This window comes from Sodalis praecaptivus, assembly GCF_000517425.1.
In the GTDB taxonomy this organism is placed as follows: Bacteria; Pseudomonadota; Gammaproteobacteria; order Enterobacterales; family Enterobacteriaceae; genus Sodalis_A; species Sodalis_A praecaptivus.
In genome coordinates, this window is record NZ_CP006569.1 from 2,587,908 (window position 1) to 2,645,578 (window position 57,671).

A 57,671-nucleotide genomic window follows, 5' to 3' on the forward strand; every position below is an offset into this window, starting at 1 on the left:
TACCAGGAGACCCCCCATGCATCTGCCTCTGACACAGCGCTTACCGGCGCTCACCTTTATCATCTCGCTCACGCTTTGCGTCAGCGCGCGGGCGAAGGAGAACATCGACTTCATGTTTCCGGCCCCGGTTGACGGTAAGCTGACGATGGAGATGACCCGCGTTATCAAAAAATTTAACGACACCCAGGACGAGGTGGCGGTTCGGGGCATTTTTACCGGCAACTACGACACGACCAAAATCAAAGCGGAAACCGCGCAAAAAGCGGGACAGCCGCCGGCGCTGGTGATCATGTCGGCCAATTTCACCACCGACCTGGCGCTTAAGGATGAGATCCTGCCGATGGACGAGCTGTTTCGCTTCGGCAGCGATAAGGCCTCGACCTTCCTGACCCGTGAATTTTGGCCCGCCATGCAGCAAAACGCCCAGGTGATGGGGGTGACCTATGCCATTCCTTTCCATAACTCGACGCCTATCCTGTATTACAACAAGACGCTGTTCGAGCAGGCCGGTATCCGTCAACCGCCGCAAGACTGGCGGGAGCTGCTGGAAGATGCGAAAAAACTGACCGATAAGAGTAAAGGTCAGTGGGGCATTATGCTACCTTCCACCAACGACGATTACGGCGGCTGGATTTTTTCGGCGCTGGTGCGCGCCAACGGTGGTGATTACTTCAACCAAAGCTACCCGGGAGAGGTGTATTACAATACCCCGACCACCGTGGGCGCGCTGCGCTTTTGGCAGAATTTGATTTACCGCGACAATGTGATGCCGTCAGGGGTGCTGAACTCTAAACAGATAAGCGCGGCCTTTTTCTCCGGCAAGCTGGGCATGGCGATGCTGAGTACCGGCGCGCTGGGCTTTATGCGGGAAAATACCAAAGACTTCGAGCTGGGTGTCGCCATGTTGCCGGCGAAACAGCAGCGCGCCGTGCCGATTGGCGGCGCCAGTCTGGTCAGTTTCAAGGGCATTTCCGACGGACAGAAAAAAGCGGCTTATCGGTTCCTGAGCTACCTGGTCAGCCCGGAGGTGAACGGCGCCTGGAGCCGTTTCACCGGCTATTTCTCGCCCCGGAAAGCGGCCTATGACTTGCCGGTGATGAAGGCCTATCTGGCGCACGATCCGCGCGCGGCCATCGCGCTGGCGCAGCTAAAGTATGCCCATCCCTGGTATTCTACCTATGAAACGGTGGGAGTACGCAAAGCGATGGAGGATCAGCTGGCGGCGGTAGTGAACGACAAAAGCGTGACGCCGGAAGCCGCCGCCAAAGCGGCGCAGGAGAAAGCCGATAGTCTGCTGCAGCCTTACGTGGCCCAAACGGCGCTGGCGCCGGTGGAGTAAGCTAAAACTTGCCATGCCGCGCTCGCGTGACCAGTCCGACCTCCCTCTACGATAGAGGGGGTTCAGGCGGGTCGACGTTTTGCCATCCCGGGGCGGGGGCAAACTCGGCTTCTTCCACCGCCGCCGGGCGCGGCGCCTCTTAGTTTGTCGGCTCTAAATCCCCTCTGCCGCCGGAACCGGCGCTTTTTATGCCGTCGGCATCAACATCCTCTACACCGCGAGGCGCAGCGCCGCTTAGGATGTCGGCTCTGAATCCCCTCTGACGGCGTGTCAGACGCTTTGGATGCCGTCGGCATCAATATTTCCTATGCCGCAATATTTTTCCTATGCCGCGGGGATAAGGGTGCGGATGAAATCAATCAGCGCCCGGTAGGCCTGCCCGGTCTGGCGTCGGGCGCACCAGGCGACGCCGATATCCATCGTCGGCACGCTGTCGCTGACGGGCCGACGGGCGATGCGCTGTCCCTCCAGCGACCAGGCGCGGTAAACAATATTGGAAAGAATACTGACGCCCTCGCCCGCAGCGACCAGGCTGCGCACCGCTTCGATGGACCGGCTTTGAAAGGTGATGCGCGGCCGCAGCCCGCGCGACGACCAGTAGCGATCCAGCACCGTGATATGTTCGTCCATGTCCAGCAGGATATAGTCGTGTGCCGCGACATCCGCCAGCGTGACGCGCCCGGCCAGGATCAGCGGGTGTTCCGGCTGTGCCCACAGCATACGCGGCGAGCGCGTCAGTACGTCATAGGCCAGGTGTTCCGATGGGGAGATGTTGGCGGTCAGCATCAGCGCCAAATCCAGCTGGCCCGTTTCCAGCATCGCCTCCAGCGTTTGGCGATCGTGCTCGCCGTAATGGACATCAAGCAGGGGAAAATTCTGCTGAATTTTGGCAATCAATGACGCCATTAAATAAGCGCTAACGGTCTCGGTCAGCCCGATGCGCACCGGCCCTTGCAGCGCAGGGGACGTTTGGCTTATCTCGTCCATGGCCTGGTCGAGATCGGCGAGAATGCGTTGGGCATGGTGAAGAAAACGCTGCCCCGCCGGCGTGAGCACGATGCCGGCGGGCCCGCGCCAGAACAGCGCCGACCCCAGCATCTGTTCGAGCCGTTGCAGCGAGGCCGTCATGGAAGATTGGGATATGTGACAGCGTAACGCCGCTTTCGATACCTGCCCGCAATGGGCCAGGGCGATGAAATGCTGCAATTGCCGAACGGTGGGCCTCATCGATTTTTTCGATATTCCTTATTCACTTTTTTGTATTAGAAATAATGACGCGCTTTCCTTAGCTTCGCAAGAGGTCTATGGCGACATCACGGGGAAGGCGCATCATGACGGGCAAGGTCGTTAAAGGGTACTGCACGCTCTGCCGATCGCGCTGCGGTACGCTTAATCATATTGCAGACGACCGCCTGATAGCCGTCAGCGCGGACGCCAGCCATCCTACCGGGCAGGCGATGTGCCTGAAAGGCAAAGCGGCGCCGGAGCTGGTGGACAGCAGTGAGCGGCTGCGCTATCCCCTGCGCCGTACGCGGCCCAAAGGCGCGGCCGATCCGGGCTGGCAGCGGATAAGCTGGGATGAGGCATTAGCGGAACTGGCCGGCCAAATGGCGGCGATAAAAGCGCGCTCGGGCGCGCACGCTTTCGCCTTTGGCGTCACCACCCCCAGCGGCACCCCCCTCAGCGACAGTATCGATTGGATTGAGCGATTGATTCGCAGCTACGGCAGCCCCAACACCTGTTACGCTACGGAAATCTGCAACTGGCATAAAGACGTCGCCCATACGTTCACCTTCGGCTGCGGCATGCCGACGGCGGATTACCCCCATAGCGATCTTATCATGCTGTGGGGCCACAATCCCGCCAATACCTGGTTGGCGCAGGCCCATGCCATCGGCGAAGGTCGCCGCAACGGCGCCCGGCTGCTGGTCATCGATCCGCGGGAAACCGCCCTGGCGCAACAGGCCGACGTGTGGCTGCGCATCCGGCCCGGTACCGATGCTGCGCTGGCCATGGGGCTGGCCAATCTGTTGCTCGCGGACGGCGAATTCGACGCGCAGTTTATCCGCCGCTGGTCCAACGCCCCTGCCCTGGTCCGTGACGACAACGGTCAATTTTTACGCGCGGGCGACGTTGGCCTGCAACCGGCGGACGCCTTAACCTACTGGGACCGTCACGCCAATGCGGTGCGCGTCTTGCCGCGGCTGGAGGCGGTAGAGGGCGAATGGGACGAGACGGCGGCGGCGCTGCGTGGCCGTTTTCACCTCGCCACCGACACTGCGACACTCACGTGCCGACCGGCGTTTGCGCTCTACGCCCGGGCCTGTGCCGCCTATACGCCGGCGCGCACCGCCGCGCTGACCTGGGTATCGACCCACGATCTGCGCCGCGCGGCCGATCTGCTCGCCGCTGCCCACCGAGTCGCCTACCACGCCTGGTCCGGCGTCGCGCAGCAGACTAACGCCACCCAAACCGACAGAGCCATCGCCTGTCTGTATGCCCTGACCGGCAGTTTCGACGCCGAAGGCGGTAACCGCATTTTCGCCAAACCGCCCTACCGGCCGGTTAACGGCCTCGATCTCATCGACCCGCGTCAGCGGGAAAAAGCGCTGGGTTACGCCGAGCGCCCGCTGGGTCCGCCGGCGCAGGGCTGGATCGCCGGCCGCGATCTGTATGAAGCGATCCTGACCGGCAAACCCTATGCCATCGAAGGGATGCTGGCCTTCGGCACCAATATTCTGGTTTCTCAAGGCGACACCGCGCTGGGGGTCGAGGCCCTGACCAAGCTGCCGTTTTATGCGCATTGCGATCTGTTCCTCAACCCCAGCGCCCACTATGCGGACATCGTGCTGCCCGTCAACACCCCCTGGGAGCGGGAGGGGCTGCGTATCGGGTTTGAAATCTCTTCCCGCGCTGAAACGCTGATCCAACTGCGCCCGCAGATGGTCTCCTCGCGCGGTGAAGCCCGCTCGGATAACGACATCGTTTTTGCCCTGGCGAACCGGCTGGGGTTACAGGAGACCTTTTTTGGCGGGACGCTGGAGCAAGGCTGGAACGCGATGCTGGCGCCGACCGGGCTCACCGTGGCCTGCCTGCGCGCACAACCGGGGGGCGTGACGGTCCCCGTCGCACCGCGTGAACGGCACTACCGCGCAATCGGTTTCGCGACCGAAACCGGCAAAGTCGAATTGTACAGCGAACGGTTGCTAAAACACGGCTATCCCCCGCTGCCGACGTTTGACGACGCGACGCTGACGCAGCCGGATACCCGCTTTCCTTATGTATTAACCAGCGCGAAAAACGGCTTTTTCTGCCACAGCCAGCATCGCAGCCTCGCCAGTCTCCGGCGCAAGGCGGCCGATCCGGTCATCGAGATCGCCGCCGCCCTGGCGCGGCAGAAAGGTATCGCGGAGCAGGATTGGGTCCGCGTCACCACCCGTCTCGGCAGCGCCCGCTTCCGCGCCCGGCTGCGCGACTCGCTCCATCCCGGCGTCCTGGTGGGGGAATTCGGCTGGTGGCAGGATTGCGTCCCCTTGGGACAGCCGGGCATGCCTCTGCAGGGTGAGGGTAATAGTCACTATAACGGCCTCGTCGACGGCGCCAGGCGCGACCCCATCAGCGGCGCTACACCGCTGCGGGCGTTCGCCTGTGATGTGGCGCGTGAAGTCTCCCACGCTCTCGCGCCCGCCCGCTGGCAGGGCTATCGGCCGTTTATCGTCCAGCAATTGCACCAAGAGCGCCAGGATGTGACCCGCGTGACGCTGGCGCCGGCGGACGGCGGCCACGTCCCCGCCTTTCAGCCGGGCCAGCACGTCACGCTGCGCGTCGCGCTCAATGGGGAAGAACACGCCGCCGGCGAAGCGGCGGTGTTCGCCGTCCGCGCCTATTCGCTTATCGGCTCCGCGCTCGCACCAGACGCCGCGTGTTATCACATTGCGGTCCGCCACTTAAAGGAGACCGATGCCCAAGGCAACAGCCGGGAAGGCGCCGTTTCCGCCTTTATCAATCGCCACCTTCGCCCGGGGGATCGTCTGGAGCTGATGGCCCCCGGCGGCCATTTCGTCATCCCCTATCGCTCGCCGCGCCCGCTGGTGTTTTACGCCGGCGGTATCGGTATTACCCCGTTTTTAAGCGCGCTGGAAACCGCGGCCGACGCCGGCTCCCGCGCCCAGATACTGCTGCTCTATGCCAACCGCGATCCCCTGAGCCACGCATTTGACCAGCGTATCGCGGCGCTGCAGGCACACCTGCCCGGACTACGCATCATCCATCGCTACAGCCACCACCCCGCCGAGCCCGCCCTCGAGGGGCGGCTTAATGTGAGCCTGGTTGCGGACGCCTATTTCGCCCGTCGCGCGCTGCACTATTTGTGTGGCCCGCCGGCGATGATGGCCGCCATCACCGAACAGCTGCTGGCCAAGGGGGTCGCGCGTTTCGCTATCTTTCAAGAAGCGTTTCGCGCCCCGGCCGCCGCGGTTATCGCAAGCGATCGCCCGTTTAACATCCATTTTCAGCGCTCGGGACAACGGCACGTCTGGACCCGCGAATCCGGCCCGCTGTTGAGCTTCGCTGAACGACTCGGCATCCCGCTACCGAGCGGTTGCCGGGTGGGCCAGTGCGAAAGCTGCGCTGTCCGTATTTTACAAGGCGAGGTGAAACACCTGCATGCCGCCGCGCCCGATGAACCCGACACCTGCTTAACCTGTCAGGCGATCCCCATCAGCGACCTGACGCTGGATGCATGACCCGTTAGAGGTCAACCCTACTGCACATAACAAACGCGCCTGGCGGGCCGATAACCGCCCGCGGTATAGGCACCGCCCGGCGCAATAACATGACGCTACAGTGAGGATAAGAGGAGCAAAGCCATGAATGTGAGAACCGAGGTGCAAAGAGCAAAACCCCCCTCCGGGCGGATGGAAAACATCGCCATCGGGGTGAGTAACTGGTCGGAAAAATGGTTCCCCGAAGCCTATGTCTTCGCGGCGCTGGCGGTGGTGGTGGTGGTGCTGGCGGCAATGGCGATGGGTGTTCCCTTGGCGAGCGCCGCGCGCGGCTTCGGCGATGGCTATTGGAGTCTGATTCCGTTTACGATGCAAATGGCGCTGGTGGCCATCTCCGGCTATATCGTGGCGGTTTCGCCGCCGGCCGCCAAGCTTATTATGCGCCTCGCCGCCCTGCCCCGCGGCGCCAAGGGCGCGGTGGTGCTGATTGCCGCCGTTAGTCTCGGTTCCTCGTTGTTCAACTGGGCCATCAGCCTGGTCTTCAGCGGCCTGCTGGCGCGCGCCATGGCGCGCCGCGCCGATCTGACCATGGACTATCGCGCGGCGGGCGCGGCGGCCTATTTGGGCATGGGCGCGACCTGGGCGCTGGGTATCAGCTCGGCGCCGGCGCAACTGATGGCCAACCCCGCCAGTCTGCCCACCGGCCTGCTGGAAATAAGCGGCGTTATCCCCTTTACCGACACGATTTTTACCTGGCAATCGCTGCTGATGACGCTCATCCTGATCATCATTTCGCTGTGGGTGGCCTACCTCTCGGCGCCGACCGGGGCGCGCATCCGCACCGCCGCCGATTTGGGTGTGGACTTGACCGAGCCCAGCATGGCGGTCAACAAACCGCAACGGCCGGGGGAATGGCTGGAATACTCACCGCTGGTGACCCTTCTGCTGGCGCTGTTGAGCGTGCTGTGGCTGTACACGGAATTCACCAGCAGCAACCCGATACTGGTGATTTCCAACTTAAACACCTATAACTTTCTGTTTCTGACGTTGGGGATGATACTCTGCTGGCGGCCGATCCGGTTTATCCGCGCCTTTTCCAAAGCGGTACCTTCCGTGGCGGGCGTGCTGATACAATTTCCGCTGTACGGCGGGATCGCCTTCATTATGACCAAGACCGTTAATGCCGACGGCGAGACCCTCTCGCACCTGCTGGCGTCGGGCTTTGTCTCGGTCGCGTCCTCCGAATCCTATGCGGCGGTGATGGGGATTTACTCCGCGGTGCTGGGCTTTTTTATTCCCTCCGGCGGCGGCAAGTGGCTTATCGAAGCGCCCTATGTTCTGCAGGCGGCAAACGAATTGCGCGTCAATCTTGGCTGGGCGGTGCAGGTGTATAACGCCGCCGAAGCGCTGCCGAACCTCATCAACCCGTTCTGGATGTTGCCGCTTTTGGGGGTATTGGGGCTACGCGCGCGGGATATTGTCGGCTTCACCTTCACCCAGCTTATTGTCCACCTTCCCCTGGTGTTATTGCTGCTGTGGCTTTTCACCGCCACCTTTCATTACGTGCCGCCTATGGTGCCAGCGAAATAAGCGCCCCTGCGCGGCAATAATGCAACAGAAAAAGCGCCACAGTGGAGTTAACCTCTAGCGCATAATGCGCGATAAGACGGCGGGAAACTATTTTCTCCCGCCGTGACGTAGCGGGTAGAGGTTATTTTCTGCGTTAACTGATGCTGATACATCGCTATTTTATTAGCGATCGGCGGCAAAGCCGGCGGATAAACCTCGTTAACGGCGCATGCCTATTTCATGGCGTTACCCGACAGCGCCGAGACGCTATTTTGTCGGCAACGTTGCGACAAAAAAGCGCTATTTTTGGCATCGACGCGCGACGCTCAGACGTTATTACCGCATCGCCGCAGGCTCACCCACGTCTATTCGGGTGCAAAGAGCGCATTCAGCAGAATTCTATTCACTGCGCCCATGGCGAACGTTGCGGCGTCGTTTTTCTCACGCGATGTTGGTCACCATTGAATACGCGGCGCCCTTTTTTCGGCCGTAGAAAACGGGCCAAAGGGGTTCGAGGGGGCGCCAGTCAGCCCCCTCGCTGCCGACAACGCTGCGCCGTGACAGGTTAGCGCGGCGACGTTTGCCGCCGCCGTTATCTGCCCAGTGACGCGTTACTTACCCAAGCGCTGTTTTGCGACGCGTCCGGCGGCTAAATCCCAGGCGGCGGTGCCGACGGTTTTAAAGACGATGGGACGCGTGCTTTCCGGTGGTGCGGTTAACCCTTGGGCCAGGGAAAAGGTGGCGCGCCAGTCGATATTGGCTTGAATCAAATCCCCCGCCTCATGCCTGGCGCCGTCGGGATCGTCCAGGTAAATATCGCTGCCGGACAGCGTCACCGCGCCTATTTCCGCCATTTCCGGTTTGAAGGCGCCGACGCCGATAATCAACAGCCCCGCCCGCGCGGCCGCATTATATACCGGCCGCTGGCTGGTGGTCAGCGTGATGACAACCGACACGTTGTCCGGTATGGCGTCGCTGACGCAGGGGTGAAGATCGCCATGCAGCGGGCGCAGTTCATCACAAAACGCCTGCGCACGCGCCGCGCTGGTCCCGCGCACCCAGACCCGGCACGCGGGATACAACGCTGCGATAGCGAGTAAATGATAGCGGGATTGCGTTCCGCTACCGATGAGCAAGATTTCCCGCGGCGGCTCGGGCAGCAGCGCAATAATGCCAAGCATGGATACCGCCGCCGTCCGCCGGCCGGTCACTTCTGGACCATCTAGCACAAAAAGCGGCACGCCATTTTGCGCATCAAACACCGCCACCTGCCCGTGAAGGGTGGGTAAACCGAGCTGGCGGTTATCGGGCACCACATTCACCAATTTGTGTATCGCCAAATCCGGCGCGACGGCGGGCATACTGAGCATGACCCCTTTGTTGTTCAGCGGCACCACCATGCGTTCGGGGCTGAGGATCCGTCCCGCGGTATAATCGGCTACCGCCTGACGCAAAGCCTCGACGAGAGGTTTAAACGGCAATAAATCGGCGGTCTGTTTTCGGTCGAAGACCTGATAGGGATCTGGGGTCATATTCTTTCCTGTCGGCTGTGGCGTAAATAGTGCAAGGTAGTCTGCATAATAACGCATTTCATTGTTCCTTTCCCGCAAAATTACCCGAAAGGCGCGCTGAAATAACCCGATGTCGGCGCTAAGGGCAGGTTGCGCAATGATGCCGGCGGAGGTTGGTGAAATAGCCTTCCCGTTATTTTCAGCCATTGTCCTCGCTGCTATGGGCGACCGAAAAAATAACGGCATCACCTAGAGCTGCGTTGAAAAAAAATAACGGGTTTTTAAACGAACCCTAATGGCGGCAGAGGTCACCGTGGCGACATCTAAAGTCTAATTGTACCGGCCCGATGGCCTTATAACGGATAAGCGGGAAAAAGCCTTTACGCCGTCTGCGTTGCCGCACCCTTATTCGCACTCACCCTTGCGCGCCTTACCCCTGCGCTGACGCACCTTTATTCATTCGCACTCCCCCTTGCTCGCTTTACCCCTGCGCTGACGCGCCATGAAGTACGCTTACGCCCACTCTTCCGTACCCCATGGCCCATCACCCCTGCGGCGGCGCACCGTAAGACATATCCGCCATACCGGCATGACGCTCACTGACCAGCGGCCTGGCGTGGTGGGTTAGCCGCCCGGTTGTTGTCCCATAAGCTCATGATTTGCGTGATGCCCCCCTCTATCGCCGCCAGAGGGATACCATCGCGGGCCAGCGTCGAGATGCCCAGCAAGAAGCCATCGAACGCCACCGTCAACGCTGGAATATCGCTGTTGCGCTGCAGCTCACCCGTTTCTACGCCCCGCGCTAGGCAGCGTTGCAAGCCGCTGCGCGTACGCTGGCGGGAGTCCGCCAGCGGCTGCATCAGCGGCTTATTGGCCGCCGAGCAGGCCGTCATGACGCCGAGGGCCACCATACACCCTTGCGGATGCCCCGGCTCGCACTGCATGCGCGCGGATCGCAGCAGCGCAGTTTCAATGGCGGCGCGCGGCGGCAGCTCCGCCTGCCATAAAGGGTCGGTGACACGGCCGTAGGTGGTGAGATAGCGATCCACGGCTTCGCGAAACAGCGCCTCTTTGGAACCAAAAGCCGCGTAAAAGCTGGGAGCGGTGATCCCCCTCCCGATGGCGGCTTTCAACTGCGCCAGCGATGTCGACTCGTAGCCATGCTCCCAGAAAAGATGCATTGCCTGACTCACCGCCGCCTCCCGGTCAAAGGTCCTCGGCCGTCCCGTTCTCATTATTGCGCTCCAGGCTAAAGGTACTTATTTATACTAATCGATACATAAAAGATTGACAACCTACGGTCGGTCATATATTTATACCGTTCGATATATAAGTAACCTTCTCCGCCGCGTCACCGCGTTCTTCGGCTGGGGATTTTCCGGCGCGGCAGCGTATACCTTATATTTATACCAATTGATACAAAAGGTAATGATGATGACTCAATGGCCTTCGGTTAAGGCATCCCGTATTGCAGATCAGGGCGCACTGCCCGTTCTGGCATTGTTGGCGCTGGCCATGACCGGCTTTATTTGCATTCTGACCGAAACGTTGCCCGCCGGCCTATTGCCGCAAATCGGCGCCGGCCTGCATATCTCCCCCGCGCTGGCGGGCCAGATGGTCACCGCCTATGCCGCCGGTTCGCTTATCGCCGCCATACCGCTGACCCTCGTCACCCGTACCTGGCCGCGCCGGCAGGTGTTGCTGGCGACCGTTCTCGGTTTTCTGCTGTTCAATGCCTTGACGGCGGTAACCTCCCAGGTGGCGGTGCTCTTGACGGCCCGCTTTCTGGCCGGGGCCGCCGCGGGTCTGGCCTGGAGCCTGTTGGCGGGCTATGCCCGGCGAATGGTTCCGCCGGCGCAGCAGGGCCGCGCCATGGCGCTGGCCATGATCGGTACCCCCGTGGCCCTCTCGCTGGGGGTACCGATCGGCACTTGGCTCGGCACCCTCCTGGACTGGCGCATGAGTTTCGCCGCCATGTCGCTGCTGTCGCTGCTGTTGATGGCGTGGATTGTACTGGCGGTACCCAACTTTCCCGGCCAGCGGGACCGGCGGCAGGCGCGGCCGGGCACGGTGCTGCGCAACCCCGGCGTCCAGGCGGTGCTGGCGGTGGTCTTCACCTGGATGCTGGCGCATAACATTCTTTACACCTACGTTGCCCCCTTGGTGACACCCGCCGGGCTGGCGAACCGGGTAGATAGCGTGCTGTTGATATTCGGCCTGGCGGCGCTGGCGGGGATTGTCATTACCGGGCGGGTGATCGACCGCCATTTGCGCCGGGCGGTGTTGGCGTCGCTGTCCGGCTTTGCCCTGGCCGCGCTGGTTTTTGCGCTGAACGGCGTCTCCCCCGTGCTGATGTATGCCGGCGTCGCCGTCTGGGGGTTGACGTTTGGCGGCGCCGCCACGCTGCTGCAAACCGCGCTGGCCGATGCGGCGGGGGAAAGTGCCGATGTGGCGCTGTCCCTGAATGTCGTGACCTGGAACAGCGCCATCGCTCTGGGCGGCCTGGCGGGCGGGCTACTGCTGACGCACGGCGGCGTCAGTACGTTCCCGCCGGTGGTCATACTACTGGTCCTGACAGGCCTCGCTATCGCCTGGCGCGCTTCGGCCCACGGCTTTGTCGCGGGCCGGCGCCACTAGCGTTACGCCAGAAACGGCCTGTAACCCTGACGCGAATATCGCGCCGGCAACCGGATTCACCCTGGCGCGACGCTTCGCGCTGGACAGCCGTCGTTACCCTGATGCGGAGTATCGCGTCGGAAGTCTTTAATTATTCAGGCGCCGGTCGCCGCCCTTGGGCCCTGTCTTCACCCAAGCGCCGGACGCCGCCGCTCCACGACAGGAGAGCACACGATGATAACCCTTATACGCACCTGCTATGGCGCATTGCTGAGCGCCGCGCTGCTGTTCGCCGCGCCGGCGGCAGCCCAGGACCGCTTTTTACCGCCGGCCGGTTTTACGTCCGCCTATCAGACCATCAATCATGTCAGGTTACATTATGTCAAAGGCGGACAGGGACCGCTGGTTTTGCTGGTGCACGGCTTCGGCCAGTCCTGGTACGAGTGGCGCACGCTGATGCCGCTGCTGGCCGCGCAGCATACGGTGATTGCCGTGGACTTACCCGGCCTCGGCGATTCCGCCCCGCCCGTCAGCGGCTATTCCGGCGCAGCGATCGCCGACGCTCTTTACCGGTTGGCGCTACACCCTAGCCAAGGGCAACCCTTCTCATTGGTGGCCCACGATATCGGTATTTGGAATACCTATCCGCTGGCGGTAAAACACCCGCGCCATATCGATAAAGTGGTATTTATGGAAGCGCCGATACCGGATAAACGTCTGTATGACTTCCCGGCTTTCTCGCCGCAGGGTGAATCGCTGGTCTGGCATTTCAGCTTCTTTGCCGCCGGCGACAATCTGGCTGAAACGCTAATTGCCGGTCATGAAAAAACGTTCCTGACGCATTTTATCCGCTCCCACGCCACCCGCCAGGCGGCGTTTACGCCGCAGCTCCTGGACGGCTACGCGGCCGCCTATGCCAAGCCGTCCAGCCTGCATGCATCATTTGAATATTATCGCGCGCTCAACATCTCAATCGCGCAAAACGCCGTGCTGGGGCAACACCCGCTGCCCATGCCGGTGATGGCGATTGGCGGCGGCGGCCATGGCGGCATGGGGCAATTTCAGGTCGATCAGATGCGCCACTATGCCACACGGGTCACGGGCCATGTCCTGCCCGGCTGCGGCCACTGGCTACCGGAAGAGTGCCCCGCGACGCTCAATCCGCTGGTAGTGGACTTTTTGGCGCGCTAAGCCGGTGAGCGGACGGCCGCGTCTCCCCGCTCCGCCACCAGCACATCGATGAAGCAGCGGATCCGCGCGGCCAGATGTTTTTTGCTGGGATAAATAAGGTAAGCCGTGACATCGCGCGTGCGGCACTCGCTGAATAAGGGGACCAGGCGGCCATCAGCCACCGCCGCCCGCGTGATAAATTCCGGCAGTAGCGCGATGCCCATACCGGCCAGGGCGGCATCCCGAACCGCTTCAGCATTATCAAAATAGACCTTCTCCCGCCCCGCCACCGTGTGTAAGTCGCCGTCCGGCATCCGCAGTTGCCAGGGCAGCGGCGCACGGCGCGTGCCGTACATCAGTCGATCATAGCCGTCAAGCGCCTCAACGGAAGGAGGCATGCCTTTCGCCGCCAGAAAATCGGGCGCGGCGACCATTTGGCTGCTGTAGCGGGCGAGCGTCCTGATAATCAATTGTGAGGTATCGGCGGGGGGCTTGCCGAGGCGAATGGCCAAATCAAACCCCTCTTCAATCAGATCGCTAACGGCATCGCTGAAATTGATTTCGACGTCGACTTCCGGCCAACGCCGAACAAAGTCGCTCACCACCGGTAGAATATGCACGCGGCCATAGGTGACCGGCAGCGTGATCTTTAGCGTGCCTTTGGGGTACGGCTTCTCCTGTTTTATCAGCGCTTCCGCTTCGGCCAGCTCCTGTATGGCCTGTGCGCAGCGTTCATAAAACAGCTGGCCGTCCGTGGTCAGCGTCAGGCTGCGCGTCGTGCGGTGAAACAGCCGTACCCCCAAATGCGCCTCCAGTTTTGCGACAGATTTGCCAATAGCGGAACGCGTCAGCCCGCGCTTTTTGGCCGCCGCCGCAAAACTGCCCGCCTTCACCACCGCAATAAACGCCTGTAGGCTGGTTATCTCCATTTCGCTTCCTCCACCGCTTCGGGACGCCACGCGGCCACTGTGTAGAAATTAATTCACCAATGAAACATTTATAGTTCATCACGTGAATGTAATTATCCTTTGGAGGCATTATCGATGTACAGCGAATCTGTGAACCGTCTTTTAGAACAGTGGCGCACCAGCGCCGCGCCCCTTGAACGCGCGCTCAAGGGCGAGCCGGGTGCGGATTGGCCCGAGGCGCGTGAAAACTATCTTGCGGCGCTTGCGACCCTCTTCCCCGCGCCGCCGGCGGTGCATATTGCCGACACGATGCTGGCCGGGCAGCCCACCTCGCTTATCACCCCGTCGCAAGCCGAGCAGCCCGCAGGGTTTATTACCCCGCCGCGGCCCGGCCAACCTACCGGGCTCGCTCCACGGTCGCAACCGCACGCGCGGCGCGTATTGCTCTACCTGCACGGGGGCGGTTATGCCAGCGGCGGCCGCCGCGGTTATCACGGGCTGGGCGGTCGTTTCGCCCGGCGGCTTAATGCCCAAGTGTACATCCCCGACTACCGGCTGGCCCCTGAGCATCCCTTTCCCGCCGCTATCGACGATGCGTTTGCCGCTTATCGCGCGTTGTTGGCGGACGGCGCCGAACCGGCGTCCATCATGCTCGCGGGCGATTCGGCCGGCGGCGCGCTGGTGGTGACGCTGCTGCGTAAAATTCGCGATGCCGGTCTGGCGCAGCCGGCGGGCGGTGTGGCGCTCTCTCCCTGGGCCGATATCAGCCAGAGCGGGGGATCCGCCGTAAGCAGGGAAGGACGGGATCCCCTCTGCGGCGTCGCGTTTCTCAATCTCTTGGCGCGCAACTATCTCGGTGCCGTAGCCGCCACCCATCCCGATGCCTCGCCGGTATTCGCCGACGTCAGCGGTATCGCGCCGGTGATGATTCAAGTTGGCGAAAACGAAGTGATGCTAAGCGACGCCCTGCGGCTGGCGGCACGGCTTGGCGAGCAGCGCGTCCGCGTCACCCTGGAGGTTTGGCCGGCGATGTTTCACGTCTGGCATCTGTGCGCGGACGTCCTCCCCGAGGCGGAACGGGCCATTGCCAACGCCGCCGCGTTTCTTCTGGGTACCCAGGCCGACCGATAACCTCCCCGGCCCGCCATAGCCTCGCGATCTACGGGAGAAGGCAGAGCGTCTTACCTTACGCCGGCGCTCTGACACGGCTTCACCGCCCGAATAGCGGCAGAGGGGCTGAGTGTTTACGCCGGCGCTTTGGCACGGCAGCACCGCCCGGATAGCGGCAGAGGAACCGAGTGTTTACGCCGGCGGCCAATCCGCTGGTGTCGGTCTTGTGGTCCCACGGCCCAGGCGTAGCGGTCAGTTGACCGGCGTCAATACCGCTTCCCCGCGGGCGAAGGCGTGCAGATTTTGCAGCACCAAATCGGCCATAGCCGCCATAGTCTCCCGGGTCGCACTGGCGATATGCGGGCTAAGCACCACATTGGCTTTGTCCAGCAGCGCCGGCGGGACGTTCGGTTCATCAGCAAAGACATCCAACGCCGCCCCGGCAATAAGCTGCCTGTCTAGCGCGTCCAGTAACGCGCTTTCTTTGACCACGCTTCCCCGCGCGACATTAATCAGGTAGCCTCGCGGTCCGAGCGCCGCCAGCACCGTCTCTTCCACCGCATGCCGGGTCGCGTCGCCGCCGGGCAGCGTCAGCACCAGATAATCCGCCGCGGCGGCCAGCGAGCGCAGAGAGTCGTGACGTCTATAGGGCACCGCCGGCTGAGAATGCGGGTTGTAATAATGAATATCCATGCCAAACGCCGCCGCGCGCGCGGCAAAAGCCCGCCCGATATTGCCGAGCCCGGCGATACCGCACACTTTACCGCCGATTTTAGTGCCGAGGGGAAAACGCCCGCGCGTACGCCAAAGCCCGGCGCGCACGTAGCGATCCGCCTCGCTTACCCGTCGTGAGATATCCAGCAACAGCGCCATGGCATGATCGGCAACGCAATCGTTAAGCACCGATGGCGTATTGGTCACCACAATGCCGCGCGCGCGCGCCGCCGCGAGATCGATTTTGTCGACGCCGACCCCGTTGCTGGCGATAAGTTTTACCTTGGGCAACCGACGCAGCAACTCCGCCGTCACCCCGGTGACGCCGTTGGTTAAAATGACATCGATCTCCGCCCCGTACGTCGCACTCCAGGCGGGATCGCGCGCGGCGTCGCCGGTGCTAACGGTATAGGTGCGCTTCACGGCGTCGAGTAATGAGGCCGGCAACGTTTCTGCCGCAATTAGCACATGTAAAGTTTTGGTCACCGCTTTCTCTCCCGTTGGTGGTCGCCGCCCGCGCGCAACGTGCAGGCTTGACGCACGTTATCCGCATCGGCGCCGCAGCACGCCTATAGCCTACCTCAGGCGACGCCGCGCGGACTCAAGACCTACGCCACGGCGAACGCCGCCAGCGCGCGGCGGTCGACATCAATACCCAACCCTGGGCCTGAGGGGATCGCCACCCGCCCATGGTGGTGTACGATCGGCTGTTGCAAAATCGCCTGGCGGATAGGATGCTCCGTCTGGTCGAACTCCAGCAGCGGCTGCACCGGCGTCAGCGAGAGCGGCGTTTGGGTAGGGATCAGCGCCATCCATTGCAGCGACGCGGCGATACCAATACCGCTGCCCCACACGTGCGGGTTGGTGCGAACGCCGAACGCCTGGGCCATGTCGGCTATCTTTTTGCACTCCGTCAGGCCGCCAGCGGCGCAGATATCCGGCTGGATAATATCCATAGCGCCGGTGCTAAGCACATCGCGGAAACCATAGCGGGTAAACTCGCACTCGCCGCCCGCCAGCGGAATGGCAATCGCCTCTTTCACCCGCCGGTAGCCGGCCAGGTCCTCCGGCGGCACCGGCTCCTCAAACCAGCCGATATCCAATTCCTCCACCGCGCGACCGAGGGCTATCGCCGCAACGGCATCGTAAGCGTGGTTGGCGTCGATCATCAGCGCGACATCCGGCCCCAGGGTGTCGCGCAGGGTCTGGGTGACCCGGATATCCTCACGCACGCCGAACCCCACCTTGAGCTTCATCGCCTTAAATCCCTGCTCCACATAGCCTACCGCCTCTTCCGCCAGGTAGGAGAGCGGATCGCCGCTATCGCGGCGATAGAGGCCGGTCGCATACGCCTGCACTTCGGTGCGCATCGCGCCGCCCAATAATTGGTAGGCGGGAACATTAAAATATTTACCGCGGATATCCCAAAGCGCGATATCGATACCGCTCAGGCCTTCAATCAGTAGCCCCTTTTGGCCGTGATCGCGCAGCCGGGCGTACAGATCCTGCCAAATGAATTCGCTGTTAAGCGCGTCGCTGCCGATGATCATCCCCGCCAGCTCATCCACTACCGCTTTGGTCATGCGCGCCGGGCCGTAGCACTCGCCCCAACCGGTAATACCCTCATCGGTCATGATTTCCACCAGCATCGCGGTGCGGGTATCGTAGCGCGCGCGCGAATAAGCAAAAGGTTGGCTCAGCTTGGCCGACAATAAATGGGTGGTAACGCTTGTGATTTTCATGGAACCGTCCTTAGGGGTGAGTGTGACCATCCGCGAGAAGACTGTGCATCACGCGGCCATCCAGCGTCGCCAGCGGCAGGCCGAGTAAATGGGCTATCGTCGCCGCCGGATCCACCATGGTGTAAGGGCCGAGCGTTGCGCGATCGTGGTAGTAGCCGGCGCGCACGCCCGCCCCCATCATCACCAGCGCGCCGTAATTGGAGGACATCGCCGTCGCGGCGGTGGGTTTTTGCGGCCCGTGATTGGCCCCCGGCACCTCGACCGGGCAAATATCTTCCCCGCCGCGGCTTACGCCCCAGACAAAACCGGCGTTATAGGCAAAAACGATATCCCCCGCGCACGGTCCCCAAAAGCCAATGCCCGCCGCGTCGTCTTTCAATAGCGCCAGGCTAACCGCATTGCGCAATTGCCCCTGCTCCAGCACATGCCAACTGCCCAAGGCGTGCAGCGTTTTGGCGCACACGGCATCGTAATCGGCGGGCGACACGATGCCTGTCGCCTCGCGTCCGGCCAAATTGACGAAAATTTCCAGGCCGCCGCGTTCATCTTTCAAATAGACCTGGCTGCGCGCCATATCCGGTTTTAATTGTTCGTCCAGCACCACCAGCTGATGCTTCGCCAAGTAGCGGTAGATATCGCACATATAGGCGTTGGGCACCGCACCGTGATCGGACGCCAGCATCAGCACCGTTTCATCGTCCATCTGCGCCATAAGCTTGCCCATGGTCTTATCGAGGATCTGGTAGCAATCGCGCATCACCGCGTCATAGCGTGCCGCCTGCGCCGGATCAAAGAAGGGCGACGCCGGATCGCATTGACCGAGACAGTTATGGTGCGATTCGTCCACCAACCGATGCACCGTCGCCCATAGGGCATAGCCCTGCTGCTGGGTTAATGTCAGCGCCGTATCGGCGAGCCACAGCGACTGTTCATCCCCTTCCTGGTAGGTGGCCTGTGGGTAATCTTCCTGCGGCGAGGCTTTGACCACCCACTTACTGAAAAACGGCCCGGCGTGGGCCAGCAGCGCCCTGGCCTGTTCGGACGCGCCACACAGCTGGTCCGGGTCGGTGACCTGCGCTTGCAGAATCTCAACCTCGTCGCGTTCGGGCCGGTAGCATCCCAGATAGAACCGCACGCTGCCGCTCACGTTGAGGGCGCGCAGTGAACACCAGGGGCTCCACTCGCCTTCGGCCAGCGCCACGGCCTGGTCGCCTATCCAGATCACCGGTTTTCCCTCTTGCTCGCCCAGGGGCAGCGTTAAAGTGTTGCCGCGCTGCCCCTGCAACGTTAGCGCATAGCCTCCGTCAGCGCCTTTTTCCAGCGGCTGCCAGGCGCCTTTATCATGGTAGGCCAGCGTGCCGTTGGGCGGCCAGCCAAGCTTTTGCTGCTTGATGTGTTTATCGCCGGTGCGCGCCTGATAGCGGGTGGTATGGCCCATGGGTTTAAAATGTTCGGCGGCCCAGGGCGCGCTTCTGCCCCAGTAGGGCGCGAAACTGAAATGCCCGGCGTCGGCCACGACAGTCTCGGGAAAATGTACCAAGGCGGCTTTCAGCCCCTGACGCGTCATCTGGTCAAGTAAATTGCCGGTCTGATGGTTATCGGCGGGCAGCGCCTGTCCGCGCCAGGCGGTACCCAACCCTTGGCCCGCCATAAAGGCCACCCAGTTGACATCGCCCCAGGCGGAAATAAAGGGCAACAGCTCGGTCGCCGCCCCCTGTTGCAGCATCCGGGCAATATTCGGTAACGCGCCCTGCGCCGCGTAGCGTTTCAGTAACGGCATCGATAAGCCATCAACGCCAAACACAATCACTTTTCGCATACTCTCTCCTAAAATTCGCGCAGCCGGCCGCCCCTGCGGCGATTTGCCGTCGGCGCCCGCGCGCTACAGCGCGTTAAGCGTCTGGTTTTTTTGCAGCAGATCTTGCAGCAGGCTGTCGAGACTGCTGCGGATATGCCGACGCATGGTTTGCTCGACGCGATCTTCATCACGGGCTTTTAGCGCATACAAAATTTCCCGGTGCTCGCGCCAGGACTGTAATTTCCTGCCCGGCAAATTGCTGGCGATAACGTGAAACATGCGCAGACGTTCCAAATGAATCGCCATCATCGTGTTGATGAGCTGATTGTCGGCATAGGTAAAAATCAAATCATGCAGGGTATCGCCCGGATCGACGACCGCTTCTTCATTCGCCAGCAAAGGGGCCTCCAGCGAATCAAGATAGGCCTCCATCTTCGTCAATGCCTCATCGCTGATACGCGCGGTCGCATGGCGAGCGCAAATGCCCTCCAGCGCCTCGCGGATCACAAACAGCTCCTGGATATCCCGCAATTTGATTTCGCTGACATACCAGCCTTTATGGCGGGTCAGCTCAACAAACCGCTCCTGCTGTAGCCGGTACAGCGCCTCACGAATCGGTGTACGGCTCATGTCTAATTTGCCGATTAGCCACATCTCGGTCAGCGAACTGCCGGGCTGTAATTCCATATTCAGGATCATCGCTTTAATTTTCTCGTAAGCGATGAAACTCAACGATTGCTTGATTCTGGGCGTTTCTGCTGTCGACATCCTATAACTCCTTACTTCGGCGGGTTATGGTGTATCCGTGAGAATGAAACGTTTGATTTTTCCGACCACGAACAGGTAACAGAGCATCACCACCACCGCATGGGCTATCACAAACCAGAGCACGGCGTGAAACGAACCGGTCACTTGCAGAATGTATCCGGTAATAACGGGAGTGGTGATGCTGGAGGAGTTGCTAAAGGTATTCAGTACGCTACCCGATAACCCGGCAATTTCCTTCGGTGCGGTGTCGGCGTTAACCGTCCAGCCCATGCCGCCAATGCCTTTACCCAAAAAAGACATCGCCATGATAAAGATGACCGCCGATTCAGAATCGGTGTAATTACACAGCACCATGATGCAGCACAGCACCATCCCGCCGACGATGGGGATTTTACGCGCTAACGACAGCGACATCCCACGGCGAATCAGCATATCGGAAACAAAACCGCCCATGATACCGCCGACAAAACCGCACACCGCCGGAATGGCCGCTACCATCCCCGCCTTCATGATTGACATATGCTTTTCCTGCACCAGGTATACCGGGAACCAGGTGATAAAGAAAAAGCCGATGGCGTTAAGACAATATTGGGCGAAATAGATCCCAAGCATCATCCGGCTGGACAGTAGCTGCTTCAAATAGCTCAAGCGCGGTCCTTTATGGGCGGCGCGCTCTTGCTTGTCGGGGTCGATATTCACCAGCGCCCCGCCCTGCTCCATGTACGCCAGTTCCGCCGCGTTGACCATGGTGTGGCGGTTGGGGCTATGCACCAGTTTGCGAAAGACCGGCAGAAAAGCGATGCCTATCAATCCCAGCACCGTAAAGACGGAATGCCAGCCATAGGTATGGGCCAGCCACCCCATCAGCGGCGCGAAAAACACCGTGGAACCATATTGGGCAGAATTGAAAATGGCCGCCGCCGTACCGCGCTCCGACGCCGGAAACCAGGAGGCGACAATCCGGCTATTGGCCGGAAACGAGGGGGACTCCGCCGCACCGACCAGAAAGCGCAAAATAAAAATGACCATTACCGCGGTTGCGCCGGTAACAAAGCCCGCCAACCCGGTCATTAAAGTGAACAGCGACCAGAGCAAGATGCTCAGACTGTAAATCATTTTCGAGCCGAAGCGGTCCAACAACCAACCGCCGGGCAATTGAAAGATGACATAGGCCCAGCCGAACGCTGAGAAAATAAACCCCATGTCCACCACACTTAAACCCAACTCTTTTGCCATGCCAGGCCCGGCCAGAGAAATGGACGCGCGGTCGGCATAGTTAATCAAGGTCACGAAGAACAACACCGCCACCACCATCCAGCGGACATTGGTTTTTTTGGCCCCGGTCGCGCTGCTCGCCGCCGCGACCGTTTCTTTGTTTTCCCATTGCATAGCGAACCTCTTTGGTTGACATCAGTCGATGCGCAGACACCCCGTGTCGACTCTTATGACCGTTGTAGACGTCTCCGTTTAACGCGTGGTACCGCTGGTCAATCTGACCACCATCGGGATAAAGGGGATCACTTCGTTAAGTATTCATATTGTATACAATACAAATACAATCTAAATTCTCACCGCTAACGCCGCAAGCGTGCGTGAAGAGGTTCACCTAAATTGTTTGAATTTTGGGCGAAGGATCACACATTGACCGCGGCATGCCGCCCCTCGTGCGGCGTGGACGTCATCCGCGGCCGATAGAGAATAAACCTGAAGGGTCGGCTTAGAACGGAAGTTAAAACTATATATTATGAATTTACATAATTAAATTGCGCCCCAACGTAGAAAGGTATTTCCTTATCGTCCGGCGCCCGCCGTGTTTGTGGCGGCCCGTCCTTGAGTTGAATCTTGCAGAGGTAATGAACAATGCGCGTAACAACCACAACACGTCCCGCCCTCATCGGCTGTGCCTTGATGGCGATGCTCAGCATTCCCGCCGCGCGGGCAATGGATGGCATGGTAAGCACCGGCACCCATTTCACCGATGTGAATATCGGTCTGGGCCAGCAATCCTCCGGTCTGTATATCAACGGCGGTTGGGTTAAAAACAACCAAAACGGCCGGGAAGTGGCCGGTGCGGAAACCGGTATCAATCTGCCGGTCGGACCTGCCATGTTCAATCTTGGCGTGCAGGCCAACTATATTAAAGGGTCTACCGGCGCCGGCGAAGGCGTGGTCTTCCCGGTCGGTGCCGGCGTCAAGTTGCCGCTGGTCCACGGTGTGGGCGTTTACGCAAGCGCCTATAGCGCCTCACGCCAATTGAGCAATAGCGCCAAGAATTATCTCGATGTGGACGGCGGTGTTAGCTGGACGCCCATCGATCTGGTGACGCTGAAAGCCGGTTATCGTTATATCGGTATGGACGGGAAAAACAACCGCCCCAATGAACGCCTGGTGGAAGGCCCCTACGTGGCGGGCCAGCTGAATTTCTAAACCCCGGGTTCTCTTAGCACCGATACGCCACGCCGGCGCATCGTTTTCTGCCGCCCGCCCGCGGCGGCGTGCCAAACGCCCTCCTCCGGCGCCGGGCCGCCTGCGGGCGCTCTACAGGCTCTCACGGTAATACATGGAAAAAGCAACCCTGTCCCCCGATCGTGCCTGCGTTAACCTCGCTTGCCTCATCTTATTCATCCTTGGCGTTCACCTCGCCGCGCCGGTGTTGGTGCCGCTGTTGGTGGCGCTCTGTTTGACGCTGGTGCTTATGCGCCCCATCAACGGGCTGGTCTCCCTCAAGATACCGCGCGCCCTGGCGGTCATCGCCGTAAGCGGCGGGATCCTGCTGGCCCTGCTGATGACGCTGGGCACGATCATGGCGGCGCTGCCGGAATTGAGGCAGCTGAGCAGCTATCTGCCCCTGCTGCTGGCCGACCGACTTCAAGGCGTGCCCGCCCTCCTACAGCGTGTCGGTATGACGTTAACGGTCGAGTCGTTGTGGGCTATTTTTGATCCCGCCCAGCTTTTCACGCTTGCCACCCGCGCCGTCGGCCGGATATCGGGGATGCTCACGGGCATCGTGATGGTGTTTATGCTGGTGGTGTTTATGCTGTTGGATGCGCCGGCGCTGTCGGTTAAATGCCGGCGCCTGCTGCGCTGCCCGTCGCCGCAGTGGACGGCGCTACAGCAAGGCCTGGACAGCGTAACGCGTTATCTGGCGCTGAAGACCCTAGTCAGCCTGTTTATCGGGCTGGCGGTGTGGGGCGCGCTGCTGCTGTTGAACGTCAAATTCGCCTTTATCTGGGGGGTGTTGGCCTTAGTATTGAATTTTATCCCGCTGGTGGGGTCGATTATCGCCGCCATCCCGCCGCTGCTCCTGGCCTTTTTATTTAACGGCCCCGCCACCGGGCTGGGGCTATTGGCGGCGCTGCTGCTGATCAATCTGGTTTTCAGCTTTCTTTGGGAGCCCGTGCTGATGGGGCGCCGTCTCGATTTATCGCTTTGCACCGTCTTCCTGTCACTGCTGGTATGGCAAAGCCTGCTTGGCCTCACCGGCGCGCTGCTGGCGGTGCCGCTGACGTTGGCGGTTAAACTCGCGCTGGAATTGACGCCCGGCGGGCGCGGGGTGGCGCTGCTGATGAGCGGTAAAGATTAACGGGAGTGGAGCGACACGCGCTGACGTTAGCAGGGGGTATCCCGACGCGGTAAGGGCGCCGCCGCGGCAGATAACAAAGGTATGACTGATTGAATCGATAACATCTACATATTGGATTGCTACAGCATCATTTGTTAATTTTTGCCCATCAATCAAACGGAGGTAGGAAATGTCTTTAATCAACACCAAAATCAAGCCTTTTAGCAATCAAGCGTTCAAAAACGGTGAATTCATTCAGGTCACCGATAAAGATGTCGAAGGGAAATGGAGTGTCTTTTTCTTCTATCCGGCCGATTTCACCTTTGTTTGCCCGACCGAGCTGGGTGATGTCGCGGACCACTATGCTGAATTCCAAAAATTGGGCGTCGATATTTATTCCGTTTCCACCGACACCCATTTCACCCATAAAGCCTGGCACGGCAGTTCCGAAACCATCGCCAAAATCCAATATGCGATGATTGGCGACCCGACCGGTACCCTGACGCGTAATTTTGAAAACCTGCGCGAAGACGAAGGTTTGGCCGACCGCGGGACGTTTATTGTCGATCCGCAGGGCATCATCCAAGCCATTGAGGTCACCGCCGAAGGCATCGGCCGCGACGCCAGCGACCTGCTGCGTAAAGTGAAAGCCGCGCAATATGTTGCCAGCCATCCCGGCGAAGTCTGCCCGGCGAAATGGCAAGAAGGCGACGCTACGCTGGCACCGTCGCTGGATCTGGTCGGCAAAATCTAACTTCGCCGTTTATCCGACTTTTTGACGTTATTTGCCTTAGCGGGTGCGCTGCGCCCGTTTTAGCCTCCCGGGAGAGACCATGCTCGACACTACGATGAAAACCCAACTCAAAGCCTACCTTGAGAAATTGACCAAACCGGTTGAGTTAGTTGCCACACTGGATGAGGGCGCCAAATCCGCCGAAATCCGCGGGCTGCTGACGGATATCGCCGACTTGTCGGACAAGGTGAGCTGGCGGGAAGATAATCAGCTGCCGGTACGCAAGCCCTCTTTCCGGGTGGCGAATCCCGGCGTGGATCACGGGCCGCGCTTTGCCGGTTCACCGCTGGGCCATGAATTCACCTCGCTGGTGTTGGCGCTGCTGCAAACCGGCGGACACCCCTCCCGGGAAGCGCAGTCGCTGCTGGATCAGATTCGCCAGCTCGACGGCGAGTTCCATTTTGAAACCTATTACTCCCTGACCTGCCACAATTGCCCGGACGTGGTGCAGGCCCTGAACCTAATGGCGATACTGAATCCGCGCATTCACCATACGGCGATTGACGGCGGCGCGTTCCAAAACGAGATTCAGGAACGCAACATCATGGGCGTGCCGGCCGTGTTCATGAACGGCGAATCGTTCGGCCAGGGACGCATGACGTTGAGTGAAATCGTCAACAAGATTGATACCGGCGCGGCGGCCCGTGCGGCGCAGGCGCTTAATCAGCGCGAGGTGTATGACGTGCTGATCGTCGGCAGCGGTCCTGCCGGCGCGGCGGCGGCGGTCTATTCCGCCCGTAAAGGGATCCGTACCGGTCTGCTGGGCGAACGCTTTGGCGGTCAGGTACTGGATACCGTCGATATCGAAAACTACATTTCGGTGCCCAAAACCGAAGGCGCCAGACTGGCCACGTCGCTGAAAGCCCACGTGGATGAGTATGATGTCGACGTCATTGATGTGCAAAGCGCCAGCAGGCTCATTCCCGCCGCCGCGCCGGGCCAGCCGCATCAGATTGAAACCGCCTCCGGGGCGCGCCTGACGGCCCGCAGCCTCATTATCGCCACCGGCGCGCGCTGGCGGAATATGAACGTGCCGGGCGAGGAGCTTTATCGTACCCGCGGCGTGACCTACTGCCCGCACTGCGACGGTCCACTGTTCAAGGGCAAGCGGGTGGCGGTCATCGGCGGCGGCAACTCCGGCGTGGAAGCGGCCATCGACTTGGCTGGCCTGGTGGAACATGTCACCTTGCTGGAATTTGCGCCGGCCATGCGCGCCGACGCCGTGCTGCAGGCGAAATTACGTAGTCTGAACAACGTCGATATTTTGCTCAACGCCCAGACGCTGGAAGTGACGGGCGACGGCACCAAGCTCACCGGCCTGCGCTATAAAGATCGTGTCAGCCACGGTGAACATGAGCTGGCCGTCGCGGGTATTTTTGTGCAAATCGGCCTACTGCCCAACACCCAGTGGCTGGAGGGAACGGTGGAACGCAATCAGACGGGCGAAATCCTTATTGACGCCAAATGTGAAACCAGCGTGAAAGGCATTTTTGCCGCCGGCGACTGCACTAGCGTGCCCTACAAGCAGATAATCATTGCGGCCGGCGAAGGCGCCAAAGCCTCATTGAGCGCCTTCGATTACCTGATCCGCAATACGCCGGTGGTGTAAGCCGCGCTCCGCTGTCAAACAGGCGACCCGCAAGGTCGCCTGTTTGTGTGCCAACGCTCTGGCGCCGCTGCCTCTCCCCAAGCCGTTTTTAGCGTTAAACGCCGCTTTATCCCCGCGCGCCTCAGGCGCCGCCTGCTGGGCGGCTATGGTCGTTGCGGCTTCGCGGTTCCTTAACGTTTACCCTTAAACACCGTCCTCTTCGGGCTAGCATTTTGCGACGACGCGTCAAGTTATCAATCCCTAGCGCGCGGCAATATCATATTTTCACACGTCGATGTGAAGGCCACCATTTTTTAAAGTCTATAAAAATCAGATAACAAGCGTCTAAATCCCGTCATATGCCCGTTGGTTTTTCGTGAATACCATCATAGTAATGTGAAAGTAGTTCTCACATAATTTAACGTATTCTCACATCAGCAAGGAAACGGCTAATATGGCCTTCAGGCTTGGCGTTATTGCCGACGATTTTACCGGGGCGACGGATATCGCCAGCTTTCTCGCCGCCGCCGGCTGGCGGGTGACGCAAGTGAACGGCGTGCCGACGCAGGCGCTGTCGACGCCCGCCGATGCGGTGGTTGTCTCGCTGAAAACCCGCTCTTGTCCGGCGCAGGAGGCGGTATCCCTGTCGCTGCAAAGCGCGCGCTGGCTCCGTGAACAGGGGTGTGAACAGCTCTATTTTAAATATTGCTCCACGTTCGATTCCACGGCGCAGGGCAATATCGGCCCGGTGACCGATGCGCTGCTGGCGGAAACGGGGCAAACCATGGCCGTCCTCTGCCCGGCGCTGCCGGTCAATGGCCGCACGGTGGTGCATGGCTATCTATTCGTTTTCGACCAGTTGCTGAGTGAATCCAGCCTGCGTCATCATCCGGTTACGCCGATGACCGACGCCAATCTATTGCGCCTGATGGATGCCCAATCCGCGGGGCAAACGGGCCTGCTGCCGCTCGCCAGTATTCGCCAGGGGCAGGCGGCGATACGCCAGCGCCTTGAGGTGCTGCAACAACAAGGTTGCCGCTACGTCGTGGCCGACACGCTCGACGAAAACGATTTGGCGGCCCTCGCCGCCGCATTGCCGGCGTCGGTGCTGCTGACCGGCGGCTCCGGGCTCGGCGGCGCCATTGCCGCCCACGCGACCGGCCAGCACGCCGCGGCGCAAACCCGAGAGACGCCGCCCCGCGCGGGCCGCGGCGTTGTTTTGTCCGGCAGCTGTTCGCAGATGACCAATCGGCAAGTCGCCTGGTACCAACAACATGCGCCGGCGCGCGCGCTGGATATCGCCCGCTGCCGCCAGAATGCCGAAGACTATGCCCGTGAGATGGCGCAGTGGGTCAGTGCGCAGCCCGATTTTCCCGCGCCGCTCCTGTATGCCACCGATGCGCCGGAGGTGGTTCAACGCTTGCGCCAGCGCTATCCCGGCGAAGATATCGGCGCGATGATCGAAGCCTGCTTCGCCCGTATCGCCACCCTGCTGTGCGAGCAAGGCTTTAGTAAATTTATCGTCGCCGGCGGCGAAACCTCGAGTTTGATCGCACAAAAGCTGGGGGTGACGGCTTTCACTCTCGGAGACACTATCGCGCCAGGCGTACCCTGGGTGCGGGATTTGCACCGGCCGCTGTGGCTGGCGCTGAAATCAGGCAATTTTGGCACCACCGATTTTTTCAGTAAAGCACAGGAACTTTATCATGACTGAAGCCGAATTACGTGAGCAGATGGTCTCCCTGGCCCATTCGCTGTTTATGCGCGGTTATAGCAGCGGCGGCGCCGGGAATATCAGTTGTCGTCTGCCCGACGGGGGCTTTCTCGTCACGCCCACCAACTCCAGTTTTGGTGCGCTTGACCCGGAACGACTCAGCAAATTGGATGAACAGGGGGAGTGGGTCGCCGGGGATAAACCCTCCAAGGAAGCGGTCATGCACCGGGCGTTTTATCGCGAGCGGCCGCAAACCGGCGGGGTGGTGCATTTGCACTCGCCGTCCTTGACCGCGCTGTCTTGCCTGCCGGGGCTGGATGCCGCCAACTGTCTGCCGCCGATCACGCCCTATTACGTGATGCGCGTGGGAACCTTGCCGCTGGTGCCCTATTTTCGCCCGGGGGATCCGGCGCTGGCGCAGGCGATAGGCGCGCTGGCGCCGAGCCATAACGCCATGTTGCTGGCCAATCATGGGCCGGTGGTTGGCGGCGGCAGTCTGCGGGAAGCGGTGTTTAACGCCGAGGAGCTGGAAGACACCGCGCGCTTATACTTCACCCTCCTGCCCCACGGCATGGTGACGTTGACCGCGGAGCAGATCCACGAATTGAATGTCACTTTTAAACGCCCTGCGTAACGAGAATCGAGATGCTGCCAGAAGAGCGCCAAAGTTTTATTTATAGCTATCTCTACCAGCACGCCTATGTGACCTTTTCGGCGCTGGCGCAGCTACTGAATGTCTCGCATATGACGATTCGCCGCGATATTCAAATGCTGGAGAAAGACGGTAAAGTCACCATTATCAGCGGTGGCGCGAAATTAAACGAGGCGCTGAAGCAAGAATTACCCTGGCAGGAAAAAGCGCAATTGCATCATCAAACCAAACGCAATATTGCGCGGGTGGCGGAAACATTGGTGGAATCCGGCCAGGTTATTTATTTGGATGCCGGCACCACCACCTATGAAATCGCGCGCAGTATCGGGGACCAATTAAAAAAAGTGACGATAGTGACGAACGATTTCACCATCGGTGACTACCTCATGGAGCGTCAGCATATTACGTTCTTTCATACCGGCGGACAGGTGGATCGCCGTAACCGATCTTGTATCGGTAATAGCGCCGCCGCTTTTATCCGCGGTCTGAATTTAGATATCGCGTTTATTAGCACCAGTTCGTGGGATATCGAACACGGTCTCTCCACCCCCGATGAGGGGAAAGCGCTGGTGAAACAGGCGGCGCTGGCCAGTTCACGCCGCAACGTGCTGGTGTCCGATAGCAGCAAATACGGTAAATACGGCATGTTTCATATTTGCCCGCTGCAAGCCTTTGACGACATTATTCACGATGATTTATTGCCGGAGGAATTACAGGAAAAAATCAAACAACTTGCTATTAACCTGCATGTGGTAAAGAGCTGAACCACAACACAGCGGCATCCTAATAACAAGCGCACGCGACGGCGCCGAATAAATTTCATTCAATATCATGGCCTGTACCCTGCGGGTCAGGAGGACATATGCATTTTGATTATACACAATTCTTGTGGTTAATAGGCTCCATTGCGGTATTAATCATCTTGATAACCCGGTTTAAATTCCATCCGTTTCTCGCGTTGATTATCGCGGCGGGATTCTTGGGTATCGCCGCCGGTCTGTCGCCGGTCACCACGATTAAAAGCTTTGAAAAAGGGTTTGGCGGCGTGCTGGCCTCGACGGGGTTGGTGGTAGGGCTAGGCACTATGCTCGGCGGCGTCCTGCTGGAAACCGGCGGCGCGGATAAGATAGCCAATACCTTTATCCGCCTGGGCCCGGCCCGCACGATCCCCGCGACCATCTGCGTGGCGGCGCTGATTATCGGCCTGCCCCATTTATTCGACGTGAGCTTTGTGATGCTGGTGCCGCTGGTGTACGCCATCGCCCGACGCACCAAAACCCCGCTGATGCGCGTGGGTATCCCGATGGCCGCCGGTCTGTATGTTGCCCACGGTCTGCTGCTGCCGCACCCGGCACCGACGCTGGCGATGACCACCTATCATGCCGATGCGGGTATGGCGATGTTTTACGGCCTCATCGTCGCGGTACCGATGGCCATACTGTCTGGTCCGGTCTTTACCCATCTGGCGATGAAATATTTTCCCGAACTGAGCCATACGGGCACCGATGAGCAGCCGCTGGCGCCGCCGACCGCCCATACCGAGGGCAAACGCGAACCGTCTTTCGCCCTGTCGATGTTTACCATCCTGCTGCCGCCGCTGCTGATGATGATCCGCACGCTGCTCAGCCACGCTATTGCGCCGGAAAACCCGCTCGCGCAACTGATCAACGCCGTTGGCGACCCGATTGTCTCTTTGCTGGTGGCGGTGCTGTTTTCTCTGTACGCCCTCGGCGTGCGCTCCGGCTATAGTATGCAGCAATTGCAGAAAATTCTCGGTAAAAGCCTGGGACCGGCCGCGGCGGTGATCCTGATTCTGGGCGCCGGCGGCGGTTTCAAAGAAATGCTGTTGGCCACCCACGTTAGTACGCTTATCGCCGACTGGGCCGTGCATTGGAATATCTCGCCGTTGGTGCTGGCCTGGCTGGTGGCGGCCCTGATCCGCATCGCCATCGGCTCCGCCACGGTGGCGGTCGTCACCACCGCCGGCATCGTCGCGCCGCTGGCCGCCAATAGCGGCGTGAATCTGGAATTACTGGTATTAGCCACCAGCACCGGCGGGTTGATGCTGTCGCACGTCAACGACTCCGGCTTCTGGCTGTTTAAAGAGTATTTCCGTCTTACCGTAAGCCAGACGCTGAAAAGCTGGACGCTGCTGGTGTCCTTCCAGTCGCTGCTGGGGCTGCTGCTGGTGTTACTGCTGAATTTACTGATTGCCTAATAACGAGGTATTACCATGAATTACCATTTACTGTTTGACGCTCTGGGTAGCCGTCGCATCCGCATCGCCGTCACCGGCGCCAGCGGGGGATTTGCCCGCTCGCTGTTGGCGCAGTGCCGCGCTATCCCGGCGATTGAGATCGTGGCGCTGTGCGATCTGAACACCGACGGCACCCAGGCGCTGTTGAGCGCCCTGCACTATCGCGACCAGGATAGCCGCGTTTGCGCGTCGGAGCGGGACGTGCGTCACTGCCAGCAGAACGGCGAACTGGCGATCATCAGCGACTACCGGCTACTGTCGGCGCTGACGTTCGATATGGTGGTCGAGGCCACCGGCAAGCCCGAGGTCAGCATCGACATCGCCGTTAGCGCCATCAAGCGCGGCATTCACGTCGGCATGGTCAGTAAAGAAACCGACTCGGTGGCTGGCCCCTGGCTGAATCGCCTGGCGGCGCAGCATAACGCCGTTTACACCACGGTGGACGGCGATCAGCCCAGTAATTTGATTGGCCTCTACACCTGGGCGAAAGTGCTGGGCCTGGAGGTGATTGCCGCCGGTAAATCCAGCGAATATGACTATATCTATCATCAGGACAGCGGCCGTCTGGCCTATACCGATAAAACCGTCGACGTCCCGCAGCTGTCCGCGCTGTGGTCGCTGCCGGAGCAGAATGTCGCGGCTACGCTGCGCCAGCGTAGCGAAGCGCTGGCGATGCTGCCGCAAAGCGCGACGCCCGATTATTGCGAAATGAACGTGGTGGCCAATTCGCTCGGCTTCGTGCCCGCCACGCCGACGTTGAACTACCCGCTCTGCCATATCCATGAGCTGGCGGATGTGTTTATCCCGCGCGAGGACGGCGGCATACTGACCCAAACCGGCGTGGTGGATGTGTTCAACTGCCTGCGCCGCCACGACGAAGCCAGCTTCGGCGGCGGGGTGTTTATCGTGGTGCGCTGTAGCGACGAAGAGACCTGGCACATGCTGGCGGAAAAAGGCCATGTGGTCAGCCGCAACCGACGTTATGCCGCGCTGTACCTGCCTTATCACATCATGGGGCTGGAATCGCCCATCAGTCTCTTTTCCGCCGTGCTGCACCATCGTCCGTCCGGCGCCCACGATCAGCAGGTTCACGCGGTGATGGCCGGCTACGCGGAGCGGCCGCTGGCCAAGGGCGAAACGCTGACGATGGGCGGTCACCATCATACCATCGACCATGTGAGCGCCCGACTGCTGGCAAAAGCCGACGCCGAAGGCGTTGCGCCCTTCTATCTGCTGGCCAACAAGACGCTGACACAGGATGTCGCGGCGGGTGAACTTATCCCGCTATCGGCCCTGGCGTTGGAGGATTCCTTACTCTATACCGCCTGGCGTGAAACGGCGCTGTAACCCACTACCCAAGGCGCCCCGTTCGGGGCGCCGTCTCCCGCCGCGCCTGCCTGTTTGCGGGCGTCAAACCAGGTAATGCCTGAACCAGTCCAAGGTCCGCTGCCAGGCGAGCTCCGCCGCTGCCCGGTCATAGCGCGGCGTGGAATCGTTGTGAAAACCGTGATTAACGCCGGGATACACATAGCCCTGATAGGTTTTGCCCGCCGCCTTGAGCGCCGTTTCATAGGCCGGCCAGCCGTCGGTAATGGCCGTGTCCCGTTCAGCATAATGCAGCAGCAGCGGCGCCTTGATGCGGGGTACCTCCTCCGCTTTTGGCTGGCGGCCGTAAAAGGGTACCGCCGCGCCCAGTTCGGGATAGGCCACGGCGGCCGCATTCGCCACGCCGCCGCCATAGCAAAAACCGGTAATGCCCACCTTGCCGTTGCCGGCCGGATGCGCCGCCAGAAAGGGTATCGCGGCGAAAAAATCATTCATCAGCTTAACCGGGTCAATCTGAGTCTGTAGCTCCCGGCCCTTATCGTCGTTGCCGGGATATCCCCCTACCGAACTCAGTCCGTCCGGCGCCAGGGCGATAAAGCCCGCCTTGGCGAGCCGGCGCGCCACATCTTCAATATAGGGATTAAGCCCGCGATTTTCGTGTACCACCACTACCGCGGCCGTCGGACCGGCCGCCTTGGCCGGGCGGACAAAATAGCCGCGTACCTGCCCGTGACCGTTCGGCGAAGGATAGTGGAGATATTCCGCCGCAATCGCCGGATCGGTAAACTCCACCTGTTCGGCGAGCGCATAATTTGGACTCATTAGCGATAAAATTGACGCCGCCGTCAGGCCGCCAACGGCGTATTTCGCCGCTTTGGCGAGGAATTCGCGTTTAGTTATCCTGCCGTGGGCGTAATAGTCGTACAGTTCAAGCAGATCGGGATGAAAATCTTTCGCCGTCAGACGGGCCATGATGACTCTCCTCTACGCGGTGGGTTCGGTTATGACGTTAGCAAATTTTCGCCGCCCGTGCAGTAGCTGCGCGGCCCTCTTCATCACCACGCGGGCGTATTGCCCGCTTGCGTTCGCCTGAAGCTCGCAGCGCGGGAGAATAATCAGGCAGCTTCCCCCTTGCTGGGCACGGCCGCGATAACGCTCCCCACTGCCAGCAGCATTCGTTACTTATTGACGCGCGTAAGTGCAGGCGTCATCGTTTGGCTGCGTTAAAAGCAAAACGGGCCATGGGCCCGCGAACGCCATTTCGCCTGGAATCTCGCGCGCCGCCTCCCTTTTTTTAGCGGTAGGACTTGCGGCGCGAAGAAAAAAAATCACTTTCACATCCAGCGTTATTGACTCCGATATCACCGTCATTTTAGGCAGCCAATTACATGAAACAGGACAACCACGTTATTCATATCAGCGACGTCGCCAACGACGCGGAAGAAAAGTTTATTCAACAACAATTGTGGTCGCATAATGCGCAATTCGAGGCCGTGGATATGCGCCCGTTACGCTTAACGGTAACCGCAGAAGCCGGCAATATTATCGCCGGGTTGCTCGCCAATACCTGGTGGGGGTCGCTTGAAGTACAGTATCTATGGATTGATGAACGGCATCGCTACGGTGGGCTCGGCCGACGTTTAATTCAGCAGGCGGAAGCGGAGGCCATTGCGCGCGGCTGCCATCAGGCCTATTTGGATACCTTTAGTTTCCAAGCGCTGGGCTTTTACCAAAAATTGGGCTATCGCCCTTACGGCCATCTCGCGGGCTATGCCCATAAACATACGCGGTATTATTTGGCCAAACCGTTATCCGATGCGTCCAGGCAGCATGAAAACAACGGCGCCGCATGAACGATAAGCCCTCTTTGGCCCCGACGCGATATTAACCGCAGGCCAAAGCGCAATAGCGCGTTTAAGGCGCAAAGCCGCAGGGGGACGCCGCACTACGGCGCTCCCGCTCCCACACCAGGACGCCGAACTGCGGCGCTAGCGCTCCCACACCAGGACGCCGGACTGCGGCGCTAGCGCACCGTCACTGTCGGCGGCGCCCGGTCGCCCGCCTAGACGCCCTGCTGCGCTCGGGCCAAGGGACAACGAACAAGGCATGATGCGCGCTGAAAGGGTTTGGCGGCCTCCCCCCTACAGCGGCGCCCTGCTGCCCGCAATGCGCGTTATCAGCGCCTCCGCCACGCTAGCCACGAGTTGCGCTACCGGCGCGTTGAAGCATTGCGCCACGCTGACGGTTTTGTCCACCTGATAGACGCGGCCGGTGCCTAAGCGCGACTCAAATTCATTAGCAAGACGGTGGGCGGCGAGAAGATCACAATCGACCAAGAGCAATGCATGGGCCAGCACGATATGACGCCGCTCCCTGCGGCCATCGGCATACGGCACGGCGCGCCAATACTGCGCGGTACCGGCAATTTTGCGCGCCTGCGCCCCGCTGCCGCAGGCGAGGTTATAGCGCCCATCGCAAAAAGAGCCCGCCACCGCCTGCCAGCCGGTGGCAATGCCCAACTGCGCCAACCCATCGGTCAAGATCCCGCATAAATGGCGGTACACGTCCTCGGCGGCGTCGCCAAAAGCGCGGTCCGTCGGATAGGCTAAACTTAAGTTGATGATGCCGGGCCCTTGCGGTACCAGCCCGCCGCCGGATTTGCGCAGCAGCACGGGGCAACCGTCGGCGGCAAAATCTTGGCAGACCTGAGCAAAGCCGGCGAAGCGGCGATAACTGACCGGCGCCACCAGCGACAGCGGCGCGTGCCACAATTGCGCCACGGCCTGCCCGGCCGCGGCAGCGCGAAATAGGCCCTCCTCGGCCCGCGTGGCGTCGCTACAAAAGCGCAAAGGAGGAACCGGCAAAAAAAATCGACTCGGCAGCGCCGCGCCGGCCTGTGGCACATCGTTCATTATTGACCTTACTCGCCTCGCCCGCGCGGCGCCAGAATGCGCCAACCCGGCGCCGGTTGAGTCCTAAAGCGCCTTACGTAGCGTAATATTAATACGGTGCGGCCCGACAAGGGAATGATAGCCCTCTTTTATCGGCAAAATACCGTGAAAACGCAGGCGCGCAGGCCCGCCCCACACGACGACATCCCCATGGGCCAACGGGATGCGCTGCGCGGGATCGCTGCGCTGTAGGCCACCGAACTGAAAAACCGCCGGCAGGCCCAGGGAGACCGACACAATCGGCGCGCCAAAGTCATGTTCGTCTTTATCCTGATGCAATGAGAGTTTACTGCCGACATCGTAACGGTTCATGAGGCAAGCATCGGGTACAAAGTGGGGAAATCCCGCCTGTTGCGCGGCTTCGTCCGCCAGCGCCATCAATATAGGCGGTATCGACGGCCAGGGATGGCCGTCGCGAGGGTTACGCTGCGTATAGCGATAGCCGTGGTTGTCGCTGTTCCAGCCGTGGCCGCACCAGCTCATTGCCACCGACATGGTGTAGCCACCCGGCGTGGTCATGTGGCGCCAGGGAACCTGGGCCGCAATCGACTGCACCGCCGCCAGCAGCGCGGCCCCGTGTGCGCGCACGAAACCGTGCAGCACAACCGCGCCCGGTGCGATCGTCTCACGCCAGGGCGCCGGCGCCGCGTCTTCAAAAAGATCCAGTGTCATGGCCAAACCCTGTACAAATACCCAGTAATCAGTTTAGCTATTTGCACGCGCTTGTCCAGTGTGTCTCGCTGCGGGTGCCGCTCGCGGCGTTAACGCGACGGCAGTACGGCAGCGCGTCCGCGCGATTTAAGACGCCGGCGGTTGCCAGACGGGCACCGCCTGCGCGTCAATGCGCTTGGGCAGTAGCCCTGCCTGGGTGAAAGCATCGGCGATGCGCTGCTGTTCAGCCAAACTGTCGCGGGTCACCGGCACCACGCGATAACTGCGGTGCCCGTTGGCCTGCTCCACCGTCGCGGCGTCAAGATTACCCCACAGCGGCCCCAGCAACTTCGCCGCCTCCGCGGGATGCGCGGTGATCCAGACGCCGGCCTGCGTCAACTGGCGATAGATCAGCGCCAATACCTCGGGATGTTGTTTGGCATAGGCGCTGGAGGACAAATAATACCGCTGGTAGCTGGCGAGCCCCTGGCCACCGGCCAACACGCGGGCATGTTGCCGGCGTTCGGCGCTGGCCACAAACGGCTCCCAGGTCACCCAGGCATCCACCTTGCCGGTTTGAAACGCCGCCAGCCCATCCGCCGGCGTCAAATAAGCCGGGGTAATGTCTTTGAAGGTCAGATGCGCTTTTTCCAGCGCGGCGATGAGTAAATAATGGCTGCCGGCCGCTTTAGTTACCGCAATGCGTTTGCCTTTTAGGTCCGCCAGCGTCTTGAGCGGCGAGTCGGGGGGAACCAGAATCGCCTGCGCATCCGGCGAAGGCTCCTCACGGGCGAAATAGGTCAGATCCGCCCCCGCCGCCTGAGCAAATACCGGTACCGTATCGGCGACATCGGCGGAGATATCCACATTGCCAATATTAAGCGCTTCCAGTAACGGCAGACCGCTTGAAAATTCATACCAACTGATTTTGACGCCCTGCTGCGCCAGGCTCTGTTCCAGCGTGCCCTGTAGCTTTAGTAATGACATTAAGGTCGAGGATTTTTGATAGCCGATACGCAGCGTGGTTTCCGCCCAGGCGGTCGCCTGCATCCCTATACCCAGAACGAAAAGCAGCGCAAGAAGGCCGCCACGGCGGCCAAAGATCAGGTGAAACATAATGATTCCCGGAAATGTGTGGTGACAATAAGCTCCGGCAGTTGTTCCTTACTGTCAAAGGACAAAAACAACTTAGTAAAGACGGCCAGCGGCAAAAGGCGATGCCCCCCCCTTCCACGGCGCGCTGCCGAGGGCATGTGTCTCATCTCCCCGGCTCGCCGCCGAAGACGTTTGGTCGGACCAAAAGCAAATAAAGTGTGATGCTTACCGGAGAAAAGCGCTTTTCGTCACGTTACACCTTGTTATTTGTTATCGTGAGATTACATTTATGTGGCCGGTATGGAAATCGCCTCTATTGGTCCGACCAAGACGATCGGGGTTACGGCGGGTTAACGCGATGGGGCTCGCCCGGAGGCGGAGCGCCAGACCGCGCAAGCGAGGCTCTGCATCGGCAAGGGGCCAGCCGCTCCCCCGACCATTCGCAGGCAATAAAGGGAACCACGGGGGCTGTAAAATCGTCGGTCTCAGGCCTCCCCTTAGGGAAAGTGATGGAGCAGAAACACTACGATGACCACTGAACTCCCCCTTCGTCTGGCGGACCGTATCGCCCGCCAGCTTGAGCGATTAATAGCCCAGCGGCCGTTCGAGGCGGGCGCGCGACTCCCCGCCGAGCGCAAACTGGCGTCCGAACTGGGCGTCAGCCGCTCTTCGCTGCGCGAGGGCATCCAGAAACTTATCAGCCAGGGGCTGCTGGTGAGCCGCCGCGGTGGCGGTACCTTCGTGCAAAATAACGCCCAGCAATGGACTCAGCACCGGATTGTCCTGCCGCTACAAAGTTTAATGGCGGAGGATCCTGATTATCGTTATGACGTGTTAGAAGCGCGACAGGCCATTGAGGCCGGCACCGCCTGGCATGCCGCTCTGCGCGCAACCGAGGATGACAAAGTGCGGCTGCGGGCCTGTTTTGACGCCACGCAACAGGTGAACGACCATGATGACCCCGATAAGGCCGCCCAGGCCGACGTCCGTTTTCATCTGGCCATCGCCGAAGCCTCGCATAATGTGGTGCTGCTGCAAACCATGCGCGGGTTCTTCGCGCTGTTGCAAACCTCGGTGCAGCAAAGCCGCCAGCGGATGTACACGCACCCTGCCCATTTCGCCAGCCTGACGGAGCAACACCAGGCGCTGTTGACTGCCATCCTCGCCGGCGATGCCCCCGCGGCGCGGCAGGCGGCCATCGCCCATCTGGAAAGCGTCCACCAGACGCTGAAGGCGTTGCAGGAAGAAGACGCGCGCCAGGCCCGTATTGGTCGCTTTCCCCGTTCCCCCACCGTGACATGATGAGACCGCTATGATCATTTCAGCAGCGAACGACTATCGCCGCGCGGCCGAGCGTAAACTGCCGCCCTTTCTGTTCCACTACCTGGACGGCGGCGCCTATGCGGAATACACCCTGCGGCGCAATGTGGACGATCTTTCGAGTATCGCGCTGCGCCAGCGGGTTTTACGCAACATGGCCGAGCTTAGCCTCGAAACGCAACTGTTCAAGCAAACGCTGGCGATGCCGGTAGCGCTGGCGCCCGTGGGCCTTTGCGGCATGTACGCCCGCCGCGGCGAAGTGCAGGCGGCCTGCGCCGCCGATAACAAAGGCATTCCTTTCACGTTGTCCACCGTGTCGGTGGGTACGATAGAGGAGGTGTCATCAGCGATTAATCGCCCCATGTGGTTCCAGCTCTATGTGCTCAAGGATCGGGGTTTTATGCGTAACGCCCTGGAGCGCGCCAAAGCGGCCGGGTGCTCCACCCTGGTGTTTACCGTCGATATGCCGGTGCCCGGCGCCCGTTACCGAGATGCCCATTCCGGCATGAGCGGGCCGAATGCCGCGCTACGCCGCTATTGGCAGGCGATCACCCATCCCGGCTGGGCCTGGGATGTCGGCGTGCGCGGCCGGCCGCACGATCTGGGCAATATTTCCGCCTACCTTGGCCAGCCGACCGGGCTGCAAGACTATATCGGCTGGCTCGGCAAAAACTTCGACCCGTCCATTTCCTGGCGGGACCTGGAGTGGATCCGCGATTTTTGGCCAGGTCCGATGGTGATAAAGGGCATTCTCGATGCGGAGGACGCGCGCGATGCGGTGCGCTTCGGCGCGGACGGCATCGTGGTTTCCAACCACGGCGGTCGGCAGCTTGACGGTGTGCTCTCCTCTACCCGGGCGCTGCCCGCTATCGCCGATGCGGTGAAAGGCGATATCGCCATTTTGGCCGACAGCGGGGTGCGCAACGGGCTGGACGTGGTGCGGATGATAGCCCTCGGCGCCGATACGCTGCTGCTGGGCCGCGCCTATATCTATGCGCTGGCGACGGCGGGTCAGGCCGGCGTGGCGCATCTGCTGGAGCTTATCGATAAAGAGATGCGGGTGGCGATGACCCTGACCGGCGCCAAAACCATCGGCGATATCTCCCGCGATTCGCTGGCGAAAGAAGGTCTGGCGCCGGCGACAAGCCACCAGGTGCTGCCCGGCTAACGCCGTCTTCTGCCGGCGCGGGTGGGGACGAGCTCCTCCGGCGCGGGGGGAGACGAGCTCCTCCAGCGCGGGTGGGGACGAGCTCCTCCAGCGCGCGGCAGCGGCGCTGTCGTGGCGATTTAGGAAGCCAGGTCATCATTATCAATTGCATACTCACTTTTGCCATAATAAAAAAAACATTAACCCTCACGAGTATTATTACACTATCTTATGGCCGCTAACGCGGTGCGTCTCTGTATGACCCCGCGGCGCGCATCATGCCCGCGTCACCGCTGGCGAGGTGCGCCCAATACCGGCTCACCGCCGGTTTGGCCCGGCCACGTCAGGCCCGACGCTGGCGCAGCACGCCCCCTTCGGCCACCGCGGCTACCTCGCGCCCGGTCAACGCTGACGCGCCTGCCCGCTCTTCGGCTTCACGCAGGTTACGCAGGATCTCGGCTGGAAAGCCGATCGACATCACCGACAGGAACAGGTCACGATGGCTGTTGAAACAGAACATGCATTCACCCCCGCCCAGACACCCGAAAAGCTGCGGCGCACCCTCACCAACCGACATATTCAGCTCATGGCGATTGGCGGCGCCATCGGGACCGGTCTCTTTATGGGGTCGGGTAAAACGCTCAGCCTGGCGGGACCGTCGATCGTTTTTGTTTATATGATCATCGGTTTCATGCTGTTTTTTGTCATGCGCGCGATGGGGGAGCTGCTGCTTTCCAACCTGGCGTATAAATCGTTCAGCGATTTCGCCGCCGACTTGCTTGGGCCCTGGGCCGGCTTTTTTACCGGCTGGACCTATTGGTTTTGCTGGGTCGTCACCGGTATCGCCGATGTGGTCGCCATAAGCGCCTATTTTCAATTCTGGTTTCCCGGTTTTTCCGTTTGGATGAGCGCCCTGCTCTGTCTGCTGGTGTTTCTGACGTTAAACATCGCCACGGTCAAGATGTTTGGCGAGTTGGAATTTTGGTTCGCCATCATCAAAATCGTGGCGATTGTGGCGCTGATCATCGCCGGCGCCACGCTGGCGATGATGCACTATCCCACTTCGGCCACCGATCACGCCGGGCTTAGCCATATCTGGCAACATGGCGGTCTAATGCCGCACGGCCTGAGCGGTTTTTTCGCCGGTTTTCAAATCGCCATCTTTGCCTTTGTCGGTATCGAATTGGTGGGGACCGCGGCCGCCGAAACCGCCGATCCGGCGCGGGTCCTGCCCCGGGCCATTAACGCCATCCCGCTGCGGGTGATTATGTTCTATGTGCTGGCGCTGCTGGCTATCATGGTCGTAACGCCCTGGAGTGCGGTGTCGGCGGACCGTAGCCCGTTTGTCGCTATGTTTACCCTGACCGGGTTGCCGGCGGCGGCCAGCGTCGTTAATTTCGTGGTGCTAACCTCGGCGGCGTCGTCCGCCAATAGCGGCATTTTCTCCACCAGCCGGATGCTGTTTGGCCTGGCGGAACAAGGCGTGGCGCACCGTCGGTTTGCGCTATTGTCGCGGCGTGCGGTGCCAATCAACGGCCTGCTGTTTTCGTGCCTGTGTCTGCTGGTGGGCGTGGCGTTGATCTACCTTATCCCCAACGTCATGACCGTTTTTACGCTGGTCACCACCGTCGCCGCCATTCTGTTTATGTTTGTCTGGACCATCATCCTGTGCTCCTATCTGGTATACCGGCGCAACCATCCGCAGCGCCATCGGCATTCGCCGTTCAAAATGCCGTGCGGCATAGGCATGAGCTGGGTGTGCCTGGGATTTTTCCTGTTTGTGCTGGTGTTGTTGGCGCTGCAAAATGATACCCGCCAGGCGCTATTGGTCACCCCGGTCTGGTTTGTCGCGCTGGCCGCCGGCTGGCGGTGGCAGCGGCGAAAAATCCCCGCCCACGGGCAGAAAAAGGGTCCCGACGGGGGTAACATAGCGCGCAACGGCGGCTAAGCACCAACCCGCCCGCGCGCCCAACCACGAAGGAGCGAACGATGTCTGAGTTATCCAGCAATACCTCAGCGGACACGACCCTTAAGGCCCGCGCGCGCGCCGATCTGATCCGCCGGCTGACGTCGCTGGTGGGCGCCGGCCATGTCCTCACCGGCGAGGGCGAGACGCGGCGCTACCGTACCGGCTTCCGGTTCGGCAGCGGTAACGCCCTGGCGGTGGTCAGGCCCGGTTCACTGGTGGAGCAATGGCGGGTATTAAAAGCCTGCGTCGAGGCCGGCGCGATCGTTATCGCTCAGGCCGCCAATACCGGCCTGACCGGCGGCTCAACGCCGGATGGCGACGCCTACGATCGCGACATTGTTATCCTCAGCACCACCCGCATGCAGAAGATCCGTCTCATCAATAACGGTCAGCAGGTGATTTGCCTGCCTGGCGCCACCCTCGATCGGTTGGAGCGGCAGCTTGCGCCGCTCGGCCGCGAGCCGCATTCCGTGATTGGCTCGAGTTGCATCGGCGCCTCGGTCTTCGGCGGCGTTTGCAATAACTCCGGCGGTTCGTTGGTGCAGCGCGGGCCGGCCTATACGCAAATGTCGGTTTTTGCCCAAGTCGACGCAGACGGCCGGCTGACGCTGATAAACCATCTGGGCGTCTCGCTGGCGGGAGATGAAGAGACCCTGCTCTCGCGACTCGATCGGGATGATTACGGCGAGCAGGATATTCGCTACGATGCCGGCGACGGCTCCGACAAACGTTACGCCGAGCACGTACGCCAGATAGACGCTTCGACCCCGGCCCGATTCAACGCCGATCCCGGTCGGCTGTTTGAGGCCTCGGGCTCCGCCGGCAAAGTTATTCTGTTCGCCGTGCGGCTGGATACCTTTCCCATGGCCCGCGGCGCACGGGTATTTTATATCGGCACCAACCAGACATCGGTGCTCACCGCTATCCGGCGGCAGATTCTCGGCCAATTTACCCATCTGCCCATTTCCGGCGAATACCTGCACCGCGACGCTTACGATATCGCCGCTCGCTACGGCAAAGACACCTTTTTGCTGATTCACTGGTTAGGCACCGCGCGCCTGCCGGCCCTATTTGCGCTAAAGAACCGCTTCGATTTGCTGGCGGAGCGCCTGCGTTTTTTGCCGGCGCATTGTGGCGACCGGCTGCTGCAGTTTTTGAGTCATCTGCTGCCCAATCCCCTACCGGCGCGTATGAATAACTATCGGGATCGCTATGAACATCACCTGTTGCTCAAAGTGAGCGCCGAAGGGGTCTCCGAGGCGCAGGATTTTCTCAGCGGCTTTTTTGCCGAGCATGAGGGCGCGTTTTTCCCCTGCACGGAGGAGGAAGGCAAAAAGGCGTTTTTACACCGCTTCGCCGCCGCGGGGGCCGCGGTTCGCTACCGCGCCGTGCACGCCCGGCAGGTGGAGGATATCGTCGCGCTGGACATCGCTTTGCGGCGCAATGATGACGAGTGGTTTGAGCAATTACCGCCGGCGCTGGACCAGCAGATGATCCATAAACTGTATTACGGTCATTTCCTGTGCCATGTTTTTCATCAGGATTACATCATTAAAAAAGGCCGGGACTGCCTCACGCTGGAGCACAGTTTGTGGCAAGGGCTGGACGCCCGCGGGGCCCAGTATCCCGCCGAGCACAATGTCGGCCACCTTTATCCCGCGCCGCCGCCGTTGCGGCGTTTCTATCGTCAGTTGGACCCCGGCAATTGTTTCAATCCCGGCATCGGCAAAATGTCGAAAATGAAAGGCTATGGCGACGGCGCCGATGGGGAATGATGTGCGCGTCGCGAACTTTCGCCGCCCGCCGGGAGTGTGGCTGACCGCCGCGAACGTTTTCCCTTCGGCGGAAAGGCGCGCACCGCTGACGTTTTCACCGGCCGCCGGGATCGTTTTCGCGGTCCGCGCCGCAATGACCGCAGCGGCGGGGCACAAGCGGCCCAGCGGCGTCTAAGCTGCCGCGCCAGCGCCATCAGAGTAGCGAGAGGTGCGCAAAGCTGGCGCGTGCAGGACCACAAGGCGAGAAAAGCGCCGGGTGGTGAGCAAGAGCGCGGCGGTTAATGTCATTTATACTTTTCAATAATGTGTTCGTCGTATTACTATCCGTTGAAATGGATTTATCGGGCATCGGGCCAGTTGGCCAAATAATAATGACAACGCATGTTATGATCTCATCGCCACGGTTCTGGGTGTCTTCTTCAGTGGTCTGCTTTGCTATCTCGTTGCCGGGCCACAGCGTCGCCGCACCGTCGGCGACGGCGACGGAAAAAACGGACACCGCCACATCGCAAACGCTCATCGTTTCCGCCCCGCGGGCCGGTTTAACGGAGCTCGGCACGCCCGCCGCCCTCAGCGTGCTTACCGGCGAGGATTTTCGCCAGGCCAAGCCGCAAATCAATTTGTCCGAAAGCATGGGCAGCGTGCCGGGTCTGCAAATTCAAAACCGGCAAAATTATGCCCAGGATCTTCAACTGTCGGTGCGCGGATTTGGCGCCCGCTCAATGTACGGCGTGCGCGGCGTGCGGATTTACGTCGATGGCATTCCGGCGACCATGCCGGACGGGCAAGGCCAGACGTCGAACATCGATCTCAACAGCGTTGACAAGGTAGAGGTGTTGCGCGGCCCCTTCTCCGCGCTGTACGGCAATGCCTCCGGCGGTGTGGTTAATGTGGATACCGTCACCGGCAGCCAGCCGGACAAGCTGGAAGCCGGGCTGTATGCCGGCAGCTACGGCAGTTGGCGCTACGGCGTGAAGGCTACCGGCGCCGTCGGGGACGGCTCCCACGCCGGCGACGTCAACTATGCGGTGTCCACCACCCGGTTTACCACCCACGGTTATCGCGATCACAGCGATGCGCGCAAAAACCTCGGCAACGCCAAGCTTGGGGTACGTATCGATGATGTCAGCACCCTGACGCTGTTGTTTAACGCCGTGGATATTACCGCTAACGACCCCGGCGGCTTAACCAATGACCAATGGCACGATAATCCGCGCCAGGTCACCCGCGCCGAGCAATTTAATACCCGCAAAACGCTCACCCAAACCCAGGTGGGCCTGCATTACCTGCGCCAGATGAGCGACGATGACGACCTCAGCGTGATGATGTATGCGGGGGAGCGCGACACTACGCAATATCAGGCGATCCCGGTCGCTACCCAGGCCAACCCCCTGCATGCCGGCGGGGTGATCGATTTGACCCGTCATTATCAAGGTATCGACACCCGCTGGACGCATCGCGGAGCGCTCGGCGCCATTCCGCTCACCCTGACCGGCGGGCTGGATTATGAAACCATGACCGAACAGCGTAAAGGTTATGAAAACTATACTCTGAACAACGGCGTCACCGAACTCGGCACTCAGGGTGCTTTGCGGCGCAATGAACGCAACCTGATGTGGAATCTTGATCCTTACCTGCAAAGCGCCTGGGAGCTGACCTCGCGTTTGACCTTCAATGCCGGCGTGCGCTTTAGCCACGTCCAGTTTGACTCCAACGATCACTACATCACCGCTGAAAACGGCGATGACAGCGGCGACGCCAGCTATCATCGCTGGCTGCCGGTCGGCTCATTACGTTACGCCGTCACCGAAGGCTGGAATGTCTATCTCTCCGCCGGTCGCGGTTTTGAGACCCCCACCATTAATGAGCTCTCCTACCGCCCCGACGGCCTACCGGGCCTTAATTACGCGCTGAAGCCTTCCACCAGTAATACCGTCGAAATCGGCAGTAAAACGCGCATCGGCAGCGGCCTTGCCAGCGTCGCGCTATTCCAGACCGACACCGATAATGAAATCGTGGTCGCGGACAGCAGCAACGGCCGCACCAGTTATACCAATGCCGGTAAAACCCGCCGCCGCGGGCTGGAGCTGTCTTTGGATCAGCAGTTTGCCGAGGATATCCAATTGCGTCTCGCCTGGACGCTGCTGGATGCGACCTATCGTACCCGCGCATGCGGCAGCAGCGACTGTAGCGACGGCGACGCGATCGCCGCAGGCAATCGCCTGCCCGGCATTGCCCGCAACATGGGTTACGCCTCGCTGGCCTGGTCGCCGCCCGAGGGTTGGTATGCCGGCGCGGAAATACGGTATATGAGCGATATTGAAGTCGACGATGAAAATAGCCAACAGGCCCCAGCCTATACGGTCGCCGCGTTAAATACCGGCTACCGCTATGTGCTGGGCAACTGGCTGATGGATGTGTATGGCCGGGTGGATAACCTGTTTGACCGCCGCTACGCGGGGTCGGTCATCGTCAATGAAAGCAACGGCCGCTATTTTGAGCCCGCGGCGGGCAGAAACTGGGGCGGCGGCGTGTCGCTGGCCTATACCTTCCAATAAAATTCCAATAACAACGCTGGGCGATCCCCGCAAACGGCCTTTGCCGGCGGGGGAAACCCGGCGGGCGTCTTCCTTGCACGCCCGTTGTTCTTCAGCTTTGCGGCACCCAAACTGAACGCCCCGCTGACGGTGGTGAGGCGTTGGCACTTCCTTTTCCCCGTCGTTTGCCCGCAGCAAAAACGGGCTTCGACGCTGATATGCAGGATAATACGATGGCAAAGAGGATGGGTAAGCGGACGGGTGGCGTCTATATTGTGTGGGCGCTGGGGGGATTGATGGCGATCATCGGTCTTGCTCTGGCGACGGGCGGCGGCTATCTGGTCGCCGTGGGCGGGAGCCGTTATTTTCTGCTGATGGGGCTGGCGATGACTCTGGCCGCCGTGCTCATCCTTTGCCGGCGGCCCGCGGGCGCCTGGCTGTATGGGCTGGCATGCCTGCTAACGCTGTGCTGGGCCGTCTGGGAGGTGGGGCTCAGCTTTTGGCCGCTGTTTTCGCGCCTGTTCATGTTTGGCGTACTGGCCCTCATGGTGACGCTCGCCTATCCGCAGCTTAGCGCCCGACGGGGCGAAGCCGGCTCCCGCCGCGGCGGTTATGGACTGGCGGCGCTGCTGACTATCTGCCTGGCCGGCGGCCTGGGGTATACTTTCGTCCCGACGCCGCTGGTCAGCGCCCGGCAGGCGGTAGCGGTATTGCCCGTTGCACCCGGCGCCGAGCAAAAAAATTGGCTGCATTGGGGCAATACCACCGCCGGGGATCGTTTTGCCGCGCTGGACCAGATAACCAAAGCCAATGTCGGCCAGCTGCAAGTGGCCTGGATAGCGCACACCGGCGATATACCGTACAGCCTGGGCGCCGGCGCGGAAGATCAAAACACGCCGCTGCAGGTAGGCGACATGCTGTATGTCTGCACCGCCTACGGCAAGGTGCTGGCGCTCGAAGGGGACAGCGGCACCGTGCGCTGGCGTTTCGACCCTAAAGCCCACGCGCCCAATTGGCAGCGCTGCCGCGGGCTCGGCTATTACGCCGACGAAGCCGCTCCTGCGCGGGATGCCGCCGCGCCGGCACCCACCGCCGCGCCCCGGGGGCTTCACGTCTTGGCAGAGGCCGGCAAGCCTCCCCCCGACGCCGCGTCCCTTAGCGCCGCAAAAGCGGCACCCGCCGGCTGCGCCCGCCGCTTATTCTTGCCGACTATCGACGCGCGGCTGATAGCGCTTGACGCTGACACCGGCCAGCCCTGCGCCGATTTCGGCGACGGCGGTAGCGTGGATTTGACGACAGACATGGGGGAAGTCAAGCCCGGCTACTATCAACAAACCTCCGCCCCGCTGGTGGCCGGCGATCGGGTGGTGGTGGGCGGCCGGGTGGCGGATAACTTTGCCACCGGTGAACCGCCGGGGGTGGTGCGCGCTTTCGATGTACACAGCGGCGCGCTGGTATGGGCCTGGGACCCAGGGAATCCGGCCATTACCCGCGCGCCGCCGCCGGGGGCGACCTACACGCGCGGCACGCCCAACGTCTGGTCGGCCATGTCCTTTGACCCCCAGCTCAATTTAATTTACCTGCCCACCGGCAACGCCACGCCGGACTTTTTCGGCGGCGAGCGCACCGCGCTGGACGACAAATACAGCTCGTCGGTGGTTGCGGTGGATGCGGCGACCGGACAGGTCCGCTGGCACTTCCAGACCACGCATCACGATCTGTGGGACTTCGACCTCCCCTCACAGCCGCTTTTGTATGATCTGCCGAACGGCGACGGCACCGCCACCCCGGTATTGGTACAAACCACCAAACAGGGCATGATCTTTATGCTTAACCGCGCCACCGGTGAGCCCGTGGCGAAGGTGGAGGAGCGGACGGTGCCCCAGGGGAATACGCCCGGCGAACGCTATGCGCCCAGCCAGCCCTTCTCGGTGGGGATGCCGAATATCGGCAACGCCATGTTGACCGAGGCGGATATGTGGGGCGCTACCCCCCTTGACCAGCTGCTGTGCCGGATAGCCTTCAACAGCATGCGCCATCAGGGCATTTATACCCCCCCGGGGCGGGATCGCTCGCTGCAGTTTCCGGGGTCGCTGGGCGGCATGAACTGGGGCAGCGTAGCGCTGGATCCGCACAATGCCATTATCTTCGTCAACGATATGCGCCTGGGTCTGGCAAATGCTCTGGTCGAACGCGACCATGTGCCGCAGGGGGCCAGCGGGATAGAAATGGGGCTGGTGCCGCAGGTCGGCACCCCCTATGGCGCGGTGCGCGAGCGTTTTCTGTCGCCGCTCGGTATCCCCTGTCAAAAACCGCCGTTCGGCACGATGTCGGCGGTGGATCTGCACTCAGGTAAGCTGGTGTGGCAGGTGCCGGTCGGTACGGTGCGCGATACCGGGCCGCTCGGGATCAAAATGCGCCTGCCGATGGCGGTGGGTATGCCGACGTTGGGGGCGAGCCTGGCTACCCAGTCCGGCCTGCTGTTCTTTGCCGGCACCCAAGATTACTATCTGCGCGCATTTGACACCGCGACAGGCGAGGTTATCTGGCGCGCACGCCTACCGGTGGGCAGCCAGGCCGGCCCGATAACCTATGTCTCGCCGAAAACCGGTAAGCAGTATATCGTTATCTCCGCCGGCGGCGCCCGTCAGTCGCCAGATCGCGGCGATTACGTTATCGCTTACGCGCTACCCGATGGCCACTCATAACCGAGGCGGGTGTTGAGCCAGGGCGGTAGCTGGCCGGCAACAGTGCCGGCATTGCATAAGGAGACCCTCCTATCAGACGTCGCCCCCTATCACTACGCCCACCGGCGTTGAGCCGGGTGACCCCTCGGTCAGCGCCGGCGAACTCAGCCGCGAGCGCGGGAAAGCCAAATTATTACCCCACTTTGTGATGGGTTCACCCGCGGGTAAATGATAAACTCAAAATTACCTATCGTACGTCAAACACCTATCACGATGAATAATAAGTTAAAATTTACTGAAGTCGCCGATCTGGCACCGTTACATGAAACCATGATCACGTTACGTCGGCATTTGCATCAACATCCGGAACTCTCCAACGAAGAAGAAGCCACCGCGGCGCTGGTCGCGGAAAAACTGCGCGCCTGGGGCTACCAGGTCACCACCGGTATTGGCGGCCATAGCGTGGTGGGCACGCTGCGTGCGGGCAGCGGCACGCGTACGCTCGGTCTGCGCGCCGATATGGATGCCCTGCCGATTGCAGAGACCAGCGGCGTGCCGTACGCCAGCCAAACGCCGGGCAAAATGCACGCCTGCGGCCACGATGGCCACACCGCAATGCTGTTGGGGGCCGCCTGCCATCTGGCGCAAACGCGCAACTTTTCCGGCACCCTGAATCTTATTTTCCAGCCCGCCGAGGAAATCGGCTTCAACAGCGGCGCCGAACGGATGATCCAGGAGGGCCTGTTCGACCGTTTTCCCTGCGATGCGGTCTTTGGCATGCATAACCATCCCGGCTATCCCAGCGGCACGCTGATGTTCCGCGACGGCCCTTTTATGGCCGCCTGCGATACGGTGTATATCACCGTTCACGGTAAAGGCGGCCATGCGGCGCGCCCGCAAATGGCGGTGGACCCTATCGTGGCCGCCAGCAGTCTGGTCATGGCGTTACAGACCCTGGTGGCGCGCAATACCGATCCTTTTGCCGCCGCCGTGGTCACCGTCGGCGCTTTCAACGCCGGCCAGGCGCCAAATGTGATTCCCCCTAGCGCCCGGCTGGCGCTGAGCGTACGTTCGTTCGACGCCGAGGTGCGCCGCGCCCTCGAGCAGCGCATCCGCAGCCTAGTGGAAAGCCATGTGGCCGGCTTCGGCGCGCGTGCCGAGATCGACTATATTCCGGGATACCCGGTGCTGATAAACCAGCAAGAGCAGACCGAATTCGCCAGTCAGGTAGCGCGCGATCTGCTGGGCGAGGCGCAGGTGGTGGCGCCGTTACCGGCTATTGCCGGCAGCGAAGATTTCGCTTATTTCCTACAGCAGCGTCCCGGGTGTTTCTTGCGCATCGGCAACGGCGACAGTGCAATGTTGCATCAGGCCGCCTATGATTTTAACGATGAGAATCTGGTGGTGGGCGCCGCTTATTGGTCGCGGTTAACCGAGCAGTATTTGCAGGATTGAGCCTCGCAGGGCGCCGCTTATTGGTCGCGGTTAACCGCGCAGTATGGGCAGGATTGAGCCTTGCAGGGCGCCGCTTATTGGTCGTGGTTAACCGCGCAGTGTGGGCAGGATTGAGCCTTGCAGGGCGCCGCTTATCGGTCGTGGTTAACCGCGCACTATCGGCAGGATTGAGCCTTGCAGGGCGCCGCTTATCGGTCGCGGTTAACCGCGCACTATCGGCAGGATTGAGCCTTGCAGGGGGCGCCGTACGCGAGGCAAGGCGGCACGCTAGGCGGTGTCCGCTTCTTTATTTTTTACCGACCTAGGAGGCGTTATGTCAGTCACTCCCGGAATTCATCTCACCGCCAACCAGGCGTTGGACAAATTGGAACGGCTGTATCAGGAGTCGGTCACCGCCCTGCGCGCCGCTATCCAATTGTTTATCGAGGACGGCACGCTGCCCGATAGGGAAGCGCGCGCCCGGGGACTGTTCGCCTATCCGCAACTGCGCGTACATTGGGACGGCGTGGCGCATGCACAGGCTAAAACCCGCGCCTACGGGCGATTCACCCGTCCCGGCAGTTATGTCACCACGATCACCCGGCCCCAACTGTTCCGGCCCTACCTGGCAGAGCAGCTCGCGATGCTGGAAGGCGAATATGCCGCCACAATCGAAGTGACAGCGTCACGTCAGGAGATCCCCTTTCCCTATGTAATCGACGGCGCCAACCTGGCCCTCGACCGCTCCATGAGCGCCGGCATCGCCCAGTACTTTCCCACCACCGAATTGGCGCAAATCGGCGATGAGACCGCCGACGGCCTATTTCAGACCGGCAACCGTTTCCCGCTGTCGCATTTCGACGCCCTGCGCACCGACTTTTCACTGGCGCGGCTGCGGCACTATACCGGTACGCCGGCGGAGCATTTTCAGCCCTACGTCCTATTCACCAATTACACCCGCTACGTGGATGAGTTTGTCCGCTGGTCACGCCAGCAGATAGGCGATCCGAACAGCCCGTATGTCGCCCTGTCGTGCGCCGGCGGTAATCTGTTGACCGAAGATGCCGGGCCGGTGGAAGCCGAGGTGTCGGATCTGGCCTGGAAAAATCATCAAATGCCCGCCTATCATCTCATCGATCGCCACGGTCAGGGCATTACGATGGTCAATATCGGCGTCGGCCCCTCCAATGCCAAGACGATTTGCGATCATCTCGCGGTACTGCGTCCGCACGCGTGGCTGATGATTGGGCATTGCGGCGGCTTACGCGAAAGCCAGACCATCGGCGACTATGTCCTGGCGCACGCCTATTTGCGCGATGACCATGTGCTGGATGCCGTGTTGCCCCCCGACATTCCGATCCCCAGTATCGCCGAGGTGCAGCGCGCCCTGTTCGACGCCACCAAAACCGTCAGCGGCATGCCAGGGGAAGAGGTCAAACTGCGGCTGCGCACCGGCACCGTGGTTACCACAGACGATCGCAACTGGGAACTGCGCTACTCCGCCTCGGCGCTGCGTTTCAATCTCAGCCGCGCGGTGGCGGTGGATATGGAAAGCGCCACGATTGCGGCCCAGGGCTATCGTTTCCGCGTCCCCTACGGCACCCTATTGTGCGTTTCCGATAAGCCGCTGCACGGGGAAATCAAGCTACCCGGCCAGGCCAACCGGTTTTACGAAGGCGCCATTTCCGAGCATTTGCAGATAGGCATTTGCGCCATCGGCCTGTTGCGTGAAGAGGGGGACAGATTGCATTCCCGCAAGTTGCGCACCTTCAACGAACCGCCGTTCCGCTGATAACGCCGGCGGGCGTCAGCCGGCCAGCAACGCCGCCGCCCGCGTGCGCAGAAACACCAGCAGCTGTTGTATCGCCGGCGTCAATAGCGAACGATGGGCGCACACCAGCTGTAGCGGCGCCGGCTCGCCATAGCCGGCGGGAAAAATCTCGCGCAGTCGCCCCGCCCGAATATCCGGCAACAGGTCGAGACGGGATTTATAGACCAGGCCATGGCCTGCCACCGCCCAACGCCGGACCAGCTCGGCATCGTCGCTGGTGCGATCGCCGCTCACGACCACGGTCTGCGTCTCCCGCGCTAAATGGAACCGCCAGCGTTCGTAGGTGGTATCACCCCAAAAATAGCGCAAGCAATTATGCTGGCGCAGCGCCTGGGGCGAGTCAGGCGTCCCAAAGCGCGCCAAATAGGCCGGCGCGGCGCACAGCGCGCGCCGCAGGTCCGTCACCAGCGGCTGGGCCACTAGCGAGGAATCCATCAGCGCGCCGTAGCGGATAGCCGCATCCAGCGGCTGACGCACCAGATCCGCCGCCCGATCGCTGATGCTCAGCTGCACGCTGACGCGGGGATAGCGTTGCTGGAAATCATCCAGCCAGGGCAGCAAGATATTGCGGCCGAAATCCGAAGGGGCAGAAAGGCGCAGCGGTCCCGCTATCTCATCCTGACCCAGCGCCAGCGCGCGCTGGCCCTGCGCCATCGCCTCCAGCGCCGCGCGCGCGTGCGGTAAATAACGCTCGCCCGCTTCCGATAGCCGCAAATGCCGGGTATTGCGCACAAACAGCCGCGTTCCGATTGCCCGCTCCAGGCGCATCACGGCACCGCTGGCGTAGGCCGGCGCAATATCCAATTGGCGTGCCGCCAGAGAGAAACTGCCGGCATCGGCGGTTTGCACAAACACGCGCAGATCATCAAGACGCATGATTTTCGTCGTTTTAAGGAAAGTCTTTGGCAATATAACCGCTGTTTCGCCGTTTTACTATCGGGCAGTCTAGGCTTAATACATCGCGAACGCCGCCCCGCCGCCGGGCGCGGCCAATCAACCGTTATCTGAGGAGAACCGCCTTATGCACGCCTTTGGCTTTTATCAACCGTTGCCGATAACCGCCCCCGATGCGCTGGTGGCGCTCGAGCTGCCGGAACCCACGCTGGGCGACTATGATTTGCTGGTGGAGGTGAAAGCGATTTCCGTCAACCCGGTGGATGTGAAGGTACGCGCCGGCTCGACCCCGGCGCCGGGCGAGGCGCGCATTCCCGGCTGGGACGCGGCGGGGATCGTATTGAAGACCGGCGCGCGCGTCAGCCGCTTTGCCGTCGGCGATCGGGTCTGGTATGCGGGGGATATCCGCCGCCCCGGCAGCTATGCCGAACGTCAGGCGGTGGACGAACGGCTCGTGGGCCCGATGCCTGCGACGCTGGATTTCGCCGAGGCCGCCGCACTGCCGCTGACCGCCATTACCGCCTGGGAGTTGTTGTTCGACCGGCTCAAAGTTCAGCACCATGATCCCGCCGCGCCGGGCGCCCTGTTGGTGATCGGCGCCGCCGGCGGCGTCGGCTCGATTCTGTTGCAGTTGGCCCGCGCCCTGACGGGGCTTACCCTGGTCGCCACCGCCTCACGCGACGAAACGCGCCGCTGGGTGCAAACCCTGGGCGCGCACGCGGTCATCGATCACAGCCAACCTTGGGCGCCGCAGCTGGCGGACCAGGGCATTAGCCCTATCGATTATGTTATTGGTTTGAATCACACCGACAGTTATATCCCGCAGATTATCGAGGTGCTCGCCCCCGAAGGGCAACTGGCGCTGATTGACGATCCACAGCAATTTGACATCGTCCCGTTTAAAAGCAAATCCCTTAGCGTGCATTGGGAACTGATGTTTACCCGCTCCCTCTATCAAACCCCGTCGCAGGCGCGGCAGCACGCCCTGCTGCGTCGGGTGGCGGAGCTGGTGGATCGGGGCGTGCTACGGACCACCCTGACCCGCCGCTTTGACGGTATCACGCTCGACAATCTGCGCCAGGCGCATACGCTGCTGGAACAGGGTGCCACCCGCGGCAAAATCGTGCTGGTCCGGTAACCTTGCCGCACCATAAAACCGGCGCATTCGCGCCGGCTCTGGCCGCGCGCGTTCAGGCTTATCCAGCAGCCCTGTTACCCTCCTTAAAGCGGTGGGAGCGATCTCACCGGGCCGGACCAGCGCGGGCGCCGGTACGCAGCTCCAATCGTGGCCTCACGCCAATGCGCGCCGCCATCGGCGCGCGCGCCACCTCGTTATTCTCGCCGTCCTCGTCGTGCCCTCGCCTTCGCTACTCTCGCCGCCTGCTTGCATCAGGTTGCCCGCGCCGTTCCCATCGCTAGCTTCGCCGTCATTTCCATCGCCGTTCAGTACCGCCTGAAGGCGTTCCCGCCATCCCACCCCACAGCGCGTTATGCGTTATATGTCATATATTTTAACGCTAATAATTACCTTATATTGACATCCGCCTAACATCACGACTACATAAAGAGTATGTCTACGAAACAGAAACAGTGTTCCTTATAGCGGGACACCAAGGATGACCATGAAATCGTTGCGCAACGCGCTGCGTATTCTTGACGCCTTCAGCCTACAGCGGCCGGTCTGGGGCGTGCGCGAGCTCAGCCAATACAGTGGACTCTCTCCCTCGGTGGTACAGCGCGCGCTGGCGGCTTTCCGCGACGGCGGTTTCCTACAGCAGTGTCCGCAAAGCAAACGTTATGAGCCCGGCGCGCGTTTTTGGGAATACGGCCAGATCTTCCGCTCACGCCTGCGCCTGGACGATGTTATCGCCCGCGAACTGCGCGCGCTGGCGGACGCCAGCGGCGAAACCGCCTGGTTCACGGTATTGGATAATGAGCAGGCGTTGTGCGTGCAGGTGGCACAAAGCGCCAGAGACGTCATCATCGCCATTCGCAGCGGCGAGCGTACGCCGCTCTTCCTCGGTTCACGCGGCAAAGTGATGCTGGCCTTTATGCCGCCGGCGCTGCGCGAGCGCCAGCTACGGCAGGTAACCGCGCCGGCCGCCCAACGGCGGCTGCTCGACGCTCTCGCTACCATCAAACGTCAAGGCTGGTGGCTATCGCGCGGCGAACGTCTTGAGAACGTGACCGGGCTTAGCGTTCCCCTGTTCAACGCCGGCGGTGAGGTGTTTGCCTCCTTGACGTTGGGCGGGCCGACGTCACGGCTGCCGGAAAAGGTGACAATGTCACATTTACCTGCCCTTCTCGCCGCCCGCCGCGCCATTGCCGCCTGCTGGCATACCCTCAACGGATGATAGGAATGATGCAATGACGTTACCGGCCGCGTATTCCCTGCGGGAAATGGGATCGTTTCATCTCGGCGCGACGCCGCAAACCGTTTCCGGCGCCGCGGTCAGCGACTATGTGCTGGCGCCCGGCGGCGTGCCGGTAAGCATCGACCCTAACGGCACCACCAGCGTTGGCCAGGCCTGGGTACAGTATTTCCTGCCGGCTACCGCCGAGCAGCGCCTGCCGCTCAGCTTCTGGCATGGCGGTTCGCTGACCGGCGCGATGTGGGAAACCACGCCGGACGGCCGCGAGGGGTGGCTACACTATTTTCTGCGCCGCGGCTGGCCGGTGTACAACGTCGACGCCGTCGAGCGTGGTCGAGCCGGCTGGGCCCCGCGCGACCCGCATTTTGCCTCGCCGGCCATTCTGCGTACCGCCGAGGACAGTTTTTGCCAGTTTCGCATCGGCGCCCGCGTCCCGCGGGCAACGCCCGACGCCCTGCGGGCCGCCGCCTACCCCCATTGCCAATTTCCGCTCGCCGCGTTCGAGCAGTTCATGTGTCAAGTGGTGCCACGCTGGGCCACCACCGATGATTTGATCCTCAACGCCTATTGCCGGCTGCTGGACCGTCTAGGGCCGCAGATTATCATCGCCCATTCTCAAGGCGCGGCGTTTGCGCTACGCGCCGCCGCTCGCCGGCCGGATAAGGTCAAAGCCATCGTTGCCATCGAACCGGCGCAGGGCGGCGGCGAGGAGGCGCTGACGGCGCTGGCCGCAATCCCGCTGCTGCTGGTGTATGGCGATAATTTACACCTCGATGCGCGCTGGCCGCAGATCCGCGCGCGCACCGACGCCTATTTTGCCCAACTTTCCGCCCGCGGCGCGCGGGTGGATATCCTGGATCTCCCCCGGGCGGGTCTGCTGGGGAATTCGCACATGTTGATGATGGAACATAACAACCACGCTATTGCCGCGCTCATCGCGCGCTGGCTGATGGACATTCCCGGCGCGAGCCGCGCCGCTGTTGGAGACGATGTTGATGGATAATGTGAGCGAGCTTGAAACCACCACCCTGCGCAAAGTTGCGCTGCGGCTGATGCCCCTTTTGACCTTAGGCTATTTTCTGGCGTCGCTGGATCGCGTCAACGTAGGCTTTGCCGCTTTGCAAATGAATGACGACGTCGGCCTGTCCGCGGCGGCGTTTGGCCTCGGCGCCGGGCTTTTTTTCGTCGCCTACTGCTTTTTCGCCGTGCCCTGCAACGTGATGATGGTCAAAGTCGGCGCGCGCCGCTGGCTGTCGCTGGTGATGGTGGCCTGGGGCGTTATCTCAAGCGCCATGGCGCTGGTGCAAGGCCCGTGGTCATTCTACGTCCTGCGCTTTTTGCTGGGGATCGCTGAAGCGGGTTTCTTCCCCGGGGTGATTTACTTTTTTACCCTGTGGTTCCCAAAGACCGTGCGCGGGCGGATGGTGGCGATATTGATGATGGCGCTGCCGCTGAGTAGCGTGCTCGGGTCCCCCGTTTCCGCCGCACTGCTGTTGACCGATGGCGTCCTGCAGCTGCGCGGCTGGCATTGGTTATTCATTATCGAAGGGATACCGGCGGTCGCGCTCGGCCTGTTGGCGCTACTGATTTTGCCGCGCGATGTGCAGTCCGCCCGCTGGCTGACGGTGCCGCAGCGCGACTGGTTGACCCGCGAACTGCGCGAACCTGAGGCGGCGGCGGCCCTGCCCCGCGAGCCGTTGTGGCGCCAGCTGTTCAATAAACAGGTGCTACTATTAACGCTGGTGTATATGGGGGGAACGGCGGTAACCAACGGCCTGTCGCTGTGGCAACCGCAAATGATTAAGAGCTTCCATATGTCCACTATGCAAATAGGGCTGCTGAACGCCATCCCGTTTGCCATCGCCAGTCTGGCGATGTACCTCTGGGGCGCCCATTCGGATAAGCATCGTGAGCGGACCTGGCACACCTGCCTGCCGCTGCTCCTGGGCGCCGCCGGGTTGGCCGGCACCATGTGGGTCTCCACCCTTGGCCCCACCATTGCAGTATTGTGCGTGGCGATTATCGCCGCATCGATGATTAAGGGCCCCTTCTGGGCGATGGCTACCGAACAGTTACCGGCCCAGACCGCGGCCGTGGCGATAGGACAAATTAACGCGCTGAATAACCTTGGGGTCTTTGCCGGCACCTGGCTTATCGGCACGATCCGTACCGCCACCGGCAGCTTTACCTATGCGCTGGCGCCGCTGGTGGCGCTGTCGCTGGCGGCCAGCCTGGCCGCCTGGTATCTGGGCAGGCGGCGCCCCGTCACCCAGCCGCTTAACGCCAAATAACCGCCGAACGCAGGATACGGGCACCGGCCTTGGCCGGCAGGCGTCTACATTCGGTTTCGGCGCGGCGGTATCGGAGGCGCGGCCGGCGTCTAGATGCGATCCCGGCGCGGGATTATGGGGGGCGCGGCCGGCGGCATTCCTTTGCATGCCCTCTCGGCGACGGCCTTCAGCCGCCCGCGGTCTCGTCCAGCTCTTGCGGCCGCGCTCAAGACGACGCGCCTTCCCTGACGACAGGCGCCGACAAGCCCGCGCCGCCGCGGGGAGCATGAGCACCTCTCGTCGTTATCCCCGCTGAGCGTAACGCGCGACGGGCGGTTGGCCGGCAGGATGCAAAATCGGATCGAGGACCTCTGCCTCCAGCGCCGCCAGCCGGGCGTTGCCGCGCCGCCGCGGACGCGGCACATCCACCAGCACATCCAGCGCGATCCGCCCCGCGTCGATCAACACCACGCGATCCGCCAACGCCACCGCCTCGCTGACGTCGTGGGTCACCAGCAGTACGGTAAAACCGTGCTGGCGCCACAGGGATTCGATCAACGCCTGCATCTCGATACGCGTTAGCGCGTCGAGCGCGCCCAAAGGTTCATCCAACAACAGCAGCGACGGTCGATGAATCAACGCGCGCGCCAGCGCTACCCGCTGTTTCTGGCCACCGGACAGCGCGGCGGGCCACTCGCCGGCGCGGTGCTCCAGCCCGACCGCCGCCAGCGCTTCGTCGGCCTCCCGCCGCCAGTCGCCCTTAAGCCCGAGCCCCACGTTATCACGCACCGTTTTCCAGGGAAGCAGTCGCGCATCCTGGAACATTAAACGGGTCGAGTCGCGCTCCTCGTCGAGGCTGCCGTTGCCGGCGTTCAAC

The 57,671-nt window shown here is 61.2% G+C and carries 44 protein-coding genes and 1 pseudogene (2 of these 45 cut by a window edge); 29 read left to right on the forward strand and 16 right to left on the reverse strand.

The window, feature by feature from the left end:
• A pseudogene (locus SANT_RS11430) lies at positions 1–18 on the forward strand (ABC transporter ATP-binding protein) (its annotated part extends 1,056 nt beyond the left edge of the window); the annotation flags it as partial.
• Positions 17–1,339, forward strand: coding sequence for an ABC transporter substrate-binding protein (locus SANT_RS11435; RefSeq protein WP_025422429.1), 1,323 nt, complete (start codon positions 17–19; stop codon positions 1,337–1,339). The pseudogene SANT_RS11430 and the gene SANT_RS11435, both read left to right, overlap by 2 nt.
• Positions 1,340–1,663: 324 nt before the next feature.
• Here SANT_RS11435 and SANT_RS11440 read toward each other — a convergent pair whose 3' ends face one another.
• The gene (locus tag SANT_RS11440) at positions 1,664–2,566 is read right to left on the reverse strand and encodes a LysR family transcriptional regulator (protein ID WP_025422430.1); all 903 of its coding nucleotides are present in this window, start codon (positions 2,564–2,566) and stop codon (positions 1,664–1,666) included.
• Positions 2,567–2,670: 104 nt separating this feature from the next.
• On the opposite strand from SANT_RS11440, the gene SANT_RS11445 reads away from it, so the two are divergent.
• Both SANT_RS11445 and SANT_RS11450 read left to right on the forward strand, forming a co-directional pair.
• Positions 2,671–6,084 carry a molybdopterin-dependent oxidoreductase gene (locus tag SANT_RS11445; RefSeq protein WP_025422431.1) on the forward strand — a complete coding sequence of 1,138 codons (3,414 nt, stop codon included), beginning with the start codon at positions 2,671–2,673 and terminating at the stop codon, positions 6,082–6,084.
• A 123-nt stretch (positions 6,085–6,207) separates the two neighbouring features.
• Positions 6,208–7,653 (forward strand): short-chain fatty acid transporter, encoded by a 1,446-nt coding sequence (locus SANT_RS11450; protein WP_237234610.1) that lies wholly within the window; start codon positions 6,208–6,210, stop codon positions 7,651–7,653.
• Between the two features lie 590 nt (positions 7,654–8,243).
• Here SANT_RS11450 and lhpI read toward each other — a convergent pair.
• The gene (gene lhpI / locus SANT_RS11455; RefSeq protein ID WP_025422433.1) at positions 8,244–9,164 is read right to left on the reverse strand and encodes a bifunctional Delta(1)-pyrroline-2-carboxylate/Delta(1)-piperideine-2-carboxylate reductase; all 921 of its coding nucleotides are present in this window, start codon (positions 9,162–9,164) and stop codon (positions 8,244–8,246) included.
• 575 nt (positions 9,165–9,739) lie between these two features.
• Positions 9,740–10,378: a TetR/AcrR family transcriptional regulator gene (locus SANT_RS11460; protein ID WP_420480342.1), complete on the reverse strand. Its 639-nt coding sequence runs from the start codon at positions 10,376–10,378 to the stop codon at positions 9,740–9,742.
• A 199-nt stretch (positions 10,379–10,577) separates the two neighbouring features.
• Between SANT_RS11460 and SANT_RS11465 the strand changes: the two genes are divergently transcribed.
• Positions 10,578–11,780: an MFS transporter gene (locus SANT_RS11465; protein ID WP_051440160.1), complete on the forward strand. Its 1,203-nt coding sequence runs from the start codon at positions 10,578–10,580 to the stop codon at positions 11,778–11,780.
• A 213-nt stretch (positions 11,781–11,993) separates the two neighbouring features.
• The gene (locus SANT_RS11470) at positions 11,994–12,950 is read left to right on the forward strand and encodes an alpha/beta fold hydrolase (RefSeq protein WP_148296277.1); all 957 of its coding nucleotides are present in this window, start codon (positions 11,994–11,996) and stop codon (positions 12,948–12,950) included.
• Here SANT_RS11470 and SANT_RS11475 read toward each other — a convergent pair.
• A complete protein-coding gene (locus tag SANT_RS11475; protein ID WP_025422437.1) occupies positions 12,947–13,858 on the reverse strand; it encodes a LysR family transcriptional regulator in 912 nt (303 codons plus the stop codon). The two genes, SANT_RS11470 and SANT_RS11475, sit on opposite strands and share 4 nt — an antisense overlap.
• 114 nt (positions 13,859–13,972) lie before the next feature.
• Between SANT_RS11475 and SANT_RS11480 the strand changes: the two genes are divergently transcribed.
• Complete coding sequence (locus tag SANT_RS11480; protein WP_025422438.1) at positions 13,973–14,968, forward strand: alpha/beta hydrolase; 996 nt, start codon at positions 13,973–13,975, stop codon at positions 14,966–14,968.
• A gap of 231 nt (positions 14,969–15,199) precedes the next feature.
• Here the strand turns inward: SANT_RS11480 and SANT_RS11485 are convergent, their stop codons facing one another.
• From SANT_RS11485 to SANT_RS11505, 5 genes are all read right to left on the reverse strand, one after another.
• On the reverse strand, positions 15,200–16,147 hold the full coding sequence (locus tag SANT_RS11485; RefSeq protein ID WP_025422439.1) for a 2-hydroxyacid dehydrogenase: 948 nt from the start codon (positions 16,145–16,147) through the stop codon (positions 15,200–15,202).
• Between the two features lie 122 nt (positions 16,148–16,269).
• Positions 16,270–17,403: a mandelate racemase/muconate lactonizing enzyme family protein gene (locus tag SANT_RS11490; RefSeq protein ID WP_025422440.1), complete on the reverse strand. Its 1,134-nt coding sequence runs from the start codon at positions 17,401–17,403 to the stop codon at positions 16,270–16,272.
• A gap of 10 nt (positions 17,404–17,413) precedes the next feature.
• Entirely contained in the window at positions 17,414–19,222 is a 1,809-nt protein-coding gene (locus SANT_RS11495) for an alkaline phosphatase family protein (RefSeq protein WP_025422441.1), read from the reverse strand.
• A 63-nt stretch (positions 19,223–19,285) separates the two neighbouring features.
• A complete protein-coding gene (locus tag SANT_RS11500; RefSeq protein WP_025422442.1) occupies positions 19,286–19,969 on the reverse strand; it encodes a GntR family transcriptional regulator in 684 nt (227 codons plus the stop codon).
• Positions 19,970–19,993: 24 nt separating this feature from the next.
• Positions 19,994–21,358 carry an MFS transporter gene (locus SANT_RS11505; protein ID WP_025422443.1) on the reverse strand — a complete coding sequence of 455 codons (1,365 nt, stop codon included), beginning with the start codon at positions 21,356–21,358 and terminating at the stop codon, positions 19,994–19,996.
• 471 nt (positions 21,359–21,829) lie between these two features.
• On the opposite strand from SANT_RS11505, the gene SANT_RS11510 reads away from it, so the two are divergent.
• The 9 genes from SANT_RS11510 (at position 21,830) to SANT_RS11550 (ending at position 31,882) form a co-directional block, all read left to right on the forward strand.
• On the forward strand, positions 21,830–22,396 hold the full coding sequence (locus SANT_RS11510; protein ID WP_071882021.1) for a YfaZ family outer membrane protein: 567 nt from the start codon (positions 21,830–21,832) through the stop codon (positions 22,394–22,396).
• Between the two features lie 133 nt (positions 22,397–22,529).
• Positions 22,530–23,552: an AI-2E family transporter gene (locus tag SANT_RS11515; protein WP_025422445.1), complete on the forward strand. Its 1,023-nt coding sequence runs from the start codon at positions 22,530–22,532 to the stop codon at positions 23,550–23,552.
• Between the two features lie 169 nt (positions 23,553–23,721).
• Entirely contained in the window at positions 23,722–24,285 is a 564-nt protein-coding gene (gene ahpC, locus SANT_RS11520) for an alkyl hydroperoxide reductase subunit C (RefSeq protein WP_025422446.1), read from the forward strand.
• A 79-nt stretch (positions 24,286–24,364) separates the two neighbouring features.
• Positions 24,365–25,933: an alkyl hydroperoxide reductase subunit F gene (gene ahpF, locus SANT_RS11525; protein WP_025422447.1), complete on the forward strand. Its 1,569-nt coding sequence runs from the start codon at positions 24,365–24,367 to the stop codon at positions 25,931–25,933.
• 433 nt (positions 25,934–26,366) lie between these two features.
• Positions 26,367–27,626, forward strand: coding sequence for a 3-oxo-tetronate kinase (gene otnK, locus SANT_RS11530; RefSeq protein ID WP_025422448.1), 1,260 nt, complete (start codon positions 26,367–26,369; stop codon positions 27,624–27,626).
• Positions 27,619–28,260 (forward strand): aldolase, encoded by a 642-nt coding sequence (locus tag SANT_RS11535; protein ID WP_025422449.1) that lies wholly within the window; start codon positions 27,619–27,621, stop codon positions 28,258–28,260. Before otnK ends, SANT_RS11535 begins: the two co-directional genes overlap by 8 nt.
• Before the next feature lie 11 nt (positions 28,261–28,271).
• Complete coding sequence (locus SANT_RS11540) at positions 28,272–29,042, forward strand: DeoR/GlpR family DNA-binding transcription regulator (RefSeq protein WP_025422450.1); 771 nt, start codon at positions 28,272–28,274, stop codon at positions 29,040–29,042.
• 98 nt (positions 29,043–29,140) lie between these two features.
• A complete protein-coding gene (locus tag SANT_RS11545; protein ID WP_025422451.1) occupies positions 29,141–30,496 on the forward strand; it encodes a gluconate:H+ symporter in 1,356 nt (451 codons plus the stop codon).
• Between the two features lie 15 nt (positions 30,497–30,511).
• Positions 30,512–31,882 carry an NAD(P)H-dependent oxidoreductase gene (locus SANT_RS11550; protein ID WP_025422452.1) on the forward strand — a complete coding sequence of 457 codons (1,371 nt, stop codon included), beginning with the start codon at positions 30,512–30,514 and terminating at the stop codon, positions 31,880–31,882.
• Positions 31,883–31,945: 63 nt separating this feature from the next.
• Here SANT_RS11550 and yghX read toward each other — a convergent pair whose 3' ends face one another.
• Complete coding sequence (yghX, locus tag SANT_RS11555; RefSeq protein WP_025422453.1) at positions 31,946–32,833, reverse strand: YghX family hydrolase; 888 nt, start codon at positions 32,831–32,833, stop codon at positions 31,946–31,948.
• Positions 32,834–33,249: 416 nt separating this feature from the next.
• Between yghX and SANT_RS11565 the strand changes: the two genes are divergently transcribed.
• Positions 33,250–33,714, forward strand: a complete 465-nt coding sequence (locus tag SANT_RS11565) for a GNAT family N-acetyltransferase (RefSeq protein ID WP_051440161.1) — start codon at positions 33,250–33,252, stop codon at positions 33,712–33,714.
• Positions 33,715–34,002: 288 nt separating this feature from the next.
• Here the strand turns inward: SANT_RS11565 and SANT_RS11570 are convergent, their stop codons facing one another.
• The 3 genes from SANT_RS11570 to SANT_RS11580 all read right to left on the reverse strand — a co-directional run bounded on the left by SANT_RS11570 (position 34,003) and on the right by SANT_RS11580 (position 36,579).
• Positions 34,003–34,773, reverse strand: a complete 771-nt coding sequence (locus SANT_RS11570; protein ID WP_025422456.1) for a lipoyl protein ligase domain-containing protein — start codon at positions 34,771–34,773, stop codon at positions 34,003–34,005.
• A 63-nt stretch (positions 34,774–34,836) separates the two neighbouring features.
• Positions 34,837–35,484, reverse strand: a complete 648-nt coding sequence (gene alkB / locus SANT_RS11575; protein ID WP_025422457.1) for a DNA oxidative demethylase AlkB — start codon at positions 35,482–35,484, stop codon at positions 34,837–34,839.
• Between the two features lie 126 nt (positions 35,485–35,610).
• Positions 35,611–36,579, reverse strand: a complete 969-nt coding sequence (locus SANT_RS11580) for an aliphatic sulfonate ABC transporter substrate-binding protein (RefSeq protein WP_038668504.1) — start codon at positions 36,577–36,579, stop codon at positions 35,611–35,613.
• A 507-nt stretch (positions 36,580–37,086) separates the two neighbouring features.
• Between SANT_RS11580 and lldR the strand changes: the two genes are divergently transcribed.
• Both lldR and lldD read left to right on the forward strand, forming a co-directional pair.
• Positions 37,087–37,860, forward strand: coding sequence for a transcriptional regulator LldR (lldR, locus tag SANT_RS11585; protein ID WP_025422459.1), 774 nt, complete (start codon positions 37,087–37,089; stop codon positions 37,858–37,860).
• 10 nt (positions 37,861–37,870) lie between these two features.
• Positions 37,871–39,046 carry an FMN-dependent L-lactate dehydrogenase LldD gene (gene lldD, locus SANT_RS11590; protein ID WP_025422460.1) on the forward strand — a complete coding sequence of 392 codons (1,176 nt, stop codon included), beginning with the start codon at positions 37,871–37,873 and terminating at the stop codon, positions 39,044–39,046.
• Between the two features lie 322 nt (positions 39,047–39,368).
• Here the strand turns inward: lldD and SANT_RS24490 are convergent, their stop codons facing one another.
• A complete protein-coding gene (locus SANT_RS24490) occupies positions 39,369–39,545 on the reverse strand; it encodes a hypothetical protein (protein ID WP_158500157.1) in 177 nt (58 codons plus the stop codon).
• On the opposite strand from SANT_RS24490, the gene cycA reads away from it, so the two are divergent.
• From cycA to SANT_RS11625, 6 genes are all read left to right on the forward strand, one after another.
• Positions 39,525–40,973, forward strand: a complete 1,449-nt coding sequence (gene cycA / locus SANT_RS11595) for a D-serine/D-alanine/glycine transporter (RefSeq protein ID WP_025422461.1) — start codon at positions 39,525–39,527, stop codon at positions 40,971–40,973. The two genes, SANT_RS24490 and cycA, sit on opposite strands and share 21 nt — an antisense overlap.
• Positions 40,974–41,014: 41 nt before the next feature.
• Positions 41,015–42,769, forward strand: coding sequence for a D-lactate dehydrogenase (dld, locus tag SANT_RS11600; RefSeq protein ID WP_025422462.1), 1,755 nt, complete (start codon positions 41,015–41,017; stop codon positions 42,767–42,769).
• A 443-nt stretch (positions 42,770–43,212) separates the two neighbouring features.
• The gene (gene pqqU / locus SANT_RS11610; protein ID WP_038669636.1) at positions 43,213–45,327 is read left to right on the forward strand and encodes a TonB-dependent receptor PqqU; all 2,115 of its coding nucleotides are present in this window, start codon (positions 43,213–43,215) and stop codon (positions 45,325–45,327) included.
• Between the two features lie 212 nt (positions 45,328–45,539).
• On the forward strand, positions 45,540–48,014 hold the full coding sequence (locus tag SANT_RS11615) for a membrane-bound PQQ-dependent dehydrogenase, glucose/quinate/shikimate family (protein WP_051440162.1): 2,475 nt from the start codon (positions 45,540–45,542) through the stop codon (positions 48,012–48,014).
• Between the two features lie 252 nt (positions 48,015–48,266).
• The gene (locus SANT_RS11620) at positions 48,267–49,448 is read left to right on the forward strand and encodes a M20 aminoacylase family protein (RefSeq protein ID WP_025422466.1); all 1,182 of its coding nucleotides are present in this window, start codon (positions 48,267–48,269) and stop codon (positions 49,446–49,448) included.
• Positions 49,449–49,761: 313 nt separating this feature from the next.
• Complete coding sequence (locus tag SANT_RS11625) at positions 49,762–51,219, forward strand: AMP nucleosidase (protein ID WP_025422467.1); 1,458 nt, start codon at positions 49,762–49,764, stop codon at positions 51,217–51,219.
• 15 nt (positions 51,220–51,234) lie between these two features.
• On the opposite strand, the gene SANT_RS11630 is transcribed toward SANT_RS11625, so the two are convergent.
• Entirely contained in the window at positions 51,235–52,134 is a 900-nt protein-coding gene (locus tag SANT_RS11630; protein WP_200867245.1) for a LysR family transcriptional regulator, read from the reverse strand.
• Positions 52,135–52,279: 145 nt separating this feature from the next.
• On the opposite strand from SANT_RS11630, the gene SANT_RS11635 reads away from it, so the two are divergent.
• The 4 genes from SANT_RS11635 to SANT_RS11650 all read left to right on the forward strand — a co-directional run bounded on the left by SANT_RS11635 (position 52,280) and on the right by SANT_RS11650 (position 56,815).
• Positions 52,280–53,290, forward strand: a complete 1,011-nt coding sequence (locus tag SANT_RS11635; protein ID WP_025422469.1) for a zinc-binding alcohol dehydrogenase family protein — start codon at positions 52,280–52,282, stop codon at positions 53,288–53,290.
• 478 nt (positions 53,291–53,768) lie between these two features.
• On the forward strand, positions 53,769–54,506 hold the full coding sequence (locus SANT_RS11640) for an IclR family transcriptional regulator (RefSeq protein ID WP_081730455.1): 738 nt from the start codon (positions 53,769–53,771) through the stop codon (positions 54,504–54,506).
• A gap of 13 nt (positions 54,507–54,519) precedes the next feature.
• Positions 54,520–55,527: an alpha/beta fold hydrolase gene (locus SANT_RS11645; protein ID WP_025422471.1), complete on the forward strand. Its 1,008-nt coding sequence runs from the start codon at positions 54,520–54,522 to the stop codon at positions 55,525–55,527.
• Complete coding sequence (locus SANT_RS11650) at positions 55,520–56,815, forward strand: MFS transporter (RefSeq protein WP_237234613.1); 1,296 nt, start codon at positions 55,520–55,522, stop codon at positions 56,813–56,815. Before SANT_RS11645 ends, SANT_RS11650 begins: the two co-directional genes overlap by 8 nt.
• A gap of 282 nt (positions 56,816–57,097) precedes the next feature.
• Here the strand turns inward: SANT_RS11650 and ssuB are convergent, their stop codons facing one another.
• On the reverse strand, positions 57,098–57,671 hold the 3' portion of the coding sequence (ssuB, locus tag SANT_RS11655; protein WP_025422473.1) for an aliphatic sulfonates ABC transporter ATP-binding protein. The gene runs 203 nt beyond the window's last position; only the last 574 of its 777 coding nucleotides appear in the window; the start codon falls outside the window, past its right edge; the stop codon is at positions 57,098–57,100.

Coding starts and splice junctions, on each gene's coding strand:
- SANT_RS11450 (WP_237234610.1), top strand. CDS start 6,208: ATGAATGTGAGAACCGAGGTGCAAAGAGCAAAACCCCCCTCCGGGCGG.
- SANT_RS11435 (WP_025422429.1), top strand. CDS start 17: ATGCATCTGCCTCTGACACAGCGCTTACCGGCGCTCACCTTTATCATC.
- SANT_RS11570 (WP_025422456.1), bottom strand. CDS start 34,773: ATGAACGATGTGCCACAGGCCGGCGCGGCGCTGCCGAGTCGATTTTTT.
- SANT_RS11545 (WP_025422451.1), top strand. CDS start 29,141: ATGCATTTTGATTATACACAATTCTTGTGGTTAATAGGCTCCATTGCG.
- SANT_RS11460 (WP_420480342.1), bottom strand. CDS start 10,378: ATGAGAACGGGACGGCCGAGGACCTTTGACCGGGAGGCGGCGGTGAGT.
- ahpF (WP_025422447.1), top strand. CDS start 24,365: ATGCTCGACACTACGATGAAAACCCAACTCAAAGCCTACCTTGAGAAA.
- SANT_RS11615 (WP_051440162.1), top strand. CDS start 45,540: ATGGCAAAGAGGATGGGTAAGCGGACGGGTGGCGTCTATATTGTGTGG.
- SANT_RS11650 (WP_237234613.1), top strand. CDS start 55,520: ATGGATAATGTGAGCGAGCTTGAAACCACCACCCTGCGCAAAGTTGCG.
- SANT_RS11580 (WP_038668504.1), bottom strand. CDS start 36,579: ATGTTTCACCTGATCTTTGGCCGCCGTGGCGGCCTTCTTGCGCTGCTT.
- lldR (WP_025422459.1), top strand. CDS start 37,087: ATGACCACTGAACTCCCCCTTCGTCTGGCGGACCGTATCGCCCGCCAG.
- SANT_RS11630 (WP_200867245.1), bottom strand. CDS start 52,134: ATGCGTCTTGATGATCTGCGCGTGTTTGTGCAAACCGCCGATGCCGGC.
- otnK (WP_025422448.1), top strand. CDS start 26,367: ATGGCCTTCAGGCTTGGCGTTATTGCCGACGATTTTACCGGGGCGACG.
- SANT_RS11470 (WP_148296277.1), top strand. CDS start 11,994: ATGATAACCCTTATACGCACCTGCTATGGCGCATTGCTGAGCGCCGCG.
- SANT_RS11475 (WP_025422437.1), bottom strand. CDS start 13,858: ATGGAGATAACCAGCCTACAGGCGTTTATTGCGGTGGTGAAGGCGGGC.
- lhpI (WP_025422433.1), bottom strand. CDS start 9,164: ATGACCCCAGATCCCTATCAGGTCTTCGACCGAAAACAGACCGCCGAT.
- SANT_RS11635 (WP_025422469.1), top strand. CDS start 52,280: ATGCACGCCTTTGGCTTTTATCAACCGTTGCCGATAACCGCCCCCGAT.
- alkB (WP_025422457.1), bottom strand. CDS start 35,484: ATGACACTGGATCTTTTTGAAGACGCGGCGCCGGCGCCCTGGCGTGAG.
- SANT_RS11505 (WP_025422443.1), bottom strand. CDS start 21,358: ATGCAATGGGAAAACAAAGAAACGGTCGCGGCGGCGAGCAGCGCGACC.
- SANT_RS11490 (WP_025422440.1), bottom strand. CDS start 17,403: ATGAAAATCACAAGCGTTACCACCCATTTATTGTCGGCCAAGCTGAGC.
- SANT_RS11645 (WP_025422471.1), top strand. CDS start 54,520: ATGACGTTACCGGCCGCGTATTCCCTGCGGGAAATGGGATCGTTTCAT.
- SANT_RS11640 (WP_081730455.1), top strand. CDS start 53,769: ATGACCATGAAATCGTTGCGCAACGCGCTGCGTATTCTTGACGCCTTC.
- ahpC (WP_025422446.1), top strand. CDS start 23,722: ATGTCTTTAATCAACACCAAAATCAAGCCTTTTAGCAATCAAGCGTTC.
- SANT_RS11480 (WP_025422438.1), top strand. CDS start 13,973: ATGTACAGCGAATCTGTGAACCGTCTTTTAGAACAGTGGCGCACCAGC.
- yghX (WP_025422453.1), bottom strand. CDS start 32,833: ATGGCCCGTCTGACGGCGAAAGATTTTCATCCCGATCTGCTTGAACTG.
- SANT_RS24490 (WP_158500157.1), bottom strand. CDS start 39,545: ATGTTCTGTTTCAACAGCCATCGTGACCTGTTCCTGTCGGTGATGTCG.
- SANT_RS11535 (WP_025422449.1), top strand. CDS start 27,619: ATGACTGAAGCCGAATTACGTGAGCAGATGGTCTCCCTGGCCCATTCG.
- SANT_RS11495 (WP_025422441.1), bottom strand. CDS start 19,222: ATGCGAAAAGTGATTGTGTTTGGCGTTGATGGCTTATCGATGCCGTTA.
- SANT_RS11510 (WP_071882021.1), top strand. CDS start 21,830: ATGCGCGTAACAACCACAACACGTCCCGCCCTCATCGGCTGTGCCTTG.
- SANT_RS11445 (WP_025422431.1), top strand. CDS start 2,671: ATGACGGGCAAGGTCGTTAAAGGGTACTGCACGCTCTGCCGATCGCGC.
- SANT_RS11620 (WP_025422466.1), top strand. CDS start 48,267: ATGAATAATAAGTTAAAATTTACTGAAGTCGCCGATCTGGCACCGTTA.
- SANT_RS11550 (WP_025422452.1), top strand. CDS start 30,512: ATGAATTACCATTTACTGTTTGACGCTCTGGGTAGCCGTCGCATCCGC.
- lldD (WP_025422460.1), top strand. CDS start 37,871: ATGATCATTTCAGCAGCGAACGACTATCGCCGCGCGGCCGAGCGTAAA.
- SANT_RS11465 (WP_051440160.1), top strand. CDS start 10,578: ATGACTCAATGGCCTTCGGTTAAGGCATCCCGTATTGCAGATCAGGGC.
- SANT_RS11500 (WP_025422442.1), bottom strand. CDS start 19,969: ATGTCGACAGCAGAAACGCCCAGAATCAAGCAATCGTTGAGTTTCATC.
- SANT_RS11515 (WP_025422445.1), top strand. CDS start 22,530: ATGGAAAAAGCAACCCTGTCCCCCGATCGTGCCTGCGTTAACCTCGCT.
- SANT_RS11540 (WP_025422450.1), top strand. CDS start 28,272: ATGCTGCCAGAAGAGCGCCAAAGTTTTATTTATAGCTATCTCTACCAG.
- SANT_RS11625 (WP_025422467.1), top strand. CDS start 49,762: ATGTCAGTCACTCCCGGAATTCATCTCACCGCCAACCAGGCGTTGGAC.
- cycA (WP_025422461.1), top strand. CDS start 39,525: ATGGCTGTTGAAACAGAACATGCATTCACCCCCGCCCAGACACCCGAA.
- SANT_RS11440 (WP_025422430.1), bottom strand. CDS start 2,566: ATGAGGCCCACCGTTCGGCAATTGCAGCATTTCATCGCCCTGGCCCAT.
- SANT_RS11565 (WP_051440161.1), top strand. CDS start 33,250: ATGAAACAGGACAACCACGTTATTCATATCAGCGACGTCGCCAACGAC.
- dld (WP_025422462.1), top strand. CDS start 41,015: ATGTCTGAGTTATCCAGCAATACCTCAGCGGACACGACCCTTAAGGCC.